The following is a 57,671-nucleotide window of genomic DNA, read 5'->3' as shown; positions in this document are numbered from 1 at the left end:
GCTTTCACGTTCGACGGCATTCCCGAAGCACCGACCCCGTCGCTGCTGCGCGATTTCTCGGCGCCGGTCGTTCTCGAATATCCGTACACGGACGAAGAACTGCTGCACCTGTTCCGCTTCGACAGCGACCCTGTGAACCGCTGGGAGGCGGGCCAGCGCCTGGCGATGGAGCGCCTGTTGAAGCTGACGGCGGCCGTGCAGGCCGGCGAGAAGCTCGAACTCGACTATACCTTCGTGTCCGCCCAGCGCACGCTGCTGCTGGACGACTCGCTGGAAGCGGCGTTCCGCGAACAGGCGCTGATCCTGCCATCCGAATCGGTGATTGCCGACCAGATGGAAGTGGTGCACCCGCAGGCCATCCACCATGCGCGCCAGTTCATGCGCCGCACCATCGCCGAGGTGATGCGCAGCGAATTGCTCAACGCGATCGCCGCCAACCAGACGCCGGGACCGTACAGCCCGGACGCCGTCTCGGCCGGCAAGCGCGGCCTGAAGAACGTGGCGCTGGCCTACCTGCTGGCCGCGCCCGATGCGCACTCCCTCGACCTGGCGCGCCGCCAGTTCGCCGAGGCGACGAACATGACCGACCGCGCCGCGGCCCTGACGGCGCTGATCCACAGCGGTGCCGACGTCGAAGAGCAGCTGCAGGCCTTCTACGACCAGTTCAAGGGCGAGGCGCTGGTGGTCGACAAGTGGTTCGCCATGCAGGCCAGCGCACCGACCGCGAACGTGGCGCGCGTGCGCGAACTGATGGGCCACCCCGCCTTCACGCTGCGCACGCCGAACCGCGCGCGCAGCCTGCTGTTCGCCTTCGCCAACAACAACCCCTCGCAATTCCATGCGAAGGATGGCAGCGGCTACGAGTTCTGGGCCGAGCATGTGATCAAGCTCGATGCGCTGAACCCGCAAGTAGCAAGCCGCTTCGCGCGCAGCATGGACCGCTGGCGCCGCTATGCGCCGGAGCTGCAGGCGCACATGCGCCGCGCGCTGGAGCGCGTGGCCGGCGCGCCGAAACTGTCCAACGACGTCATGGAAGTGGTGTCGAAGGCACTCGCGAACTGACAGAATTCATTATCAACCAAGGGAATCCATGAAACGTATCAGCCTCACCCAATACCTCGTCGAGGAACAGCGCGAGCACAACACCATCCCGGCCGAGCTGCGCCTCCTGATCGAGGTGGTCTCGCGCGCCTGCAAGACGATCGCCCACTCGGTGGGCAAGGGCGCCCTTGGCGACGTGCTGGGCGCGCTCGAGAGCGAGAACGTGCAGGGCGAAGTGCAGAAGAAGCTCGACGTGATCTCCAACGAAATCCTGCTGGAAGCGAACGAGTGGGGCGGCCACCTGGCCGCGATGGCGTCCGAGGAGATGGAGTCGATCCACCCGATCCCGAACCGTTATCCGAAGGGCGAATACATGCTGGTGTTCGACCCGCTGGACGGCTCTTCGAACATCGACGTCAACGTGTCGATCGGCACGATCTTCTCGGTGCTGAAGGCGCCGGAAGGCATGTTCGAACCGACCGAGCAGGACTTCCTGCAGCCGGGCACGAAGCAGGTCGCCGCCGGCTACGCCGTGTACGGCCCGCAGACGATGCTGGTGCTGACGACCGGCCACGGCGTGAACTGCTTCACGCTGGACCGCGAGATGGGTTCTTGGGTGCTCACGCAGCGCAATATGCAGATCCCGGCGAAAACCAAGGAGTTCGCCATCAACATGTCGAACCAGCGCCACTGGCATCCGCCGGTGCAGCGCTACATCAGCGAACTGCTGGCCGGTTCCACCGGCGCGCGCGGCACGGACTTCAACATGCGCTGGATCGCCTCGATGGTGGCGGACGTGCACCGCATCCTGAACCGCGGCGGCATCTTCATGTACCCGGCGGACGTGCGCGACCCGAGCAAGCCGGGCAAGCTGCGCCTGATGTACGAAGCGAACCCGATGGCCTTCATCGTCGAGCAAGCCGGCGGCATGGCCACGGACGGCAAGCACCGCATCCTGGACATCGTGCCGACCTCGCTGCACCAGCGCGTGCCCGTGTTCCTGGGCTCGCGCGACGAGGTGGCGACCGTCACGGGCTACCACCACGAAGGCGCCGCTTAAATTTCTGTGGCTGGCCCTAGTCAACCGTAAAATCGGTTGCTATAATGTGGCCTCTTTCGCAGCGCTACATGTGATGCGAAGAACAGGTTAAACAGTTTGTACAGGTTTAGCCGCTGTAGCTCAGTCGGTAGAGCAGCGCATTCGTAATGCGAAGGTCACCAGTTCGATTCCGGTCAGCGGCACCATGACGTAGTAGCAAGCAGTATCAGGTGGTATCAAAACCCGCTCTCCTTCATAGGAGAGCGGGTTTTTTGTTGTCTGCAAAAAGCTCACGGCGTCGCATGGAAGCGCGCACAAATGTCGATACTTTCGTCGGATCTCCGAAGCCAGATTTCCTGATTCGCGGTCGCGCATGACATGGTGGAGCGCGACATCACAGAGTTTTATTGGCCATCACGTGGGAGATCGATGGCTGGCAGGCCGAAGGAGGGACATCTACTCGTCTCCGATTTGAGAGAGAACCTAGCGCATCCGGTCTCGCGTTCTGCCGACTACTTCGGAGGGACCGAAAGGACGGTGATCGTGCGAATGAATTACCCTATAGATAACATCTGCAGGTACTCCGACTGACCTCAGATAATCCTCTGCTTCTTTAATGCCAAGCATCTGACGGTACACCAGGCCTACCTGAATGTGCCCTGCGGTAAGTTCGTCTGTTCTAGCGTTCACTGTGCCACCCTTGTCCACTTGCGCCATGGCAGCTTAGAGCAGATCGGGGCAACTGTACGTGCGGCGGATTACTTACGTGGCCGGAAATTGGCGATGCACAAGGTGGAGCAGCGGGACGAAAAACGCTGACCATGCGGGAATCGGAAAACGGTTCGGAGCAGGCTTTGGCATCCTGTGTCTTCTGCTCGTATGCATGATTGCGATCAGCAGCAAGATGCTCAGGCAGATCAACACGGGAACGGAAGAGATCGTCAATAATTGCATGCCGAAAATCGAGGCGACCAATGCGTTGGTAGGTTTCTGACCGCTCGGCGCACGCCAGCGGGGCCGAAGCTTACCTTGTGCCTCGTGCTTCGCAGCCCGCAGCGGCGGCTCGAGGCAGTGGTATCGTCTGGCAGGTCGTCATGTCGAGCGCGCTGCGTTCAGCCCGGGCAAGCTTCGATGTTACGCTATCTGTTTCGGGTTCATCGAGGGGCTTCGCCTGATGAAAAGACGTCGGCACGCCGGACTGGGCGATTATCTGGCCGTTGGTTTCTGCGGCCTGGCGAGTCTGTTGAGTGTGCTGATCGCATTCGTTATCGGCGATCACGCGGTGCGCCAGGCGAAGCGCGAGGTCGGCCTGGGGCTGGTCGATCTGGCCCGCCAGATCGCCGACAAGCTCGACAGCGGCATGCAGGAACGCTATCGGGAAGTGCAACTGATGTCGCGCCGGCCGGACCTTGTCGGCGCCGGCAGCAATATCCACACTCGCCGTGCGGTACTGGACGAGCGCCAGGCTACCTATCCGCACTATGCATGGATCGGCATGGCGGGACCCGACGGACGAGTGATCGCGGCAACGCGGCGGATGTTCGAGGGCACGGACGTGTCGGCACGTCCTTGGTTCCGGAGCGCGCTCAAGGGCTTGCATGTCGTCGATGTGTCCGAAGCGGGGCCGGCCCCGGAATCGCGCCCGGACGCCAATGCGGCCAGCCGCTTTGTCGATATCGCGTTTCCCTACAGTACACACGACAGTGAGGTGGCCGGGGTGCTCGCGGTCCACCTGTCGTGGAACTGGGCCCGGGAAGTACGCGACTCCGTGGTCCTCCCCAGCAGCGGCCATCGGAATATCCAGGCGCTGATTGTCAGCGAGACTGGCAAGGTTCTGCTCGGCTCCGGCAAGCACACAAGCATACCAGCACGTACCCTGTCTTCCGCCCTTCGGAACGCCGACGGCTATCTGGAGGACACCTGGACGGACGGCGGTTTTCTCGTCGGGCATGCCAGTACCCGTGGATATCGCGATTATCCGGGCCTGGGCTGGCGGGTCGTCGTCAGGCAAGAAGCGGACGAAGCATACCGTACCGCGCGCGCGCTGCAAAAGCGTGTCATGCTCGCTGGCGTCGCCGCCGCGCTGCTTTCATCCCTGCTCGGTTACCTGATGGCCAGGTACCTCGCCCGGCCGCTGCGCGACCTCGCCGCGACGGCCGAGCGGATCAAGAGCGCCCAGGCGCATGCCATCGCACTGCCGCCTCGTGCCTATTCCGAAGTACGGGCGCTGGTGGACGCGCTGAACCGGTTGATCTCGGGGCTATTGCAGCGTGAGCAGGCGCTCGACGAACTCAATCGTACGTTGGAGCAACGGGTAGCGCGGCGTACCGAGGAACTGGAACAGGCACGCGCGCAGGCGCATGCCGACGAGGCACGCATCCAGACGATCATCGAGAACGCGCCCGATGCGTTCATCTCGATTTCGGCCAAGGGCGATATCCGCGACTGGAATCCCGCCGCGCAGAGGCTCTTCGGCTGGCGCCGGGAAGAAGTCGGGGGGCGGTCGTATGTCGAGCTTCTGATACCACCGCGTTTCCGCCAGGGCCACGAAACTGTGCTGCAGGGACTGTGCGGCGGAACGGCTGGCACGCCGCGGCAGCGTTTCGAATGGCTGCTGCTCGACCGGCGCGGCGAGGAGGTGGCGGTCGAGGTAACGGTGGGCCGCGCGGCGACACCCAACGGGGACTATTTCGGGGTCTTCGTGCACGACATTTCCGAGCGCAAGCGGGTCGAGCGCATGAAGAAGGAGTTCATCTCCACGGTTTCGCACGAACTGCGTACACCGATGACGTCGATTAACGCTTCGTTGCTGATGCTCTCGCAAGGAATGGCGGGCGAACTGCCGCGGGACGCGGGAATGCTGATCGACGTGGCGTGCCGGAGTACCGAGCGCATGATCCGGCTCGTCAATGACATGCTCGACATGGAAAAGATCGAGTCGGGAAACCTGCAGTTCGAAATCCGCAGCCAGCCGTTGTCGCCGCTGCTGCGCCAGGCGATCGATACGGTCGCCGGTACTGCGGCGGCGCGCGATGTCCGGCTGGTGGTCGATGGCGATGCCACAGGCCTGGAAGTGCTTGCCGACCATGACCGCATCATCCAGGTCTTGGTCAACCTGCTGTCGAACGCGATCAAGTTCTCGCCAGCCGGCGGCGTCGTCCATGTGCGCGTCGAGCAGGAGGAGAATGCCGTGTCGGTGGCGGTGTGCGACCAGGGCAGGGGCATTCCGGCCGAGTTTCAGGACCGCATCTTCCAAAGGTTCGCGCAGGCCGACAGTTCGGATTCGCGCCGCCGGGAGGGCACCGGGCTCGGCCTGGCGATCTGCAAGGCCATCATCGAAGAGCACGGTGGCGACATTGGTTTCGTGTCGCAACCGGACCACGGCACCCAGTTCTACATCGTGCTGCCCCAGCAAACCCGGTGCCCCGGTCCGGCGGCGCCACACTAGCGGCGCACCGGCAGCGCGTGCAGTGCAAATCCCGCGAACGATGTCCAGGCGGAGAACTGTCTTTCCAGGCCCGGCAGCAAGGCCAGCAGCGCCGGCTCCCTTCCATGGAACGTGGTCTCGCTGCCATCGAGTATCCGTTCATGGCCCAGGCGATAGGCAGGGCCAACGGGGTTCGGTCGAGCGGCATCGAGCAGCAACAATGCGCGCTGTCCCCCGACCTCGACCATCCATAATTCCCCGGACTGCGCCCGCACGTAACGGCGCTGGCGTTCCGCGGCGACCGGCCCCGCTTCCAGCGCGATGCGGACCTGCCTGGCATGCACGACTCCCCAGTCGAGCAATGGTTGCGCGAATGCGGCTATCTGGGCCGGGTCGGTGCGGTAATCCATGATGGTGACCGACGTGGCGCACCGCGCCAGCGCGTCGAGCATGACCGAGCCGGGGCGCCACCAGAACGGAATGACGAAGTCGAGCGCCATGGCGCCCGCGGCATCGCGCAGTGCGCAGGCGAGGGTGCCGTAACGCGAGTCGAGCTGGGCGGCAGCCGCTTCATATCCCGGCAGCAGGTAGTGTTCGACATCGAACTGTACCCCGGCCAGCCTGGCATCGGCGTGCACGGAACCGTTGTAGGCAGCGTAGGCGCGGACACGTCCGATGGTGTTCGCCTGCTCGCCGGGCAGCACCATGCGCGGATCGCCGTCCACCGTCCAGACCGTCATGCCTCGGCGACCCGCTGCGCGAACGAACGATGCCAGTGCGGCGGGCGCCTGCACGGCGCCATGGCGGACCGGCACCGTGACGAACAGCGTGCCGATGCCATGGCTTGCCGCGTGCTCGAGCACCTGACGAGGCGCATGACGCCACATGTCGGCGGACCATATCCAGGTGGCGCGGGCCGGCGGCAGGGAGGCTTGGGTGACGAGTCGCAGCGCGGCCAAGCGTATCGATGCGCCGTTGTCGGGGCAGGCGATCGTGAAGTGTCGCCATTCCTCGCGCGCGAATCCGGCACCTGGCAGATCGGCCTGCCCGGCACCCGATTCGATATGCCCCAGTCCGATGGCGGACTCGCGGGAGGCAAGCGACGCATCTGCCATCGCCAGCGCGAACGTGCCATGGCCGCGGGCCTGCCAATGCAGCCGGGCCCGTGCCAGCGGCAGGGACCAGGGACCCGTCAGGATTGCACCGGCCGGACGCGTCCCCGCGGCACAGTCGAGGACCAGCGCGCTTCCATGGCGGCGTATCGCGACCCGTTCTTCCACACCGAAGGCGCGCCCGGCAAGCAGCGGCATTAAATCTTCATCGAGCGGGAAGGGCTTGCGTGCCTCCGCGTCGTCGCCGGCGGGTATCTCGGCCGATGCGATCCTGAACGGTCCCGTGGCGCCACGGCCGTACAGCAGCAGCGTGTCGCCGGTGCGATCCGGCAGCGGGTGGAGAGACAGCACCTCGTCCGTCGCGACGGGGAGGGCAAGGGCGCCCGAGCAGCCCGGCAGCGGGTAGGGTGCGACCACCAGATGGGCTGCCGATCCGTCGGCGCGGACGAAACTGGCCTGTGGGGCGGCCGAGGGAACGGTGTCGGGGCAAATCTGCAGCGTGGTGGCGCAGGCGGGCATTGCGGTCGTCAACACAAGGAATGGAAGGAGCATCCGCACGGCCTACACCTTGCGCTGCCAGTTGCCCTTGCGCTTCATGGTACCCCAGGTGGACTCCTGCTGCCGCACCCAGCGCCACAGTCCGACGAGCCGCCACCAGCTGTTCAGCTGCCGGTAACCGAAGTTTTCGATGACGACGATCAGGCCGAGTACCAGCAACTGGCGGGGGCGGGGATAGATATGGAACGACATCTCTTCGAGCAGCAAGCCCGATGCGGACAACAGGATGCCGAGGCCGACCGCAAGGAACAGGAACGTGGCGAACGCTTGCCACGAGATCGCCCCGAGCACCCACGCCGCGATCATGAACAGGTAGCCCGCCAGCTCGACGACCGGACCCAGCCATTCGAACAGCATCATGAATGGAAAGGCCAGCCAGCCCGGCACACCGCCGCGCAAACTGAACATCAGCTTCCAGTTCAGCGACAGGCTTTCCGCCAGGCCCCGCTGCCAGCGGATGCGCTGATTGCGCAATGTGGCGATGTCTTCCGGGGCTTCGGTCCAGCAGACCGGGTCCGGCACGAATTCGACCCGGTAGGGCTGCCGCCGCTCGCGCAGCACCCGATGCATGCGCACGACGAGTTCCATATCCTCGCCGATCGTGTTGGGCCGGTAGCCGCCCACGTCGATGACGGTCTGCTTGCGGAACAGGCCGAAGGCGCCGGATATGATCAGCATCCCGTTGACGACCGACCAGCCGAGCCGGCCGAACAGGAAGGCCCGCAGGTATTCGACGACCTGGAACAACGCCCAGGGGTTGTTCGGCAAGCCGACGCGCGTCAGGAAGCCGCCCGAGACCGTGCAACCGTTTGCCACGCGTACCGTGCCGCCGGTGGCGACCGTCGTCGCGTCGGCAAGGTAGGGGCGAACCAGTTTCTGCAGGCTGTCGCGCTGCAGGATCGAGTCGGCGTCGACGCCGCAGAACAACGGGTAGCGCGACGCGTTGATGCCGGCGTTGAGCGAATCGGCCTTGCCGCCGTTGACCTTGTCGATGACACGCAGGTTCGGGTAGCGCAGGGAACGATAGATCGCCAGCACCGGTTTCGTGGCGACCTGTATGCGGTAGGCCTCGGGGAAAGGCCGCAGGGAAAATTCGTCGATCAGTACTTCCAGCGTACGATCCTTCGAGCCGTCGTTGACGACGATGATTTCCAGTTCGGCATACGACAATTGCAGCATCGAGCGCACCGAGGCGGCGATAGTTGCTTCCTCGTTATAGGCAGGCACGAGCAGGCTGATCGGCGGTTCGAGGCCGGAATAGACCTGCGGCAGGCTGTCCAGCACGGCATCGCGGCTGCGTCGTCTCAGCGCAATGATGGACAGCAGGTTCAGCGTCAGATAGGCGCCGTTGAGAAGGATGAAATAGCCGATGATGACGGGCGTCAGGGCATGCACGAGCAGCAGGTACAACGTCATGTCGCCCCCTGTTCCGCAAGGACGTGTCGCATGATGTCGCTGGCAAAGCGGTCACCGGACGCCAGCTCCGTCAGCTCGTCGCGGCGCAGGAAGGGCAGGCTCGCCAGGGCCTGGGCCGCGCGGTAGCGTACCCACCACTCTCGATCGGCGAGCATTGCGCGCAGCGGTGCGATGTCCTCCCGCCCGCCGAGCGGGCCAAGCGCGCGGGCAGCCTGGGCGCGTACGCGCCAGTCCGCGTGGCTCAGGTGAGCGCGCACCAGGAAAGTGGATTCGGGAGTCACTGCAAGCCGAAGCGCGGCGATGACCACTTCGGTGTCGGAGTGGCCAAGCATCCGTTCCAGGACCGGCGGCGGGAGGATCATCCGCACTGCGGCGACGAGGCGCAATGCGCCCGCCAGCCTGGATTGGTCGACGGACTCCATCGCATCGGCCAGTGCCGGTTCCCACGCGGTCCGGTCCGACTGCAGGATATTGGCAAGTTGCCCCAGCGGCCAATCTGCCCGTTGCAGCAGCGGCAGCGCGAGTGCTGCCGCGGTGGCGCCAGGGTCGATCTGTGCGAGTGCCCACAAGGCGAGTATGGACGCCGCGCTGTCCGGTTGCGCCGCGGCGCGCTCGAGGTCGGGCCATGCCGGCGTTTCGCGCAAGTGCCCCAGGACCAGCGTGGCAACGACACGCTCGGCGCGGTTTCCCTGCACGAGCAGGCGCCGGGCCAATGCATCGCACCCCACGCGCCGCGCCAGGGTATTGAGCTCGCGACCGGCCTCGCCGCGCACCGATTGCTGCATCTGGAGCCAGTACACCATGAACCGCATCATGTCGCGCGCGGCCAGCGGAGGCAATTGCGCCGCCGTTTCGCCCATGACCGCCGCGTTCAGCAGGGGCCGCCAGGCTTGTACCATCGCATGCTGCCGGGCGGAGCGCCGCCGCGCGGCGATGCGCATTGCGATGATCTGCAAGGCAATCAGCATGGTCAGCGCCATCGCGCCCATGGCAGCCCACCATGCGACTTCGAGCCAGGGGTCAGAGAACGACCTGTAGACCAAGGCTGGCACCGTTCCGACTGTAGTAATCGCCTTCGCGGGTATGCGCGGCACTGTAGGTAAGGGCCAGCCGGGGGTGCATCCAGTAGCGCCCCGTCAGTGCGACCGAACGCTGGCTGGTCAGCGTGACGATGCTGCCGATGCTGGTCGCTTCGCGGCCGGCCGCCACGATCAGGCCGATCGAGTTGCGCTCCCCATGGTAGTACGTGCCACGCAATTCGCCGCTGCCGGCATTGGTGCCGAACGCATGCGCCCGGCGCCCGCCGATGGACCAGCTGAACGGCCCGGTGTAGTGCTCCAGCGCCAGCGAGGCTTGGTTGATCCGTGCGTTGTCGTAGCGGGTCGTCCGGACACCGCCGTGCACCAGCCATGCCTTCGCGAATTCGTACTGCAGTGCCGTGCCGAGCGCCGATTCCGGCAGGACGCGATGCGTGGTGCTGCCGCTTGCCTCGATGGTGGCGAAGACCTTGGGCGCCAGCGGCGTGGCCAGCGATACGCCGGCCTGGCTGTCGCGCAGGCCGAACCGTTCGGTGCGCGTCAGGGCGAGCGTTGCGGCCGCTCCTGGCGTGTCGTCCCGCAGGCCGTGGCGAACGAGCACCGTGCTTTCGCGCCAGTCCCGCGCGCCATTGGACAAATGTTCGATGCCGTGGCTGGCCGAGATGCTGGTCTGCGCCGACGCGATGCCAAAGCCGCCGCCGAGCGCGGCGGCCAGCAGCGCTGCCCCGCGGATCACGGCTTCTCCTTCAGGTAACGGCGCACGCGCGCGAGCAGCTCGTTCGGCTGGAAAGGCTTGACGATATAGTCGTTGGCGCCCGCGTCGAGTGCGCGAACGATGTCGGGCTCGGTGTTTTTTGCCGTGAGCATCACGACCGGGACATCTTCCCAGCCAGCGCGTGCACGGATCAGACCGACGACTTCGAAGCCGTCGATATAAGGCAGCATCACATCGAGCAATACCAGGCGGGGTCGTTCCGTCAATTCCTCGATGGCCTGGCGCGCAGCCAGCCCGTCCACTGCCAGACGCGTACGGTAGCCCTGGCGTTCGAGCATGAATTGCAACAGCTGGCTGATCAGGTCGTTATCTTCGATGATCAGGATGAGCGCTGAGTCGTCGGTCATGGACATACCGAAATGAATGAGGGATGACGTATCTTAGCGGAACGGCGCCGTCGACGCTTGCTCGGTTCCAGAGTGCAATAATCGTCGGGCAGCGTGGGCACGTACCGTGACCAGCCCGGCATTGTGCATGCGATGCTGTCCGGCCCCGAATCCCACCTCTGGGCAGTCGCGATCGGCCCACGCAGGGCGGACGCCCGGAGGCCGGGGCTGCGGTGCGTGGCGCATGTTGTCACACGGTAGAATGAACTCGTCGTGTTAGGCTGGTTCCCCGACCCTTCGACCCTTCGACCCTTCGACCCTTCGACGCTGCGCCCGTCGCGTTGCGCCCATGACTGTTCGCTTTTCCATGAAAAGTATTACCCCACGCACACCCGTTACCGTTGCAACGATCGTCAGCCTGCTGTTGCTGGCCATTGCCCTGGCCGTGCTGGCGCGGGGCATCCGGAATCACTCCGAATCCTGGCGATGGGTCGCTCATACCCGCGAAGTGCTGGAGCATGTCGAGGCGACCCTGACGCTTGCCAGCGATGCGGAGACAGCCCAGCGCGGGCTCCTTTTAACGGGCAATCCCGTTTTCCTGGCCGACTACCGGCGGGCGCGCGATGGCGTCCTGCCCGAGGTGGCCCGCCTGCGTACGCTGACCAGCGACAACCCGCGGCAGCAGGCAGCCCTGCGGCCCTTCGAGGATGCGCTCCGCGCGCGCCTGGAACTGCTCGAGCAAGTCGTGCGGGAAAAGCTCGCCGGCCGGGCACCCGACATGGCCACGCTCGAATCGGGGCGGCTTCTCAAGCAGCGCATCCTGGCAAAGGCCGAACTGGTGCGCTCCGAAGAGAGACGCCTGCTGGAAGAGCGGCACCTGCGCGTCGAGCAAGGGCGCCGCGAGCTGATCGCCGCGTTCGCCACCACCGCGGGCGTGGCGGGGCTGCTTGTCGTACTGTTGTGGGTCATCTCGTCGCGCGACGCGGCCCGGCTGCTGGCCGAGCGCGCCCGGCTCGACGCTACACTGCGCAGCATCGGCGACGGCGTGATCGCCACCGCCCCGGACGGCACCGTTACCCTCATGAACCGCGTCGCGGAAGTGCTGTCGGGAATCCCTGAAGCCGGGGCCGTGGGCCGCCGGCTCGATCAGGTGCTGCACTTGCGCGAGCAGGACAGCGGCAGGCCGATCAGGGCGGCGGAAGCGATTGGCGATCTTTTCGACAGGGCTGTGTTGATAGCGGGGGAGGACCGCGAGTACGCCATCGAGTTGAACATGGCGCCGATCACTCCCGAGGGAACGGAAGCTGTCGGGAATGTGATGGTCTTCCGGGACGTTACCGAGCGCAATGCGCGCGGGCGGGCCCTTGCCGAGTCGGAAGCCAACTACCGCTACACAGTCGAACTCAATCCGCAAATGCCTTGGAAAGCATCGGCCGACGGCACCATGCTGTTCCTGTCCGACCGCTGGCTCGCGCTGACCGGCCAGGCACGCGACGCCCTCATCGGGAGCGGCTGGATGGAAGTCATCGATGCCGACGACCGCCCGGCGGTCGCCCAGGCATGGAAGCATGCCGTGTCGAGTGGAGCGACCTACGATGTCGAGCACCGCGTGCGTACGGCCGATGGGCAGGTGCGCTGGGTTCGGGCGCGGGCCAATCCTCGCCGGGACGCGAGCGGTGCCATCGTGGCATGGTACGGGCTGACGGAGGATATTCATGCTCGCAAGGAATCGGAACTGGCGCTGAACCGCAGGCTGGCCCAGATCGAGACAATCTATCGGGCGGTCCCGGTTGGTCTGGCCCTGCTGGATGCCGACATGCGCCTGGAAGAACTCAACGACGCGCTGGCCGACGTGAGTGGCAGGCTCAAGGATGCGATCGTCGGCATGCGGCTGGCGGACGTGCTTCCCGATCCGCTGAACGGGCAGGTCGGCGCCCTGGTCGGGCAGGTCGCGCTCGATCGCCGCCAGCTCGCCGGAGTCGAGTTCAGCGTTTCCGGAGACGGCGAGGAACAGCAGCGCGATTGGCTGGCTAGTTTCTATCCCGTGCAGGAGGGCGGCCATTTCCAGGGCATCGTGGTCGCGCTGCTGGAGGTCACGCAGATCAAGATCGCGCAGCGCAAGCTGTCCGAAGCCAACCAGCTGCTCGAGCAGCGCGTCGAACAGCGCACCGCGCAGATAGCGGAAGCGAATGCCGAGCTGCGCGCCTTCGCGCACACGGTCGCGCACGACCTGCGCGCGCCGCTGCGCAACGTCGAAGGGTTCGCCACCGCCCTCATGGAAGACGAAGCCGACCGGATGTCGGAAGACGGCAAAGTGTTCGCCGGCCGCATCGTTGCCGCCGTCGTGCGCATGGACCGCCTCATCACCGACCTGCTCGGATATAGCCGCCTGTCGCGCGCCGAGCTGCGTTTCGAGCGGGTCGAGCTGGGCATGGCCTTCAAGACCGCGCTGCGCGATATCGAGACGCAAATCGCCGAGAGCGGCGCCCGGCTGGACATTGGCTATCCGTTACCGGCCGTGTGGGCGAACGGGACCATCCTTGCCCAGGTGCTGGGCAATTTGCTGTCGAATGCCATCAAGTTCGTTGGCAAGGGCGTCGTCCCCCACATCCAGGTTAGCGCCGAACGCAATGGAATGGCGGTACAGTTGTCGATCGCCGATAATGGCATCGGCATCGCCGCCGAGCATCGCGAGCAGGTGTTCGGGGTATTCGAGCGCCTGCATGGCGAGGAACGCTATCCGGGCACCGGAATCGGCCTGGCCATCGTGAAAAAGGGCCTCGAGCGCCTCGGCGGGTCGGTAAGGATCGCCGGGCGCGAGGCAGGCGGAAGCGTTTTCGAGCTGACCATGCCGGCGGCCGACTGACATCATCATGGAGATATCGCATGCACATCACGCCGCACGACGGCATCGAAGCGGGCCTGCCGGTCCTGCTGCTGGTCGAGGATAATCCTGACGACGTGCTGCTGGCGCGGCGCGCGCTCAAGAAGGCGGGCCTGCCGGTGGCGATGCAGATCGTCGAGGATGGCGACGAAGCCGTAGCCTACCTGGATGGAACGGGCCGGTTCGCCGACCGCGGGCGCCATCCGCTGCCCGGCCTGGTCCTGCTCGACCTCAAGCTGCCCAGGCGGCCCGGCCTCGAGGTATTGCGCTGGGTGCGCGACCAGGCCGCCCTGGATACGACGCCCGTGGTCGTGCTCACTTCGTCGAGCGAAGACGAGGACATCCAGAAGGCCTATGCGCTGGGTGCCAATTCCTACCTGCAAAAACCGGTGGCCTTCAATGGGCTGGTCCAGTTGCTCGGCGTGCTGGACCTGTACTGGTTCAAAAACAATCTGACCGTTCCGCCAGCAATCGTGCGCGACGGCAACGAAAACTGACAAAGCATGGCATCATGGCGCCTTGCATGAAGAAACGCGATGACATTGAACCTACTGCTGCTCGACGATAATCCGGATGACCGTGCGCTGGCGCGGCGTGAACTGGAACGGCACCTGCCCGACTGCTCCATCGGCGAAGTGGGTGACCGCATCGGGTGGGAACGGGAGCTGCAGGCGGGATTGCGGGTAGACCTCATCATTACCGACTTCCAGATGCGCTGGATTACCGGCCTGGACATCCTCAAGCAGGTCAAGGCCATCGACCCGCAGATGCCCGTGATTATGTTCACTGCCACCGGAACCCAGGAAATCGCCGTCGAGGCGATGAAGCTCGGTCTCGACGACTACGTCATCAAGAGTCCGCGCCACTACGCTCGCCTGCCGGTAGCCGTGCGCACCTGCCTGGACCGGAAGGAGATCCGTGCCCGCGCGATAAGGTCCGAAACCCGGCTGGCCGCCCTGCTGGAGAATATCCAGCTCGGCGTATTCCGCATGTCGCTCGATGGCAGGCTGGAAGAAGCCAACCGCGCATTCTGGAACATGCTCGGCGGTGACCCTGGCGCGCCGGATTCGCTGCGCCACCCTTTGCTCGACCAGGTGGCGCGCTGCCTGGCACAGCTCCAGGCCCCCTCCGAAACGGCCGAGTTGCAGGCCGAGGTGAATGCCAGCGACGAGGCCGGCCGCTTCTATGTCGTCAAGCTGGTGCGTGTCAAGGTCAATGGACACGACGCCATCGACGGTATCGTGGAAGACGCGACTTCGCTGCGCCGGGCGGGGGCCGAAATCCACCGCCTCAACGCGGAACTCGAGCAGCGGATCGTCGAGCGCACCCGGCAGCTCCAGGAGGCGAACGAGGCGCTGGAAACCTTCGGGGTGTCGGTCTCCCACGACCTGCGCGAGCCCCTGCGCACGATCCAGGGCTACGCCGCGGCGCTGCGCCAGGACCTGTCGGCGCGCGACTTCAGCAATTTCGAACAGTATGTGGACCGCATCAATGCCATCGCGCGGCGCATCGACCTCATGGTGTCGGACCTTCTCGAGTTTGCGCGACTCTCGCGCGCAGAGCTCAATATCGATACCCTGCCGCTGCGCGACATCGTGCAGGATGCGCGTGCCACGCTGCAGGGCGAACCCGCCTACCAGGCCGCCGATATCCAGGTCGACGTGCCGGAACAGATGATGGTGCGGGCGCACCGGGCGGTGCTCGTGCAGGCCCTGGCCAACCTGCTCGGCAATGCGGTCAAGTTCGTGCGGCCCGACTCGCACGCCGCGGTGCAGATCGTGGCGCGCGCCCGTGGACGTACCGTGCGCATCGAAGTGCAGGATAACGGCATCGGCATGGCCGATGAAGCCAGGGCGCGCGTGTTCAACGTGTTCGAGCGCCTGCATGGCGAGGAGGAATATCCAGGCACCGGGATCGGCCTCGCGATCGTCAAGAAGGGAGTCGAGCGCATGAGCGGCAGCGTGGGTGTCGAGGCTGCGCCGGGCGTCGGCTCGAATTTCTGGATCGAGTTGCCAGGTGCCTGATCACATTGCCGCGCAGGGACCGCTGCGGGTCCTGCTGATCGACGACAACCCCGACGACCGCGCCCTGGTCGAGCGCGAGCTACGGCTGCGCATCGACCAGCTCGAGGTGCGCCATGTCAGCGACGCGGCGGCGCTGGACGTGGTGCTCGATGCCGGCGGCTTCGATGTGGCGGTCACGGATTACCGCCTGCGCTGGACGGTCGGCACCGAGGTGCTGCGCGAGATCAAGCGGCGCTACCCGCATGTACCGGTAATCATGTTCACCGGCAGCGGCAACGAGGAAGTCGCCGTGGAAGCCATGAAGGAAGGGCTGGACGATTACATCACCAAGACGCCCAGGCATTACCCGCGGGTCCCTTATGCCGTGCTTGGTGCCTTCGAGCGCCTGAACACCCGCGCCAGGTTGCTCGAATCGATGGCGCGCGAATCGCTGGCCAGGGAATGCCTCGAGGTCGCCCTGCAATCGGCAGGCATGGCGGCCTGGCAGGTCGACCTTGCCACGGGCCGCATCACCTGCTCGGACGATGCCGGCCCGATGTTCGGCCATCCTCGCGGGTTCGCTCACGCCAGCATAGGCGATGCGCTGGCACAGGTGCATCCCGATGACCGCGGCAGGCTGGAAAACCTTTGGAACCCGGCACCGTGCGCGAACAGCCGCGTCGCCGCCGAGTTCCGGGTGTTGGGAGCGGACGGCCAACTGCGCTGGATCGGCGGCAGCGGCAAGCTGCTGCGCCTCGACAGCGGTCGAGCGCGCCTTGCCATCGGCACCCTGCGCGATGTGACGGCGGAAGTCATGACGAAGGAAACGCAGCGCAAGCAGCAGGAGGAACTGCAGACCATTCTCGACGTCGTGCCCGTCGGTATCGCGATCAGCCACGACCCGGAAGCCCGGGATATCACCACAACGCCATACCTCGACGCCCTGCTGGGGACTGATGCCAGCCAGGGCAACGCCGGCACACGCGCATACCGTTACCTGAGCGGTGGCACGCCCCTTGCGCCACAGGAATTGCCGATGCGCGTGGCGGCACGGCGAGGGCAGCCGGTGCGGGGCGAGGAGCTTGACGTGCAGCTTGCCGACGGCCGCTCGCTGACACTCCTGGTCAATGCGGCGCCGCTGTTCGACGCAGGGCAACGGGTGCGGGGCGCGGTTGCCGCCGTCATGGATGTCACTGCGCTGAAGAATGTCCAGCGCGAACTGGAAACGGCGAACCGGCAGAAGAGCCAATTCCTGTCGGTGCTGGCACACGAGCTGCGCAATCCGATGGCCGCCATCGGCTACTCGGTCGAGATGCTGCGCCACGTGGCATCGCCCGGAATGATCGGCAAGGCACGCGAAGTGATCGAGCGCCAGACCCGCCACATGAGCCGACTGCTCGACGACCTGCTCGACCTGAGCCGCATTGCCCTCAACCGGATCGAGCTCGATACCCGCCTGATCGACCTGCGCCGCCCGATCGAACTGGCCTATGAGAGCACGCGTGCACTGGTCGAATCCCTCGGCCACGATATTCGCTTCGAGTTGCCGGTGACGCCTGTCCTTGTGCAGGGCGACGAGGTCCGGCTGACCCAGGTGATGAGCAACGTCCTGAACAACGCGGCGAAGTTCACGCCTGCGCCCGGGGCCATCACCGTCCGCGTGGTCGCCGGGCAGGGCAGGGCCGTCGTCACGGTGGCCGATAACGGAACCGGGATCGCGCCCGAGCAGCTCGAGTCGGTATTCGAGATGTTCTCGCAGGGGCAGTCGAAAGTCAGTGGCGGCGCCGAAGGCCTGGGAATCGGGCTGGCCGTGGTGCGCAAGCTCGTCGACCTGCATGGCGGGACGGTACAGGCATTGAGCGAAGGCGCCGGACGTGGCACGACGGTGCGAATCGAGCTTCCATGTGCCGCCACCGAACGTTCGGAGGACCCGGTTGTCGCTGCCGGCGCCACGTCGGCAGCCGGCACGCATGCGCGGCTGCTGGTGGCGGACGACAACATCGACGCGGCCGATCTGCTGGCTGAAGTGCTCCGGCTCGAAGGGTACTCGGTGCAGGTCGCCTACGACGGGCGCGAAGCAATACGGCTGGCCGGGGAAATGCGATCCGACGCGCTCGTTCTCGATATCGGCATGCCTCATGCGAATGGTCTCGACGTCGCGCGCTGGGTGCGCGCGCAGGACTGGAGCAGCAATGTCGTGCTGATAGCGGTGACGGGCTGGGGACAGCACCATGACCGTAGCGCCACGCTGGAGGCGGGATTCGATGAGCATCTGGTCAAGCCGGTCAGCCCTCAGGAGATCATCGCTGCGCTCGGCCGGCACTTGTCCGGATGAGGGGTGCCAGCGGGCGTCGGCTTGCCATGAAGGCTAGTTGTTGTCCTGCATGTCTGCCACCATAAAGCACCCACGGCCCTGTGCCTTGGCTGCATACAGAGCCCTGTCGGCGGTTTCGCCCAGCTCCGTCAGCCCGACAGGGAACTTGCTCGTAAAGGCAACGCCAACGCTGGCCGATACCTTGCGACTGCCCGCGGCCAGGTCGAACGGCGCGTTGAATGCGGCAACGATCTTCTGCGCCACAAGGGCCGCCTCGGCCGCGCATGCCAGCCCCTCCACGATCACCGTGAATTCGTCGCCGGCCAGGCGGCAGACCGTATCGGTGACACGTACCGCGCCCTTCACGCGGCGCGCGAACTCCTGCAGCACGATATCGCCCGCGGCATGGCCCAGGGTGTCATTGACTTGCTTGAAGTGGTCGACGTCAAGGAACATCAGCGCCATGCCATCGCCGCTGCGCCGGGCACGCTGCACCGCCGCGTCCAGGTATTCGTGGTAGGAGCGGCGGTTGGGCAGGCCCGTCAGTATGTCGACGCGCGCCAGGCGGCTCAGCTCTTCCTCGTGCCGCCTTGCCGCCGAGATGTCGGTACCCAGCACGTAGACACCGTTGCAGACGCCGTCGTGGACGTCCGGGATGCGCGTCACTTCGACCGTACGCGCACGGTCTCCCTGGCCAATCGTCATTTCGAACGTGACGTTATCGCTGCCGCCTCGCAGCTTGTCGCGGTGCTCACTGTACAACTCGTCGCCCATCACTTCCCGAACCGTCTTGCCGGAAATGCCACCGGCCTGCACGCCGAACCAAGCCTCGTAAGTTGCGTTGGCAAAGGTGTAGCGCTCCATGCGGTCCACATAGCCGATCAGTACGGGCAGGTTGTTGGTGATGGTGCGCAGGCTGCGTTCGCTCGCTTCCAGTCGCCTGGCGGACTCCTTCAGTACCGTCACGTCCTTCAAGGCGATCACCGCGCCGATGCCGGTGCCGTCTTGTGCATGCAAGGCGCGGCCGCTGGCGAACAGAAAGCGGGGCGCTCCGTTAGTGGGCCTGACGACGACTTCCGCGTTTTCCACCTGCTCGCCGTGCAGCGCGCGGAACAGGGGCACCTGACCGGTGACCATCGGCGTCTGGCCGTCGCCCAGGAACAGGCGGTAGTGGTCGGCCCACTGCTCGGGCGGCAGGGGCGCGGGAGGCAGGCCGTGGATCTCGCGTGCGGCGCGGTTGAACATCGTTACTTCACCGCCGCTCGAGCAGACCACTACACCCACGTCAATGGAGTCGAGCACAACGTCCAGCAGTTCACGTTCCCTGGCCAGCGCATCCTCGATTTCCTTGCGCTGTGAGATATCCTGGATAAAAGTGCCGAAGAAGTGCGTATCGCCGGCGTTGATCAGGCCGATCGTCATTTCAACGGGGAATTCTTCGCCATTGCCGCGCAGGGCGGACAGCTGCAGCCGCTTGCCAACCACACCGCTGCTGCCTTTGGCGCCGAAACGGCGCATTCCGTTCTGGTGGGCTTCGCGGAAGCGGGGCGGGATGATGGTTTCCGTCACGGTCTTGCCCAGTACTTCCGCGCGGGGCCGGCCGAAGATTTCCTCGGCGCGAGGATTCCAGTCGGTGATGCGGCCTTCCGCATCGACGCCCACGAAGGCGTCGAGTGCCGTGTCGATGATGGCGCGCACCCGGTGTTCGCTCTTGCGGGTGTCTTCGACGGCCGAATGCAGCGCCGCCGTGCGCTCGGTGACGCGGTTTTCGAGCGTGGCGTTCAGCTCGCGCAGCCCTGCTTCCTTGGCTTGCACCTTGGCGAGCAGTTCATTGAGCGCGTCCTGCAGGATCTGCACTTCTGCCAGCCGGCTCCGCACGGGGGGAATGCGGTCCAGCTGGCCCGTGGTCAATTCGCCGGCATGGCGCGTGATGCGCTCCAGCGGGTTGGCGATGCCGCGCGAAAGCAGCCACACCAGTAGCGACACGAGGGCTGCGGCGCCGGTGCCGCCCCACAGGATCTTGTCGCGCAACGCGTCGACGGGCTCGAATGCCTTGTCGAGCGGCTGGCGCACCAGCACGGTCCATTCGAGTCCTGGATAGGACTGGTGGCCGCGACTCTTGCTGTAACCCACCAGGTAGCGCTTGCCGTCCGGCCAGACTTCGATGACGGCGCCGTTCATTCCCCGCCGTGCGAGCTGAAAGCTCTTGGGTTGAAGCACCTTGTCCGTGTATTCGGGCGGTCCCATCAGCACTGCGCCGCCTTTGCTGAGGATCAGGGTGTCGACCGCCTTGCGTTCGGCCAGCGGACGCAGCACCGAGCGCTGGACATTGGCGGCCCACTGCCAGCTCAGGTGGGTGCCGAGGACGCCCAGCATCTGACCCTTCGCGTCGCGATAGGGGAACGCAACGTCAAAGAATCGCTTTGGTTCGCCGGTGGGGTTAGGCAGCAGCTTGGCCAGCAGCACCGCCTCGTGCACGTCCAGCAGATGCACGCCACGGCGGGCCGCGGTGAACCATGGGCGGCCTGAGACATCTTTTCCTTCCAGCAGCGCGCCGGTGGCAATCTTTACTTGGCCATCATTATCGGTGATACCGATCCACGCGTAGTAGGGATGGGTTTGCTGCATTCGCTCCAGCACGGCGCGCTTGGCAGTCGTGGGTACATCGGCGCTGGTGATCTCGTAGCGCTCCGCCATCAGCTGGACTTCACGGTAACGCTCGTACATACCTCGGTCGAGCTTGTCCGTGGTCTGGAACGACAGTTCGGCCAGGTTCTGGCCGATTTCTTGCTTGACCTGCTTGGCCATGGTCTGGCCCACGACCTGCAGCGTCACAAGGGTGAGTAATAGCATGACTGCCGCCGACACAGCCGCCAGAGACGGCGCCAGAGCAATGCGCTTGAAACAAGGCAGCGAAACCATGGGAACCACGCGGGGAAAATGCAGTCGCAAATGATAACATGCAATTCCATGAGGAAATAAAATTTGGGGCCCTGCGCTACGGTTGAGGCCCTGGGATGTCGCCGGAGCGCGACAGAATATCCACAATAGCGAATCCCCTAGTGGCTGTTCTGTTGAGCGTGCCAGTCAACGCGTTATATCTGCTCCCGCATCCCATGCACCGATAGCGTTGCAAGCCAGAAGATCAGACAGCGTTCGCAGCGGAAGTGCCCATGGCATTGGCGAACACCGCCTATAAAAAAAGCCCGCACGCGGCGGGCTCGTGGCAGGACGGCGTCGCCGTCCGGGGGGCTTAGAAGCTGACGCGCACGCCGGCCGAGAACAGCGATGCTTTCACCGAATCGCCGTATTCGTCGTCGGCCACTTTGCCGAGGCGGGTGTACTCGGCAACAACCGCCACGGTTGGCGTCACCTGGAAGGCGGCGCCGATGCCGAACAGGGCGCTCGTCTTGTTGACCTTGGTGCTGTCCGCGTCGTCCCACTCGCGGTCGATGTAGCCGACCTTCGTGCGGTGGCGCGCGACGCCCACCTTGGCCGACAGCGAGAACGCCGGCGTCACGGGCAGGGTGCCGACCACGGCGCCGTAGAACGATTTCGGCTTGGCGTAGATCGTGTAATCGTCCGCGCTCTGCGAGAACTCGCCCAGGTACAGGTAACCCGCTTCGACGGCGACGTTCGGGTTGAACTTATAGCCGAACGCAGCGGTCACGCCCGTATCATTGTCCTTGATCGACACGTCGTCGACGCTGAGCTTGTGCTCGACGCGCGCAACCTGGCCCGTCACGTACATGTTCTGGGCGAAGGCGGGAACGGCGGCCAGCAGCGCTGCCAGCAAGACTACTTGTTTCATCAGAAATCCTAAATTACAGTTGCAAGAAGGACCATTATCATTCCTGAAGGCAATTTTTGCAAGCTGGCCTGTTGCAAATTGGCACTGAACGCCCCGGCGCGCGGCCCGGGAAACCGGCTAATCAGGCAATCAGCGGACCTGAATATCTCGATTCTTCGATCGGGGTTTGCATCACATCCGTGCGAAGCGCTGCGATGGCGGTTGCAGGAATTTAGGCAAGGCGCCGCAGTCAGTCTGTTGTCTTAACGACATACTTAAAACAACTTCCTTCGTGGCATCACTTTTGCTAAAATGCAAATTTCACCTTGTAAGTGGGTAGTTGCGGCGAGTCGCGGGGGATTTAATTGCGCGTCAAGGCCACGGCTGTGACTTTTGGTGAGAAATTGCGCGAGGGATACGATTACAATGTCCTCCGTTTGCCCCTATCAGCGGGCTCATCAGTTTCAGGAGGAGACGTGTCACCCCCGGTCCACGATGCGGCGTTCGCGATCTCCCGGCTGTCGGCGGAATTCACCGACAGGACGATCGAAGCGCACTTCAGCCATCACTTGCTGCCGCAGACAAAGGCGCAGCTGCGCACCACGCTGCTGTTCTGCGCGGCCGTATATGTGGTGTTTGCCATTACCGACATCCTCGCTCTCGGCTTCACGCCGGCGGCACTGACATTGTTCGTCTGCCGCATGGCGGTGGCCGTGGTGGCGATCGGCAGCTGCGTCACGAATCACCTGCACCCGCATTCCGTCGGCCGCGTCTACCTGTCTGCCAGCATCAGCGAGATCGTCGGCATGCTTGCGTTCGCGCCAGTCGTGCTGATGCGCCCCGACGAGCTGCCCTGGCACTCCATGTCGATGGGGCTGATGGTGCTGGTCGTCTACCTGTATATCCCCAACCGGCTGATGTACTCGCTTGCCATCTCCGTGATCAGCACCATGGTCTTCATCGGCATCGCACTGTGGATGGGCGTGCTCACGCCCAAGGAACAGCTGACGATGGTCATGCTGCTGTCGCTGGCCAACTGCTTCGGCTACATTGCCGCGCGCCGCTACCACCTGATCCGCCGCGAGGAATTCCGTGTGCAGTCGGTGCTCAAGAACCTGTCCGAGCGCGACCCGCTCACGGGTTGCCACAACCGGCGCTACCTGCAGCAGGAATTGCTGAACATGGAACTGTCGCGGGCGCGCCGCTTCCGCCTCAGCCTCGCCGTGATCGCCTGCGACATCGATTACTTCAAGTCCGTCAACGACACATACGGCCACGCGGCCGGCGACCGGGTGCTGGTGTCCTTTGCCGCGCTGCTGCGTGGCATGATCCGCGAAAACGTGGACAGCCTGATACGCTTCGGTGGCGAGGAATTCCTGCTGGTGCTGCCGGAAACGGACCTGGCCGGCGCGATGCACCTGGCCGAGCGCATGCGCGCGGCGCTGTCCCTGGCGGTCACGGAAATCGCGCCCGGCAAGACCGTTGGCGTGACGGCCAGCTTCGGCGTCACGTCCGTCAACTTCGCCAATGTATCCGGCCGCTTCCCGCAGGAGGCGGTGATCGAACTGGCCGACCAGCTGCTGTACGCGGCGAAGCGCGACGGCCGCAATACCGTCAAGGCACTCGAATTCTTCGGGCGGCCCGGCCTGCACGTGGCGGCACGCGCGGCCGGCTGAACGCATTACGGCCGAGCCCGTGTCCACAAGCTGGGCAGTATCAATAGCTGGTCATTATCAATAGCTGGTCAGCGCACTCGGCTGTCCGCCCTTGAACGTGAAGATCGTCACCGGCGAAGCTTTCATGTCGCCCTTCGCATCGAACGCATAGGTGCCGGCCACGCCCTGGTAGGAGCCGGCCGAGATGGCGGGGCCGACCTTGGCCGGTTCGATGGAATCGGTCTTCTGCATCGCCTGGGCGAACAGGTTCACCGCATCGTAGTACGAGGCGGCGTACACGTCGGGCTCGGCGTTGAAGCGCTTCTTGAATTTGGTCTTGAAGGCCGGGCCGTTGGCGGCTTTGTCGAGCAGGGCGCCGCCCTGCGAGCACAGCACGTTGGAGCCCACCGCGTCGCCGCCCAGCTTGCCCATCTCGGCGGTGCAGATCGTGTCGCCGCCCAGGAGCTTCGCCTTGATGCCGAGCTGGCGGATCTGGCGCGCCATCGGGCCGCCCTGCGGCGCGTAGCCGCCGAAGAAGATCGCCTCCACGTTCTTCGGCCGCAGCTTGGTCAGGATCGAGGTGAAGTCGACGGCCTTGTCGGTCGTGTACTCATGGCCGGCCACGGTCATGCCGGCCGCGCGGGCGGCGCGCTTGAATTCCTCGGCCAGGCCCTGGCCGAAGGCGGTGCGGTCGTCGATCACGGCGACCGTCTTCAGCTTCAGTTCCTTGGCCGCGTACACGGCCATGCGCGAACCGAGCTGCGTATCGCTGGCGTTCACGCGGAACAGGTTCTTGTATCCCTGCTGGGTGAGTTTCGGATTGGAGGCCACGCTGGCCACCACCACGCCGGCATTGGCGTAGACGCGCGAGGCGGGAATCGCCACGCCCGAGTTGTACGGGCCGACCACGTAGCGGACGCCGCCATCGGCAAGCTTCTGCGCCGCGTTCACGCCGGCCTTCGGGTCGCCCTGGTCGTCTTCCGACACGAGTTCGAAGCGGATCTTCTTGCCGCCGATGGTGAGCGGCTTCGCATTCAATTCCTCGATCGCCAGGCGCGCGCCGTTTTCATTGTCCTTGCCGGAGAACGCCTGCGCGCCCGACAGCGGGCCGCTGTGGCCGATACGTACGACGGTTTCCTGCGCGGCTGCACCAGCGCTCATCCCTGCCAGCGCCAGCGCGCCCACCAAGTACCTGGTCTTCATTCCCGTCTCCCGTGGTTATAGTCGAGTTGCGTGAATTATCCACGTTCTCGCGGCGGGAGCAAGCACCAGGTTGATCACCCCATCGTCATACCGGCGGCACGGTGCCGGTGCGCGTGACCGGCCGCACCGCCGGGTTGATCTCGTTGCGCGGCGGCGGCGCCGCACCGGTCGGCCCGCTGCCGACGCCGCCGGCCAGGTACTGCGCGGCGATCGCGGCGGCGGTGGAAGGATCGGCCGCGTTCGGCGGCCGCGCCGTGTTGGCCGTGCCCGCGGCGTTGCCGTTCGCGCCCGCCGCGCCCGCGGCAGGAGTGCCCGCGCCCGTGCCGGCAGGCGCCCCCGTCGCTGTCGGCGTGCCGCCGGGCGTGGTGCCCGCCGCCGGGTTGGCGGGGGTGCCCAGCGATGCCTGGGCCGCCACTGCCGTATCCGCCGCAGCTTGCGCGGTGGCGGCAGCATCGGCCGTTGCGCGCGCCGCCGCGTCGGCCGCGATCTGCGCATCGGCCGCGGCGCCGGCCAGCGCCTGCTCGTTGGCCATGCCGGTGGCAGCCGCCGCGCCGGCAGCGGCGCCCCGGCCGGCCGCCGTGGCGGCCTGCTGGGTGCGGCGCGCCAGGCGCTCCTGGTCCAGGATCGCCTGCGCGCGCTCGGCGCCTTGCTCCTGCAGCACCCGCAGGGCGTCGCGCTGGCGGGCATTCTCGGCGTCCGCCAATCGTGCCGCCTGCTGCGTGTCGGCAGCCTGCTGGCTTGCCGCCAGCCGCGCCTGGACGAGCCTTTGCTCGAGCAGCGCATCGTCCTGGGTGGCCAGCGTCTGCCGGCCCGCCGCGCGGCGTGCCTCGAGCAGGCGGTCCTGCGCCAGGGCATCCGCCCCGTCCAGGGCATCGCCGCGCGCCTCGCCGATGCGGTCGGCCAGCCGCTGCGCGGCCGCATCCTCCTCGCGCGTGGTGGTCAGCTGGCGCAGCTCGGCGGCGCGGGCTTCCTGCAGGCGCTGGTCCTGCGTCACCACGTCCTGCTGGTCGGCCAGCGCCTGGCTGGCCGTCTGCCGCGCGATCGCCAGGCGGCCGGCGGCGGCGCGTTCCTGCTGCGTCAGGGCGGCACGGTTCAGGTCGAGCCGCGCAGCTTCGTCGCGCCGCACTTCCTGGCGCCGCGCTTCCGCGGTCTCGGCCACGGCGGCCCGCTCGGCCGCGAAGCGCTCGGCGGCCAGCTGCCGGGCCAGCGCCTCCGCATTGGCGCGGTCGGGCGACGTCGTCGCGGAGGGCGGGGTCGGCACCGGATTCGCCTGCGCCTCGCCCGTTGCCCCGGCAACCCGCACCGGCGGCGGCTGCACCGTGTCCCGCGCAGCCTGCTGGGCAGCGGCGGTTTCGGCGGGCGTGGCCGGTGGGCGGTTCGCCGGCGCCGGACCCGCCGTTGCAGCCGAGAGATTTGCGCTAGCCGCCGGCACGGGATTGCCGAGCGCCGACGGCGCGTAATTGGGCACCTGCGCCGGCACCTGCGGTTGCACTTGCATCGGCACCTGCGTTGGCACCTGCGTCGGCACCTGCGCCGGGTTGTTCGCGGGCAGCGCATCGGCCGTGGAGGGCAGGGCGCCGGTGGCGGCCTGCGCTGCCGGCGCGCTAGCCTGTCCCGGCTGCTGCGGGGGCGTGTTGGCCGGGCCAAGCGCCCCGCTGGCGCTGTTGTTGGCCTGCGCGGCCGTCAGCTCGGCAGCCTGGTTGTCGAGCATGGCCGCTGGCGTGCCGGAACCCGCGATCTGCGGCGCCTCGGGTTGCCGGGCCGGCGGCGCATCGGGCGCATCGTCGAGCGCCCCGGCGGCCTGCCGGTCCGGCGGATTCGGCTGCACCGCGGTATCGCGCAGCGCATTGCGCAGGGCCGCGTCGCTGATCTCGCTCGGCGGCAGGTTGGTGGTGGATGGTGCCTGGAGCGAGTTGCCGTCCGGCCCGATGGCATCGCGCTCCTGTGCCAGCACGCTGGCGGCTTCGTCGAAGCGGCCGGCGGCGCGCGCCAGCGTGTCCAGCGTGCCCTGGCGGTCGGCCTGGAACGCGGCCAGCAGGGCTCGCTCGTCCACGGCCAGCATGTCGCCGTCGTCCCCCAGCAGCGAGGGCGCGAGGTCGATGCCCAGCCGTGCCAGCGCGGGGCGCTCTTCATCGAAGGTCTGCGTGAGGCGCGTGGCAAGCGCGTTGGCCGGCAGCGGTTCGCCGGACGGCGGCGCGAGCGTGCCGGCGGCGCGCCCCACGTTGAATGCTTCGACGAGTTCGCCGGCGGCCGTGCCCAGCTGTTCCAGATCGCCTTCGGTGATGCGCCCGCCGCTCGCGGCGGCCAGCTCGCCCAGGCGTTTCTGCGAGAGCGCGAGCGTGCCCATGAACTGGCCCAGCGAGGAAACGTCCACGTCGGAGCTCGGCGCTATGTCGGGCCGCGCCGGCGTTGCGCCCACGCCGGCCGGGGCGAACAAATTGGCCATGCCGGAAGGATCGGTGACTGACGAGACAGGAATCATGGCGCACCTCCACTGCGTGATCCGCGCAGCATGCCACAAAGCGTGCTGCGGCGGCGTGCGACAGGCGCGGGGCCACGAGCCGGAAGCGACTGTCTTTACAGTTTGTTATGCACCGCACGGTCTACCTTCCGCGATCGGCCTATCGTTGATCCCGCATACACCAACCAAGAGGATACCGATCATGGACAACGAAAAAACGACCATCAATGCGACCGGCTCCGTGACGCCGATCGGCAATGGCAACCGCAACGACGCGGCCAATGCCCACAGCGCCATCGACAAGGCCGCCGACAAGGTGCAGCCTGCCGCCGACAAGGCCGCTACCAGCGTCCACGCCGCGGTCGACAAGGTGCAGCCCGCTGCCGAGAAGGCCGCCACCAGCGCCCACGCCGCCGTCGACAAGATCGCCGAGAAGGTTCCCGCCGCCGCCGACAAGGTGCACAGCACCGTCGAGAAGCTGGCCGACAGCGTGCCCGCCGCCACCGACCGCCTGGTGAGCAAGGCGCACGACACCGTGGACCGCGTGTCCAGCGGCGCCGCCAATCTTTCCGACCGCCTGAGCCAGAAGGCTTCCGACCTGAACGTGGCTTATGCCCGCCTGGCCGAGACGGGCCGCAGCTATGTGCGCAAGAGCCCGGGCACTTCCGTGCTGGTCGCGCTGGCCGCCGGCTATGCGGTGTCGAAGCTGCTGGGCTCCCGCCGCCACTGATCCATCGCCGCTTGGCCCGCCGTCCGCCCACCCCTTGCGGATGGCCGCGCCCGGCCGTGCATCGTGCGATGCGCGGCCGGGCGTCGTTGCGTCCCTGCCTTTGCAACGCTTGCCCCGCTGCCAGCCTGCCATCCGTCACGGCGCCCCTGGCGTGCATGGCAGGCGGTTGCTCTGCCATAAGTGGTGACTCGCCTGGCCCATGCGCCGCGCAAACCGGCCGGGCCGTATGATGTCACCTCGCAGACTGCTCGGCCGTTTGCATGGATCGCATTTGGATACGCGTCAATGGATGTCTACGCCCCCCAGACCTGGAAGCCTCATGAGCGGCCGATGCTGCCGGGATCGCCGTCATCGCCCCTGCATTCCACGCCGCGCCGCATCGCCTACCTGATCGTCGGCTTCATCGTGGCGCTCACGGGTGGCCTGGGCAATGCGCTCGTCACCGTCAATCTCGTGTATGCGCAAGGCTCGCTGGGCGTGTACCAGGCCGAGATCCAGTGGCTGCCCACCGTCTACGTGATGGCCAACGTGTCGATGAACCTGCTGCTGGTGAAGTTCCGCCAGCAATTCGGCCTGCGGCTGTTCACGGAGCTGTTCCTGGTGCTGTACGCGCTGGCCACGCTGGCCCACCTGTTCGTGCACGGGCTCGGCTCGGCCATCGCCGTGCGCGCCGCCAGCGGCATTTCGGGCGCCGCGCTCACCACGCTCGGGCTGTACTACACGCTGCAGGGGTTTCCCGCCCAGCACCGCCTGAAGGGGGTGGTACTGGGGATCGGGTTTTCGCAGCTGGCGCTGCCGATCGCGCGCATCTTTTCCACCGAACTGCTGGAAATCGCCGAATGGCGCGGCCTGTATTTCTTCGAGCTGGGCCTGTGCCTGCTGTCGCTGGGTTGCGTGCTGCTGCTCAAGCTCCCGCCCGGCGACCGCATCCGCGCGTTCGAGAAGCTCGACTTCCTCACGTTCGCGCTGTTCGCGCCCGGCGTGGCGCTGCTGTGCGCGGTGCTGGGCCTGGGCCGCACCCTGTGGTGGTTCGAAACGCCCTGGCTGGGCTGGTGCCTGGCCGGCTCGATCGTGCTGGTCGCGGCGGCGGTGACCATCGAGCACAATCGCGCCAACCCGCTGCTCAATATCCGTTGGCTGACCACGGCGAACATGGTTCGCCTCGCGCTGTCGGTGCTCCTGATCCGCATCGTGCAATCGGAAGCCACCGGCACCGTCGGCTTCCTCCAGGCGCTTGGCCTGCAGAACGACCAGATGCGGGACCTGTGGCTCGTCACGCTGGCGGCCAGCGTCGCCGGCATGGCGGCCAGCGCGCTGACGATCGCGCCCAGCCGTGTGCAGAGCTCGCTGATGTTCGCGCTGGTCCTGATGGCCGCCGGCGCGTGGATGGATTCGCACGCCACCAATCTCACGCGGCCCGCGCAGATGTATATCAGCCAGGGCCTGCTGGCGTTCGCCGGCGTGTTCTTCATCGGTCCCGTGTTCGTGTCCGGCTTCGGGGCGATCATCGCGCAACCGAAGAACCTGATCAGTTTTTCGCTGATGTTCTCGATGACGCAGAACCTGGGCGGCCTCTTGGGTTCCGCGCTGGTGGGCACGGTGCAGGTGATGCGCGAAAAATACCATTCCAGCCAGCTCGTCGAACACCTCACGCTGATCGACCCGCTGGTGGCCAGCCGCGTGCAGGGCAGCGGCGCCACGCTGGCCGGCACGCTGGCCGACCCGGCGCTGCGCAACGCGGAGGGCGTGGCGCTGCTGGGCGCGGCCGCCACCCGCGAAGCCAATATCCTGGCCTACAACGACGTCTTCCTGTTGATCAGCATCGTCGCCGTCGCCACGCTGGCGTGGATGCTGTTCCACCACCTGTGGCAGCTCTGCACCGCATGCCGGCCCGCGCCTCCCAAGGGGCCGGCGCAGGATGCGCAGACAGGCATGGCCAAGGTCTCCCTCGACAACTCCGGATCAAGATGAGCGCAAACGACATGGGCGCAAACGATACGACTCCCGCATCCACACCAACATCCGCCACGCCGCCCGCCGCGGCGCCGGCGCCCGCGGCCGCCCCGCCTGCGCCGGGCCAGCCCGACAGGCCGCAGCAGTGGCTGGCGATCGCCGGCTTTGCGCTGATCGCGCTCATTGGCGTGCTGGTGGTGCTGTATGCCTGGCGGCTGCCGCCGTTCACCAGCCCGATCGTCTCCACCGAGAACGCGCTCGTGCGCGGGCAGGTCACGGTGATCGGCACCCAGCTATCGGGTTACGTGACGCAGGTGCACGTGCAGGACTTCCAGCACGTGAAGCAGGGCGACCTGCTGGTGGAGATCGACCGCCGCGTCTACGAGCAGCGCTACGAGCAGGCCGAGGCCCAGCTGGCGGCGCAGCAGGCGGCGCTGTCCAACTGGGCGCAGTCGCGCCGCAGCGCCGCGGCCACCATCGCGCTGCAGGAAGCGGCGCTGCGCAACGCCCGGGCCCAGGCGGACCGCGCCCGTGCCGACCTGGCGCGCGTGGAACAGCTGGTGCAGGATGGCTCGCTGTCGCAGCGCGAGCGCGACGCGCAGCGCGCCGCCCATGCCCAGGCGCAGGCGGCCGTGGCCCAGGCGCAGGCGAATGTGGAAATCTCGCGGCAGCAATCGCAATCGGTGACGGTCAACCGCGCCGCCCTGGAAGCGGCCGTCGCCAACGCGGCCGCCGCGTTGAAGGCGGCCAGGGTGGACCTGGACAACACGCGCATCGTCGCGCCGTCGGACGGCCAGCTGGGCCAGGTCGGCGTGCGGCGCGGCGCCTTCGTCAACTCCGGCGCCCAGCTGATGGGGCTCGTGCCGCGCCAGATGTGGGTCATCGCCAACCTGAAGGAAACGCAGATGAACGGCGTGCGCGTGGGGCAGAGCGCCACGTTCAAGGTCGACGCGCTCGATGGCGCCACGCTGACCGGGCAGGTCGAGCGCATCTCGCCGGCCACCGGCTCGGAATTTTCCGTGCTACCGGCCGATAACGCCACCGGCAACTACGTGAAGATTGCCCAGCGCATCCCCGTGCGCATCCGCATCGACCCCGGCCAGCGGCTGGCGGAACGGCTGCGGCCCGGCATGTCCGTCATCGTCAGCATCGACACGTCGGCAAACCTGGACGGCGGGGAGGCGCGCCGATGAGGCGGGTGGCATTGGCGGTGGTGCTTACCCTGCTGGGAGGATGCTCGCCCAGGGTGGCCGAGCCGCCGGCCTCGCAACTGCACGTGCCCGCGCAATGGCGCGCCCCTCTTTCCGATGGGGCCGCGGCTCTGCCGGCCGACCGCGCCTGGTGGCAGGCGTTCGACGACCCGGCGCTGACCGCGCTCGTCACCACGGCACTGGCCAACAACGGCGACCTGCGCGTGGCGCGCGAACGGGTCGAGGATTACCGTGCCCGCGTGCGCGCCGCGGCGGCCGCGCAGCAACCCACGCTGTCGTTCGATACGTCGCCCACGCGGGCGCGCACGCTGTCCGCCGCGACCGGCAAGCCCTACGTGGCCAATGTGTTCCAGGCCGAATTCCAGGCCGCCTACGAGATCGACGTGTGGGGGCGGCTCGCCAATGCCACGGAGGCGGCTGCCGCAACGCTGCGCGGCGAGCAGGCGAGCCTGGACGCGGCGGCGCTGTCGATCGCCGCCAGCGTGGCGAGCGGCTACCTGAACCTGCGCGGCCTCGATGCGCAGCTGGAGCTGGCGCAGGCCACGCTGCAGGTGCGCGAACGCTCGCGCGACCTGGCGCGGCGCCAGTTCGAGGTGGGCTACAGCTCGCGCCTCGAGTGGCTCCAGGCCCAGGCGGAGTACGACACGGCGGCCGAACAGATTCCGCAATTGCAGCGGCAGATCTTCGAGCAGGAAAATGCCCTGTCGCTGCTGGCGGGCGGCTCGCCGGGGACCGTCGCGCGCGGAAAGCCGCTTGCCGAACTGGCGCCGCCGCCGGTGCCCGCCGGCCTGCCGTCGGACCTGCTGCGCCGCCGCCCCGACATCGCGCGTGCCGAACAGGCCATCGCCGCCGCCAGCGCGCAACTGGCGGCCACGCGCGACCAGCTGCTGCCCACTTTCCGGCTGACGGCCGGCGGCGGCATCCAGTCCACCGAGCTTTCCGACCTCGTGCACGGGCCCACGCGCCTGTGGCGCCTGTCGGGCGCGCTGGTGGCGCCGATCTTCGACGCGGGCCGCGTGCAGGCGGCCACCGATTCGGCCGCCGCCCTGCGCAACGGGGCGCTGATCGCGTACGAGAACACGGTGCGGCAGGCGTTCGTGGAGACGGAGAATGGCCTGGACGCCATCACGCGGCTGCGCGAGCAGGCGGTGCAGAACGACGCGCGCCGCGCCACCGCCGCCGAAACGCTGCGCATCGCCCACAACCGCTATGCCAATGGCTATGCGGCCTACCTGGAAGAGCTGGATGCGCAGCGCAACCTGTACGCGGCGGACGTGGCGCGCCTGCAGCTGCGCGCCCGCCTGCTGGCCGCTTCGGTGGACCTGTACCGGGCGTTGGGCGGAGGGTGGATGGCGCCGGCCGGCCGATGAGCTGATCGGCCCGGCTCATCGGTTAAGATATTCCGATGGACTATCACATCACCCTCACCACCCCGCGCCTCACGCTGCGCCCGCCCCGCCCGGGGGACGAAGACGACCTGCTCGCCATCCACGGCGACCCCGAAGTGATGCGCTACTTCAGCGAGCCCGCGTGGACCGATCCGGACCGTCCGGCCCAGCAGATCGCCAAGGATGCTGCCGCCTTCGCGGCGCGCGAGTACTTCCGCTTCGCCATGGTGTCGAACGACACGGGGCGCCAGGTCGGCAACTGCACACTGCACGCGCTGCACTGGCAGAACCGGCGCGGCGAGGTGGGTTATGCGCTCAACCGGGCGCACTGGGGCAAGGGTTATATGGGCGAGGCGCTGGGGGCGCTGCTGCGCTTCGCCTTCCTGGAGCTCGACCTGCACCGGCTGGAGGCGGACATCGATCCCCGCAACGCCGCGTCCATCGGGGCGCTGGAGCGGCTGGGCTTCCAGCGCGAGGGCCTGCTGCGCGAACGGTGGATCGTGGGCGGCGAGATCTTCGATTCGGTCCTCTACGGTTTGCTGCGGCGCGAGTGGGAGGAGCGGGCCGACCGCTAGCCGCGATCACGGCCGCGGGCCCGTCGGGTGGAACTGGGCGGCCAGCGGTCCGGCATTCCCGCCCATGCAGCCGCGCTGGTTGGGACCATGGCGGCATTGCGCGGAATCGGTGGCGGCCGTGCGTTTCGCGGCAGGTGGCGGCGCCGCGCTCGCGGGCCGGGCCGGTGGCGCGGCGCGTGGCGCCGGCGCCGGCCGCGTGGGCGCCCGTTCGGGCACGAAGTCCGGTGTCGCGTGCCGGAACGCCGCCGGTGGCGGAGGCGGCAGGAAGATGGGCAGGCCGAACGGGCCGTATGGGTGCGCCGCCGCGCCCACGCTGGAGAACAGGCCGCCCGCCAGCAGCAGCCAGCGGCACGCGGCCGCGGCACGGCCATGGTGGACGGGGTAAGGGTGAGCCGGCCCGGCTCTGCCGCTGGTATCCATATCGGTTTCTCCTTGAAGAAGGGGCGCCGTTCGGACGCCGGCGGGAGCGCGTGGGTGATGTATCCATTGTGCGGCGCCGGCCCGCGCGGCATCACCCCAGAAGCGCCGGGGGGCAGGCCCGCACCAGGTGGCCATGAAAAGGAAGCCCCCACTTGGTAGGGTGCCGGCACCCCCCGAATTGCTCTACGATGGTCATTACTACCCGGACCCGGAACATGATGGAACCCGCCTTTTTCCGCAATGCCCTGCTGGTGGAAGACCAGGCACTGACCCGCCAGGCGCTCAAGACCCTGCTGATCCAGTGCGACCCCTTGCTGTCGGTCGACGAGGCGGGCGACGTGGACACGTGCCTTCGGCTGCTCGGCAGCGGCGCCTACGACCTGATGTTCCTCGACTACCAGCTCGGCAAGGGCCATTCGGGGATGGAAGTGCTGGAATGGGTGTCACAACATGAGCTGCCGCTGCATACCATCATGCTGTCGGGCCAGGACGACCGGGACACGGTCATGGAGTGCATCAAGGCGGGCGCCAGCGGCTTCATCTCGAAGAGCAGCGACGACGGCAACCAGGTGTTCAGGTCGGCGCTGGACACGATCCTGCGCGGCCAGATCTATCTGCCGCACACGGCGATGGGCAAGGGCGGCTTCAGCCCGCCCGCGGCCAGGCCGGCGGCCACGCTGGAAGGCCTGGCCCTGTCGCCGCGCCTGGCCGAAACGCTCGGCTATATCTGCCAGGGATTGTCCAACAAGTCGATCGCCCGCAAGATGGGGCTGACGGAAAACACGATCAAGGAATACAGCGGCGACCTGCTGGAAAAGTTCGGCGTGCGCCGGCGCACCGAGCTGATCGTGGAAATGGCCCGGCGCGGCATCGTCATTCCACGCAACGGTTGAGTTGGCCGCGGCCGGCCGCCTGGGCAATGGCAGCCTTCAGGCGCTCCGGGTGCATCGGCTTGGGAAGCACCGTCGCGGCGCGGCCGGCCAGTGCCGCCTGCGCGCTGTCGACCTCGCCGGTCACGGCGAGCACCGCGGGGCGGCGGCCGCCGTCCTCGCAGGCGGGCAGCAGGATATCGAGCACGTCGCTGGCGGTGGCGCCGTCCGGCAGGCGGAAATCGGTGATGATCAGGTCCGGCACCCGTTCCAGGCCGGCGGCCAGTGCGCGCGTCTCGGCCATGCCGGCAGCGGTATCGACCAGCATGCCCCACTGGCCCAGCAGCGCTTCCATCGCCGTGCGCACGAGGCAGTCGTCCTCCACCACCAGCGCATACATGCCGCGCAGGTCCGCCGCTATCGGCTCGCCGCCCGCGGGTGCGTCGGCGGCCGGCGTTTCGCTGCTCTTCGGCACGTCGAGGGAAAAGCGCGTGCCGCGCCCCACTTCGGACTTGAACTCGAGCCGGTGCTCCGGCAACAGGGCGATCATGGCGTTGACGATCGACAGCCCCAGGCCCAGGCCCTTTTCCCGGTCGCGTTCGGCATTGTCGAGCTGGACGAACGGTTCGAAGACGCGGTGCCATTGCTGCGCCGGAATGCCGATGCCGTTGTCCATCACGTCGATGCGCACACGCGTCTGCAGCCGCACGGCGCCGATCAGCACGAAGGCGCCACGCGGCGCGTCGCGGCGCGCGTACTTGATCCCGTTGCTGACCAGGTTGCGCACGATGCGGCTCACCATCTGCCGGTCGCTGAACACGGTGACCGGTGTGGCCGGCAGGCGCAGGCGCAGCGCCACCTGCCGGCTTTGCGCGAACGCGCCCAGATCCGTGGCGACTTCACGCAGCAGCTCGTCGAGATCGAAGTGCGAGGGCTCGGGCGCCACGAAGCCCGATTCGAGGCGCGACAGGTCGAGCACGGCGTTGAAGGTGGTGGCCATCGTGCGCGCCGAGCGGATCGACAGCGCCGTCAGCCGCGCCGCCTCGCCCGTATCGCCGCCGTCGAGGGCACGCTGCATGGCTTCCAGCGCCAAGCCCAGCCCGAACATGGGTTGCCGCAGGTCGTGTGCCGCGGCGGCCAGGAAGCGGGCCGTTTCCTGGCTGGCCTGCAGGGCCTGGCTGCGCTGCTCGTCCTTCAGGCGGATCAGGGCTTGCGCCTTGATCTGGTTTTCCTCCTTCTCGCTGGCAAGCTGCGCGTTCCTGCCGCTGAGCTCGACGTTCATGTCCGACAGTTCGCGTTCCTGCTGGAACTGGCGCCGGGCATTGCGTTCCAGCATGATCGCCATGCCGAGGCCGATCACCACCATATTGGCCAGGAGCCCCAGCGCATAACCGGCGTCGGGGAGCAGGCCGCCCCGTTCGGTACCGAGCAGCACGGCGTGCGCACCGGCGGTGACGGCCAGCACCACGATACCGGCCAGCATGACTGGACGGGCGCGCAGGTGCAGGAAGCCGAACAGGTAGAACGTGGCCATGCACAGGGCGACGAAGTAACCGTAGAAGCCGATCGATGGCGGCGTCAGCACGATCAGCAGCAACTCGCAAGCCACCACCGCGGCGGCTCCGGAAAGCATGATGACGTGGGCATTGCGGTCGTTGCAGAACGCGGCCGTCAGCGACTTCAGCACGCACTGCAGCAGCACGGCGCAAAGCACCGCACGGCAGAGCCAGACCTGGGTCAGCGGGAAATCCGCGACCTGCAGGAACAGGAAATAATCGAAGGCGAAGAATGCCGTGAGGATCAGCAGCGCCAGCACGGCGCCGGCGCGGCGAAAGGGCGCGAACCGGTGGGCGTGGTCGCGCAGGAAACGGCGTTCCATCTCGGCGGGAAAAGGAGCCGGCGGCGTGAAGGTTTCACGCAGGCTGCGCATCGCGGCCGCGCTGCGCGAACGCAGGCGCGACACCGTGCGCAGGCGGCGCTGGACGGCCGACTGCCACGAGGCTCCGGATGCGACGAACCACGACAGTGGTGACAAGGCGCCTCCCCACGGGATGACATGCTGATTCCGACGCTGATACCACCAGTATAGCGACAAGTGCCGGCTATGGCGGAGTCATGTGGCGGCGGCGCCGCGGTGTTGCGTTCAGGCCGCCAGCGCCGGCCCGCCGCGCCGCGCCGGCCCGCCCGCCGGTTCCAGCTGGAACGTATCGACCACGCCGGCCAGGTGGTCGGCCTGCATGCGCAGGGATTGCGCGGCGGCGGCAGCTTCGTCGACGAGTGTGGCATTGCGCACGGTCATGTCATCGAGCCGGGCGATGGCCGCGCCCACCGATGCGATATCGCCGCTTTGCGCGCGGGTCGTGTTCGAGATGTCCTGCATGATGCCGGACACGCGGGCAATGCCATCGACCACGCTCTTCATCGTGGCGCCCGCCGTGCCGACCTGCGCCGTGCCGAGGGCGACCTTGCCGACCGAATCCTCGATCAGGGCCTTCACTTCCCTTGCCGCCGTGGCCGAGCGGTGCGCCAGGTTGCGCACCTCGCTCGCCACCACGGCGAAGCCGCGGCCCTGTTCGCCGGCGCGGGCAGCTTCCACCGCGGCATTGAGCGCGAGGATATTGGTCTGGAACGCGATGCCGTCGATGACGGCAATGATGTCGACGATCTTCTGCGAGGAAGCGTCGATCATGTTCATCGTGGCGACCACGCTGTCCACCGCGGCGCCGCCCTGGCGCGATACTTCCGTGGCCTGCCGCGACAGGCGGCTGGCTTCCTCGGCATAGCCGGCATTGGCGCCCACCGATTCGACCAGGTGCTTCATCGACGCCGCGACCTGCGCCAGAGCGGCCGCCTGCGCCTCGGTGCGGTCCGACAGGTCCGCATTGCCGGCGGCGATCTCGGCGGAAGTCGCGGTGATCGCCACGGTGCCGCTGCGCACGTCCTTCACGATGTGCGCCAGTCCATCCTGCATCGTCGCCATCGCGTGCAGCAGGCTGTTGCCGTCGGCGCGGGCACTGTCCACCGGGTGCTGGAGTTCGCCGCGTGCGATGGCGCGTGCCACGCCGGCGGCATAGGCCGGCTCGCCGCCCAGTTCGCGCAGCAGGCCGCGCACGATCGCGGTCCCGACCACCACGCACAGCACGGCGCTGCCCAGGGCGAGCGCGCCGATCCACCAGCGCGCCTTCGCGGCCTGCGCGGTGGCAGCGGCGGTGGCCGCGTCGTTCCGCTGCTTCAGCTCGTTCAACAGCGTGTCGATGTCTGCGACGATGCGGCGGCGCAGGGGGCTGCATTCCTCGACCAGGAAGATACCGTAGCGTTCCAGGTCGCCGGCCGTGCGGTAGGTGCGCGGCCGTTCCAGCTCGCGTGCCATCTGCAGCATCCCGTCGCGCACCTTGTCGAATTCCGGCAGGCCGCGCAGCAGCGGCTCGATTCTTTGCAGCTCGGCCAGGTAGGCGGCCTTGTGGCGATCCAGAATGTCGAGCTCGCGCGTGGCGGCCGCGTCGTCGCGGAAGATGAAGGCGTTGCGTGCCGCGATACCGGTCTGCGCCAGCGCTTCGCGGGCGTTCAGCAGCGGATCGAGCTCGGTGCGGCGTAGCGTATTCGCGCTGTCGAGCGCGGCGTCGATCTGGTTCACGCGCGAGATCGCGAACACGGCAAGGATGACGGTGAAGAGCAGGACGAGTGCGAAGGCCGAATACAGCTTGGTGGCAAGGCTGGCGTGGCGGAAGGGGTTCATGGTCGGCAAATTTGATGAATTCGATCGATATAATGCCTTACTAGTTGCCGTAAATCAACATAAATTGCGAAATTTGATTGTCGGGTCGCGAGAATCCATCAAATTTGTTAAATCGACGGAACGGAGCGTATACTGTTGCCCACACAGGATGACCATATGAGCAATGAAGAAGACCCGATCCTGACGACCACGGCCGCCGCGCGCCTGCTCGGCGTAGCCACCAGTACCGTCCAGATGTGGATGGAAAGCGGCGCCATCGCTTCTTGGAAGACGCCCGGCGGCCACCGCCGCACCCGCCTCTCGGCGATCGCCAGGCTGCTCGACCAGGCGCCCGGCAATCCCCCGGCCACCGTCGGCCAGGCGGTGGAGGCCGCACTGTCGCCGGTATCGCCCGAGTTCCAGCCCGATCCGGCGCCCGGCTACCCGGTGGGCAGGGAAGAAGCGGAGCGCCTGGCGGCGCTCGCCGCGTCGCAACTGGTCGACACCGCATCGGAAAACCGCTTCGACCGCATCGTGCGCCTCGCGGCCCAGGTGACGGGCTCGCCGATCGCACTGGTATCGCTGCTGACGTCGACGCGGCAGTGGTTCAAGGCGCGCGTTGGCCTCGAGGCGCAGGAAACCCCGCGCGAGTGGGCGTTCTGCTCGCACGCGGTGCTGGCCGGCGACGTGTTCGTGGTCGAGGACGCGGCGGCCGACCCGCGCTTTCGCGAGAATCCGCTGGTGCAGGGCGACCCGAAGATCCGCTTCTACGCCGGTGTGCCGGTGCGCGACGCCGCCGGCCAGGCGCTGGGCACGCTGTGCGTAATCGACCGCGAGCCGCGCAAGCTGCGCGGCACCGAGCTGCAGGCGCTCAAGGACCTGGCCGATATCGCTTCGGAAGAGGTGAGGAAGAAGTAGCAGATCGGGGCTCGGCTTGAGAGCCGGGGCGCGTGCTCGAACCCCAAGGCGAAAGGCAGGGGTCAGGAAGCAGTCCGGGCTTGCAAGCCCGGACCGCTACGCCGGCGAGGAGCGGCGTTTTCCTTGCAACTCGGGCTGCGCCCCCGGATCTTGCACCTGGGGCCAGCTCGAAGGAACGGCACTTATGAAGCTCAATGCCCGCCCGCCTTGCCCGGCTCGGCCGCGCGCGGCAGGTTTGCCGCGCCGCCGTGCTGGTGCTCGACGTGTTCGCCGTGCGGGTGATCCTTGTGCCGCAGCTTGCGCACCATGCGCGCGATCCAGTGCTCGATATCGTCCACGTAGGTGAACACGGCGGGCACCACCAGCAGGCTCAGCAGCGTGGACGTGATCAGGCCGCCGATCACCGTGATCGCCATCGGCGCGCGGAAGCTGGGGTCGGCGCCCAGGCCCAGCGCCAGCGGCATCATGCCGGCACCCATCGCGATGGTCGTCATCAGGATCGGCCGGCTGCGCTTGTGGCAGGCATCGACGAGGGCGTCGGTGCGGCTCATGCCTGCCTGGCGCGCCAGGATCGCATAGTCGACCAGCAGGATCGAGTTCTTCGTCACGATCCCCATCAGCATGATCAGGCCGATCATCGACGGCATCGACAGCGCATTGCCCGTGATGAGCAGCAGCACGATGGCGCCGCCGATGGACAGGGGCAGGGCGGCCAGGATCGTGACCGGCTGCATGAAGTCCTTGAACAGCAGCACGAGCACGCCGTAGATGCACAGCACGCCGATCGCCATGGCGATGCCGAAGCTGGCGAACAGCGCGGCCATCTCCTGCGCATCGCCCAGCTCGGCGATGCGCACGTTCGGCGGCAGGTTGGCCAGCGCCGGCAGCGCGCGCGCCTCGGCATTGAGCTCGCCCAGCGAGCGGCTGCCCAGTTCCACGTCCAGCGTCACATTGCGGCTGCGGTTCAGGCGGTCGATCTGGGCCGGGCCGGATTCCATCGTGATCGTCGCCACATTGGCCAGCAGCACCGGACCGTTACGGCCCGGCACCGTCAGGCGCCCGATCGCGTCGAGGTCGGCGCGCACGGGGTCGGGCAGCTTGACGCGGATCGGCACCTGGCGCTCCGGCAGGTTCATCTTCGTCAGGTCGAAGTCGTAGTCGCCGGCCGTGGCCACGCGCACGGTCTCGCCGATCGAAGCGGCCGTCACGCCCAGGTCGGCGGCGCGGGCGAAGTCGGGCCGCACGATGATCTCGGGCCGCACCAGCGAGGCCGACGAGGTGACGTTGCCGATGCCCTGCAGTGTGCGCAGCTCGCGCTCGGCGCGCCGCGCGGCGGCGATCAGCGCCTCGGGGTCTTCCGATTGCAGCACCAGCTGCATCTTCACGCCCGTATCCGGCGGGCCCACGGTGAAGCGCGCGCCGGCGATATTGCCCAGCTGGCGCCGCAGCAGCGAATCGATCTCGGCCATCGTTTCATCGCGATCGGTGCGGTGCACGGTGGTGATGGTGAGCACGGCGCGGCGCGCCTCGGCCGCGGCACCCGGTGCGAACGCGTCGCCGGAAGAGCCGCCGCCGATCGAGCTGAATACGCCCGTGATGCCGGGCACGCGCATTGCCGCCTGCCGCGCCTGCTCGGCCACCTCGCGCGTCTGCGCCAGCGTGGAGCCGGGCGGCAGTTCCACGTTCACCTGGGTCTGCGCGCGGTCGGCCGGCGGCACGAAGCCCGTCGGCAGCAGGCCGACCAGCATGATCGAGCACACGAAGAACACGGCCGAGGCGATGGCCGTCACGGCGCGGTGCTTCAGGCACCATTTCATGGTGCGCAGGTAGCGCGTCATGATCGGGCCGTCCCGCTCCTGCTCATCCTCATGCTTGCGCTTGATGGGTTTCAGGAGGTACGCGGCCATCATCGGCGTCAGCAGGCGCGCCACCACCAGCGAGGCGAGCACCGCCAGCACGGCGGTCCAGCCGAACTGCTTGAAGAACTTGCCGGGAATGCCGCCCATGAAGGCGGTGGGCAGGAACACGGCCACCAGCGCGAACGTGGTGGCGATCACGGCCATGCCGATCTCGTCGGCCGCCTCCAGCGCCGCCTGCATCGGCGTCTTGCCCATCTGCAGGTGGCGTTCGATGTTCTCGATCTCCACGATCGCATCGTCCACCAGCACGCCCACCACGAGGGCCAGCGACAGCAGGGTCACCGTGTTGAGCGTGTAGCCGAACCAATAGATGCCCAGGAAGGCGGGCAGCACGGAAAGGGGCAGGGCGGCCGACGCCACCAGCGTGGCGCGCCAGTCGCGCAGGAACCAGAACACCACGATCACGGCCAGGATCGCGCCTTCGTACAGCAGCTCCATCGAGCCTTCGAAGTTTTCCTCGACCGGGAAGGCGTTGTCGATCACCTGCTTCATTTCCAGGTTCGGGTGGTTCTTGCGCAGCTGTTCCACGGCCGCGGCCACGCCCTCGGCCACCGCGGTCTCGCTGGCACCCTTGGTGCGGAACACCTCGAACGCGACGACCGGCTTGCCGTCCTGCGTGGCGACGGCGCGCGGTTCGGCGACGGTGTCCGTCACCTTGGCCACCTGGTCCAGCCGCACGTGGCGGCCATCGCCCAGCGGAATGTCCATCTTCGCCAGTTCCTGGGCCGACTGCACGGTACCGATGGTGCGCACCGATTGCTCGGCGCCCGATACGTCGCCGCGCCCGCCCGGCGCCTCGCGCTGGACGAGGCGCAGCTGGCGCGACACATCGAGTGCCGAGACGCGCAGCGCGGCCATCTGGGCATCGTCCAGCTCCACGCGGATCTCGCGGTCCACGCCGCCCACGCGCTTGACGGAGCCGACGCCCGGCACCGTCAGCAGCCGCTTGGCCACGGTGTTATCGACGAACCAGGACAGGTCCGCATCGTCGATGCGCGTGGTGCCCGGCTTGCTGGCCACGATGAACGTGGTGATCACGCGGCCCGCGGTCGACACCTTGCTGACGACCGGTTCACGCAATTCGGCCGGCATGTCGGCGCGCACCTGGGAGACGGCGTCGCGCACCTCGTTCACGCCGTCGGAGATGTTCTTCTCGAGGATGAACTCGACGGTGACCGTGGCCACGCCGTCGAGCACCTTCGTGTAGATGTTCTTCACGCCTTGCAGCGTGGCCACCGAATCCTCGATCTTGCGCGCGACCTCGGTTTCCAGCTGGGCCGGCGCGGCGCCCGGCAGCGTGGCGCTGACGGTGACGATCGGCAGTTCGATGTCCGGAAAGTCCTGCACCGGGTTGGCCTTGTAGGCCAGCAGCCCCGCCAGCGTGAGCAGGGTGAAGAGCATGATCGCCGGAATCGGATTCCGGATCGACAGGGCGGAAAAGTTCATCGCATGTCCTTCATTTCACGGTGCGCTGCGCCGGCGCGGCGGCGGCGGCCGGTGCCGCCGCCGGTGCCGAATTCGCGACCCGCACCAGGTCGCCGTCGTTCAGGAAGCCGGCGCCGTTCAGCACCACCGGCATGTCGGCCGTGACACCGGAGAGGATCTCGACCCGGTCGCCGGTACGCCGCCCGGTCTGCACCTTCAACTGGCTCACGCGGGAATCGGCGTTGAGCCGGAACACATAGGGAAAGCCGTCGCGCACCACCACGGCCGGCTGCGGCAAGGTCAGCGCGCCCGACGTGCCCAGTTCGAAATGGCCGCTGGCGAACATGCCCGCCTTGAACGGCGCATTGCTGCGTGAATCCGGTGGCAGGTCGACGTAGACGAGCGCCGAGCGGGTTTGCGCGTCCACCGTGGGCGCGATCATGCGCACCTTGCCCGCCAGCTCGCTGCCATTGGCGGCTTTCACCACCGCGGTGGAACCGATGCGGATGCTTTTCAGCTCGGCGGCCGTGACCTCGGCCCGCCATTCGAGGCGGCCCTGGCGGATCATGCGGAACAGTTCCGTGCCGGGACCGATCACGGCGCCGACCGTGGCGCTGCGCGCGGAGATCACACCGGCATCCGGCGCCACCACCTGCGTGTACTTCAGGCGCAGCTGCTGCGAAGCCAGCGTGGCGCGCGCCGATTCGATGCGCGCATTGGCCGTCTGCTCGGCCGTCAGGTATTGCGAGATCTGCTGCTCGGACAGCGCGCCCGATGCCTGCACGGCGCGCGCCCGCTTCGCATTGGCCTGCGCCTCGGCGGCATTGGCCTGGGCTTCGGCCAGCGCGGCCTTCGCCTGCGCCACGTCCGCGTTCACGGTATCGGCCGAGAACACGGCCAGCACCTGGCCCTTCTTCACCACGTCGCCCACGTTCACGCGCACCTCGGTCAGCCGCAAGCCGTTCGACTCGCTGCCGATCGACGCTTCCTGCCACGCCGCCACGTTGCCGTTCGCGGTCAGGCGCAGCGGCAGCGTGGCCGATTGCGGCCGGGTGGTCGACACGGTCAGCGCCGGGGTGGCGGTGGCCGGTTTCTTTTCATCCGCGGCACTGGAGGCGGGGCTGTACAGCGCCACGCCGGCGCCGCCGAGCGCGACGGCGGCCAGCAGGGCCAGCGCGAGCGGTTTGGCGCCCGGCTTGATGTTGAGCTTGGTGTTGAGCTTGATGTTGGGCTTGGTGTTGAGCTCGTGTTGGGTCTCGTTCATTGGTTGCTCGCGGAGGATATTGCAGATGAGTTTGCCGATGCGTTCAAGATGTCGCGGTTCCAGCCGCCGCCGGCGGCGCGGTACAGGGCGATCCACGCGGCGCTGCGTTCGCGCTGCACGGCGATCACCGCGTTCTCGGCGGCCAGGCGCGTGCGCCGCGCGTCTTCCAGCTGCAGCAGGCTGCCCATGCCGTTCCTGTACAGGTCTTCGGCGGCGGTGAAAGAAGCGCGGTAGCCTTCCAGCGATGCCTGCGCCTGCACGGCGCGCAGGTCGGTGCCCTGCAGGTTGACGAGCGCCTGTTCCACTTCGGCGACGGCCTGGCGGACGCTGCCCCGGTAGGTGGTCACGGCCGCCTCGTAGCGTTCGCGAGCCGCCTCGACGGAGGCGCGGCGCCGGCCGGCATCGAATACCGGCAGCGTCATCTGCACCGGGCCGATCGTCCACGTGCCGGCGGTCACGCTCTCGCCGGCGGCGTGGACCTGGCCGCGGCCGATCGAACCCGCGATGGTCAGCCGCGGAAAGCGCTGGGCGCGCGCGCCGGCCACCTCGAAGCTCGCGGCGGCCACTTCGCGCTCGGCGTTGAACACGTCCGGCCGCTGGGCCAGCGTCTCGGCCGGGAGCGACGCTAGCGCGATGCCCTGTGCCGGCGACAGTTCCGCCGTGGCGTCGGCCAGGCGCTTGCGCAGCTCGGGTTCGGCCATCGCGGTCAGGGCGACCAGCGTCTTCACGTCCACCTCGCACTGGGCGCGCTGGGCGATCTCGCGGTTGGCGCCGTCGGCCGCGCTGGCGCGCGCCAGGGCCAGGTCGGCCGGCGCCGCGAAGCCCGCCCGTGCCGTCAGTTCCGTCAGCCGCGCCGTGTCGGCGCGCGAGGCGGCGTCCTGCCGGGTCACGTCCAGCAGCCGTTCGCAGGCGCGGTACTGGTAATAGGTGTTCGCGGTGTCCGCCGCCACCGTCACGCGGGCGTCGTGCCAGCCGGCCTGCGCGCCTTCGTAGCGGGCCTGCGTCGCGTCGCGCACGGCGCGGTTGGCGCCGAAGATGTCGATTTCCCACGCGGCCTGGAAATAGCCCTGCGAGGTGGTGTTCACCGGCAGCGCTGCGCTTTGCTGGCTGGACCGGGTCGAGGTCAGCGCCCCGTCGACGGTGGGCGCCAGTGCCGCGCCGGCGGCCACGCGCGCCTCGCGCGCCTGGGCGAGCCGGCTGCGCGCCGCCGCCACGGTGGGGCTCACGGCCTGCGCCGCTTCCACCAGCTCGGCCAGCAGCGGATCGCCCTGGCTGCGCCACCAGAGCGACAGTTGCGCGACGGTGCCGCCGTGCGGCAGCGGCGCATGCCACGCCTCGGGGCCCTGGGCGTCGACCCTGGCCGGCGGGGCGGACAGCGCGCAACCGCCCAGCACCAGCGCGGCGGCCAGCGCCAGGGGCGTCTTCAATGCGTTCATGGACATTACCGCTGACTTCATGCTGCTCCTTTCTTTCTCTTTTCCTGTTCGGCGACCACGATCGCTTCGGCATAGTCGACCAGCCGGGGAATCCAGTCGTGCAGCGCATTCGGCCCTGTCACCAGTTGCGGCGTGACGGCGGCCACGATATCCAGCGAGATCATCAGGTGCGCGCCCAGCGCCGCGACGGCGTGCACCAGGCGGCGCACCTCGTCGTCCACCGGCACTTCGAGGTGGCGCGCCAGCACGGCGGCCAGGGCTTCGAATTCCGGGCGGATGCCGTTGTCGATCTCGTTCTGCCAGATGCCGGTGGGTTCCAGCACCTCGCGCAGCCACATGCGCAGCCGCAGCTGGGCCGTATCGTCTTCCAGCATCGGCGCCAGCATCTGCGTGTAGTAGCCATTCAGTACCTGGCGCAGCGTGAAGCCGGGCTGGTCGAACTGGGCGATGTTCTTTTCGGGCGGCGGCATGAAATCGGTCAGCGCGGCGCGGTACAGCCCCGCCTTGTCGCCGAAGTAATAGGCGATCGCCGCCACGTTGGCGCCGGCCGCCAGCGCAATCTCGCGCGTGGACGTGGCGTTGAATCCCTGGGCCCCGAACAGGCGCATGGCGGCCTGCAGCAGGCGCTCGCGCGATTGTTCGCCATCGGAGCGGGTCTTGCGTGTTTGTTTTTCAGCCATTCCTGATTAAAACATAAAATTCAAACGTTTGATATAAGTAAAGCGATTGTTTAGTTACCGCAGCGGCAGCCCGAAGAACAGCGCCGAAAAGTTTCCTGAAACCGGGGTCAGACCCCGTTTCCAGGCAATATTTACCAAAACCGGGTCTGACCCCGGTTTGTGGAAACATTTGCTTGGGGGATGACGAGGGGCGGGCGGTGGGCGCGCGGGGGAAGGAGGCCGGGCAAAAAAAATGCCCGCGAGCCGAAGGCTGCGGGCGAGGTCCAATTGTTCGGAGAACGCTTGGAGGAGACGGTTTCACTATAGCCCGGTTTATGTTGCGCTGCAATACCGTAAAACTACCGTGCGTGCCCCATTGCCCACGCGGAAGCGTTTCCAGACGTTATGTGCAGTGCATCAAAATTCGGCGATCGGGCGTGCGGGCGAATAACGGCAAGCTGAAGTGCGGGGTTTGCCAAGCGATCTTCAGCTGAGTAGCGGCGCGACCCACAGGGCGAGCACAAGCATGCTCCCCGCACATTTTTTTGCGGTTGCGTAAAACACACGCGGCTATGAATGCGCTGGTTACTTTGGCGTGGCAAGCGCGGCCTGGTTGGTGCGCTTGAGCTGTAACGTGAACTTGCTGCCCTTGCCGAATTCGCTCGTGAAGAACAGCGAGCCACCCAATACGTTGGCCAGGTTCTGGCACAGGTAGAGGCCCAGCCCCGCGCCTTCGGCGTGGCGGGTCGACGTGGAGTCCAGTTGCGAGAATGCCTGGAACAGCTTGGCCTGGTCTTCCTCGCGGATACCGGCGCCCGTGTCGGACACCGAGAATTCCGTGGCCGACGTGCCATCGTCGAGGGGGCGCCGCCCCAGTTCCACGCGCACGGTTCCCTTCTCCGTGAACTTGATGGCATTGTTGGCAAGATTGATCAGGATCTGCTTCAGGGCGCGCCGGTCCGTATCGAGGGCGATCGGTTGCTCGTCCAGCACCACTTCCAGCGCCAGGCCTTTCTGGGACGCCAGCGGCCGCAGCGTCTCGGCCACTTCGCGCACCACGTCCTGGCATTGCACGCGCTCGATCGACAGCGTGACCTTGCCGGCCTCGATCTTGGCCACGTCGAGGATATCGTTGATCAGCGAAAGCAGGTGGCGGGCCGAGCCGCGGATCGTGTTGAGCTGCTTTTCCTGCTCTTCCGTCAGCGGGCCGGGCAGCTTCATCAGCAGCGCGCCCGTGAACCCGATGATGGCGTTCAGCGGCGTGCGCAACTCGTGCGACATATTGGCGATGAAGGCCGATTTCATCCTGCTCGCCTCGCCCAGTTCCACGTTCTTCAGCGCAATCTCGCGGTTGATCGTTTCCAGCTGCCCCGCGTGGTGCGCCAGGCGCATGTTCAGTTCGATGACCTGGCGCTCGCGCGCCTGCAATTCGCTGTTGACCTGCACCGCCTGTTCGTAGGTGGAAATCAGGAGGTCGAGGATCTGCTGGCGCTCGGCATTGATGAAGTGCTTCTGCTCGCCCAGGTAGAGGGCGATGCCCACCTCCATGTTCTGGTCCTTGCGCAGCTTCTGGTTGACCAGCATGTGGCCGATGCGGTTGAGCAGGTAATCTTCCGCGTACGGCTTGCGGATGAAATTGTCGGCGCCGCACTCGATGCCGCGGATGATGTCCTTCGGATCGTTGAGCGACGTGACGAGGATGACGGGAATGTCGCGCATCGCCGAATCGGCCTTGATTGCGCGGCACAGCTCATAGCCATCCATCTCGGGCATCACGATGTCCGACAGCACGAGGTGCGGCTTGCGCGCCTGGATCGCTTCCAGCGCCAGCCGGCCGTTGCCCGCCACGCGCGCCTTGTAGCGCACGGACTGGATCAGCCGCCGCAGCCGCTCGGCCTGCGTCGGGCTGTCCTCGACGATCAGTATCTCGATTTCATCCGGTTCGATTTCGTAGGTGGAATCCACACGCGTGCCCTGTGCTGTCATCGATGTATGTCCGACTATAAATGAAATGCAGGCGCGACGGCGCCCAACGTGGCGCCTGCCGGCGCCTTGCTATGTACCGCCCTGGAAGCCGCCGGCCCGGTACGTGATCACCAGCGTGTCGCGGTGCCCATGTTCGCCCAGCGGCTGGATCGGCGTCGATTCGTGGATCACGGTCGCATCGTCCAGCAGCAGCATCGTCCACGGTTCGGTCATCGTGAAGCGCTTGCCGTTCGGGCCCTCGGCCTCGAAGATGCGCGTCTCGCCGCCCTTGATGCCATGCCGGCCGACCAGGATGACGGCAACGAAGTCGACGCCGTCGCGGTGCGCGCCTTCCGGCGTGGGGCGGCCGATGCCGTCGGCCGTGTCGATGCGGAACTGATGGGCTTCCACATACCACGCCGGTTCGCCGCGCACGGCGGTGAACAGCCGGCCCAGCGCCGTCAGCAAGCCTTGCCAGCCCGGCGCGGCCACCGTTTCGGGCAGCACGGGTTCGAACATGCGGTGCATGCCCCCGTGCAGCGCGTTGTACTCCACACTCTGCCAGTGGGCGCGGTGGGCCGTCTGCGCCAGTTCGGCGTCACGCTGCACGAAGCAGGAATGGCGGCGGCGGCGGTAGCGGCCGCCATCCTTCAGGTAATTGTCCAGTTCCAGGCTGTCCCAGCTCGGCGCCAGCGCGTCGAGCTGCGCCAGCGGCGTGCCGGACAGCGCCGCCACGTCCGGCGGCGCCAGCAGCGCCCAGCCTTGCGTGCGCAGCGCCTCTTTGACTTGTTCGATGGGAGTGAACTGGGGCGTCATGACGGACCTTCGATGGCTTGTAAATATTGTCGTATTGTACGACTTCGATCCGTGGTGCGTCAGGCTGGACATTCTGCCGATACTGAAAACCGATGTACGACACCAGCGGATCAGAACGTGTAGTTGAGCGACAGCCGCAGCGAGCGCGATTCGATCGGGTGGAAGTGATAATCGTCCACCGGCGCCGCCTCGCCCTTCAGCCGCGAAGCATAGTAATAGGTGATCGCCGCGTCGCGCCGGTCGGTCAGGTTGAATGCTTCGAGTTCCACGTGCAGCCGGCGGTCGACCTGGAAGGCAAGCCGGCCGTTCAGGGTCAGCGTCGCGTCGGAGCGGATCGAATCGTCTTCCACCAGCGGGCGCGGGCCGAACCAGCGCAGCCGCAGCGCGCCGGACCACGGGCCTTCCGGCGTGAAGGTGGCGGCCAGTTGCGCCACGCCTTCCACGGCGCCGGGTATGCGGTCACCGGCCGGATCGGCATCGCGGTAGCGGCCGCGCGCATAAGCCAGGTCGGCGTCCAGCGCCAGCCACTTGAACGGCTTGTAGTAACTGGAAAATTCGACGCCGTGGCGGCGGCTCGGGCGGCCCGCCTCGGTGGTGCCCGCATCGCCGACGAAGACCAGTTCGGAATCCATGTCGAGCCGGTACAGCGACAGCGACGTCTGCAGGCCCCGCAGCCATTCGCTGCGCACGCCCAGGTCCAGGCCGCGCGTGCGCGCGAGCGGCGTCACCCGGTCGACCGCCTCGTTCGTCTTCGGGTCGACGGCGATCACGGTGCCGCGCGCATCGTTGCTGTGGAAGCCCGTGCCCGCGTTGACGTAGAACTCGGTGCGCGCCCACGGCCCGAAGACCAGGCTGACCGATGGCGACAGCATCGTGTCGTTCGCCGTGCCGGTATTGGCCGCGCGGTCGCCGGCCACGTCGAAGCGGTAGTGGTCGGCACGCAGGCCGGCCACGCTGCGCAAGGCTGGCATCCAGCGCGTCTGGTTCTCGATGAACACGGCGCCGCTCGTTTCCACGATATGGTCCTGGCGCGTGGTGCCGATCACCTGGCGCGCCTTGGTGCGCTGCAGGCCGTTGTGGATATTGTCGTTCTGCGCCGTCGCGCCCACGGTGGTGGCGGAGGCGGACACGCCGTTGGCATCGTGCGTGTGCCAGGTGTAGCTGGCGTCGACACCGGTCGTCACGCGCCGGTCCGGCTGCGCGAACTGGTCGCCGTTCACGGGATCGTCCATGAAGTAAGTGAAGTTCGAGAACAGCGCCAGCCGGTTGGCGATCGCGTAGGCGGAAACGCGCGCCGCGCCACTCTCGGTCGTGCGGGCCCAGGCGCCGGACAGGCTGTAGCGGTGCGCGCTGCCGCCATCGGTCGGGTCGATGGCGTCGAAGCGGCCCAGGGCGCCCGTGTCCACCGCGCGCTGCGGGATCTGGTCGGTGGCATGCCATTTGGCCCGGTAAGCCATCGCCGTCACATGGAAGCCGTTGTTCGCATACCCCTGGCTGTAGCGCAGCACGCCATTCACCTTGCGGTAGTTGTCGCCGCGCGTGAACGGGCCGTCGTTGTGCATCGTCTCCAGCGCATACAGCAGGCTGCCCGCGCCCAGTTCCGGTGAAGCGGCGACCAGGGCGCGGCCGTAGCCATGCTGGCCCACGGCGATGTTGGCGATGCCGCGCGTGAGGCGGCTGGCGTAGGCGATGTCGGTGCTGCCCGCCGAAGCGAAGTCGCCGGCCTGCGCCGAGTATGGTCCCTTGCGGTAGTCGAGCCGGGCGGCCAGCTCGGGAATCACGAAGTTCAGGTCCGTCCAGCCCTGGCCGTGCGCATGGCTGCGCTGGTTGACGGGCATGCCGTCGACCGTCGTGCGCAGGTCGGTGCCGTGGTCCAGGTTGAAGCCCCGCAGGTAGAACTGGTTGGCCTTGCCCTCGCCGCTGTGCTGGCTCACGACGAGCCCCGGCACGGCTTCCAGCAGCTCGCCGGGGCGGTACGTGGTGCGCGCTGCCAGCTGGCGGCCCGTCACGGTGCCTTCCGTGGCCGAGTCGGCGATGCCGAGCTGGCTGATGCGGGAGGCGTCGATCGTGACGCGGGGAAGGAAGGGGTCGTCCGCGTGGGCGGCGAGGGAGAGGGTAGCGAGGAGGGGGGCGAGGGTGGTTTTGTTCATTGTGGTGTAACGGGGAGCAGGAGCGATCGTCGGCGAAGGAAAACCTGTGTCGTACACCATTTCGAGCAAGCTCGAAATGGTGTACGACACGGGTGTTCTGCTGTCCAACAGTGGGAGCATGCGCGATCGGCATGCAAGCGGCAAGCGTCAATCGACGTATTGCCGCTTCAAGGCAGCCGCTGCTCCGCTTGCGAGGCGGTAAAGGTCAGCGTGGCCGCCGCCCGCCCGGCGCTGCCGCCGACATTGACGGTATTGATCTGCGCGGCCAGGAAGTCCGTCAGCACGCCATTCTTCAGTACTGCGCCGGCGGGCAGCGCGGTGCCGGGCACTTCCTGGAACACGGTCACGGTGTCCGCACTGGCCTTCACGCCCACCCATTGCAACGGCAGGGCACGGCCGTCCACGGTCAGCACGAAGCGCTTGTCCAGGTAGCGCCGCAGCGCTTCCTGGTCTTCCTCGGCACCCAGGTCGAACTGGCGGCCATACAGGTTCGCGAGCAGCGCTTCCACGTCGTGCGCGGTGTACGTGTGCACGATTTCCGTGTTGCCGGTGGCGGCGTTGTAGCCGATGTCGGCCAGGCCCATGTGGTAATTGTGGGCCGTGGCGGCGCCGCACAGCAGCGCCGCCGACAAGGCCACCCGGTGCAGCCAGCGCAACATCAGCGCTTCGGCTCCGCCGGGGCCGCCGGGGCCGGCAGGGCGGCGGGAGCTTGCGGTGCGGCTGGGGCGAGCTGTTGCGTCTCCGCCTGCTGCTTGGCCGCGGCGCCGTTGGCCGGGGTACCGGCATCAGCCGGCCTGGCATCGGCCTTCGCGCCCGCGTTTGCACCATTGTTGGCCGCCTCGTCACCCTTCAACGGCGCGTTGAAGTCCTTCATCATGTCGTTCGGCTTGCGTTCCATCTTGAACAATTCCAGGCGCGAAGGCGTGGCCTTGCGCGGCCAGGCATTGTTGCTGGTGTCGATGTCGGCCGTTTCCCAGAACGGGTCGTGCGTCAGGGCCGTCATCGGCTCGTCCGTCACGAGCAGCTTGGTGACCTTCTTCGGCGAGTAGCGCCACACCTCGGCCGGCACGCGCTCGATATATTTCTTGCCCGACTTGAGCGTGATTTCCAGGATCAGCGGCATCACCAGGCCACCCTTGTTGGTAAAGTCGACCAGGTAGATGTACTTGCCCTGCTTGAGCAGGTCCTTCTGCCACGGCTCCAGCTCGGCCAGCGCTTCGCGGTACTTGTTGCGGTCCGCGTTGGTGACGGTGAAGTCGTCGTGCTCGTTATAGAAGTCCTTCAGTTCCGGGTGCCGGTCGACACGGCGTGCCATGCCTTCGTTGCGCTGGTCCGTGACGGACACGGGTTCCTCCGCCTTGCGGGCGCGCTGCCAGGCCTTTTCGATCTCCGGGTCCTTCGTGTCGATATTGAACTCGGTGATGTTGTCCAGGCTGATGTCCACCGCGTCGGTGGTGTAGAACCAGCCGCGCCAGAACCAGTCGAGGTCCGTGCCGGAAGCGTCTTCCATCGTGCGGAAGAAGTCGGCCGGGGTGGGGCGCTTGAACTTCCAGCGGCGCGCGTATTCGCGGAACGCGTGGTCGAACAGTTCGCGGCCCAGGATCGTCTCGCGCAGGATGTTCAGCGCCGTGGCCGGCTTCGCATACGCGTTGTTGCCGAACTGAAGCAGCGACTCGGAGTTTGTCATGATCGGCACCTGGTTGGCCGAGCGCATGTAGGCGGTGATGTCGCGCGGGTCGCCGCGGCCGATCGGGAAGTCCTTTTCCCAGGCTTGCACGGCAAGGTATTCGACGAAGCTGTTCAAGCCTTCATCCATCCAGGTCCACTGGCGCTCGTCGGAATTGACGATCATCGGGAAGTAGTTGTGGCCAACCTCGTGGATGATCACGGCGATCAGGCCATACTTGGTGCGCTTCGAGTAGGTCAGCTCGCCGGTCTTCTTGTCCTTCGTCGGGCGCGGCCCGTTGAAGGAGATCATCGGGTATTCCATGCCGCCCACCGGGCCGTTCACGGAAATGGCGGTCGGGTAGGGGTAGTCGAAGCTGTACTTGTTGTACTGCTCGATCGTGTGGATGATCGACGCCGTCGAGTAGCGTTCCCACAGCGGATTGCCTTCCTTCGGGTAGTAGGACATGGCCATCACGTTCGTGCCATCCTTCCGGTAGCCCTGGGCATCCCAGATGAACTTGCGGGACGAGGCCCACGCGAAGTCGCGCACGTTCTTCGCCTTGAAATGCCACGTCTTGGTGGCCTTGCTGGCGTTTTTCTCGGCGCTTTCAGCCTCGGCCTGCGTGACGATCACGACCGGCTTATCCGAAGTGCGGGCCCTGGCCAGGCGGTCGCGCTGCGCCGCCGTCAGCACGTCGCCCGGGTTTTGCAGCTCACCGGTCGAGGCCACGATGTGGTCGGCCGGCACCGTGAGCTTCACATCGTAGTCGCCGAATTCCAGCGTGAATTCGCCCGAGCCGAGGAATTGCTTGTGCTGCCAGCCGGCCACGTCGTAGTAGGCAGCCATGCGCGGGAACCACTGCGCGATCTCGAACAGGGCGTTCTTGTCTTCCTCGAAGTACTCATAGCCGGCGCGGCCGCCCAGCACTTTCTGCTCATTGATCTTGTACGACCAGTCGATGCCGAACGTGACCTTGTCGCCCGGCTTCAATGGCGAGGGCAGGTCGATGCGCATCATCGTGCCGTTGACCACGTGGCGCAGCGGCGCGCCGCCGGCGGTGCGGATATTGGAGAGCTTGAAGCCGCCGTCGAATTCGCGGCCCGTCAGCACGCTGCGCAAGCCTTCGAACTTGGCGCCGCCTTCCTCGCCCTGCGGCTTCATCCATGCTTCGCGCGACGGCGCGGTCTGCACGCGGCGCGCGTCCGAACCGGGCTGGTAGATGTTCTGGTCCAGCTGGAGCCACAGGTAGGTGAGGGTATCGGGGGAGTTGTTGTGGTACGTGATCTGTTCCGTGCCGCTGATGCTGCGGTTGGCTTCGTCCAGTGTGGCGCGGATCGTGTAGTCCGCACGCTGTTGCCAGTACTGGTGCCCCGGCGCGCCCGAGGCAGTACGGTATTGGGTAGCGGTGGGCAGCAGCTCGTCGAGCTGGCGGAACTTGTCGTCGAACCTGGCGGCCGGCGGATCGGCGGCAATGGCGGAGGCAGCCAGGCCGAGTGCGGTCAGGCTGGCGGCGATGGTGATAGGCAGGCGCTTCATTGGGACCCCAGGGCAGTGAGGGTGCCGCGCCGTGCCGGGTCTGGCCGGGCGGAACTCCTTCGTGTTTTTGTGGAAACAGCCGGGGTATTCTAAGCGGGCTCGGCAGTGATTGCCGGCCTTCCAATTGTAACAATGCTGAAACATTGCCGAGGCCGGACGTCCGTGCCGGACGGGCGGACGCGGCGGGCCGCGCCATGAGCGCATCGGCAAGGAAGAAGGCCGGACGTCCGCTGTCCGGCCCTGCCGCCACGCCGTGGCTGCCGCGCTACGTCAGCTGGCGTCCGTCAGGCTGCCGCGCAGCGTGTCGAGGCGGCGTTTCAAGTCCTGCACTTCCTCCAGGCTGCAGTGGCTCGCGGCCAGCACGCAGCCGGGGATTTCCTTGGCCTGCTCGCGCAGCGCGTCGCCCTTGGGCGTGAGCGCGATGATGACCTGCCGCTCGTCGTTGGCGCAGCGCGTGCGCGTGATCAGCTCGGCCTGCTCCATGCGCTTCAGCAGAGGCGTCAGCGTGGCCGAGTCGAGGAACAGCTTTTCGCCCAGCTCGCTCACGGTCTGCTCGTTACGCTCCCACAGCACCATCATCACGAGGTACTGCGAATAAGTAAGGTCGAGCTTGCGCAACAGCTTGCGGTAGAGCTTGTTCATGGCCAGCGAGCTGGAGTAAAGCGCAAAGCACAGCTGCTGCTCGAGCTGCGGCACATGCGGGGCAATGGTGGAGGAATTCTTGGTGTCCATGCCTCGCAGTATAGATAGCGTGCGATCTAATTGCAACCTACTTTTGATGCCGCGAATATGCTTGCAAGCGATCCCTGATTTGGCTATCGTGGTCAGGCCCGCCTTTCCGATGGTGGGCCAGGAGGCTTCCAATGAATCGTGCAAGCAACCGAGCTGAATATCGAGCAAGCCCACATTCCACAGAACCTCGCCAACCGGCTGAGCAACGGTTCGAGCAAGCGCATCTCTACCTTGTCCAACTCGATCCACAGACGGTGGTCGACGGGGTGCGCTACGACGACACCTATCTAGCGGATGATATCCGTACCTGCGGCACCATGCGCGAAACCTGCCCCGTGTGTGCCGAAGGCCATCTGCAACTGGTGTTGCGACAGAAGAGCGTGCGCGTGCCGCACCTGTTCTGCCTGGAATGCACGCGCTGCTTTGGCGCCTTTCTCGAAGACGGCACCCCGGCCCTGATCGAGTAAATTCACCCGGCGCTTTCCCGCAAGGCGCCGTTTCACCGGCCGTGCCCCCAACTGCCGCCGGCTGTCCGGCAGCGTGGCCGTGCTCGCGGGTCGATTGCGCCCGGCCCCATGCTATAGTGGCTTGCGGAAAACAAGCATAAGCAGGGGACATGATGCGCGCACACGGTTACCTGGCCTTTGCCGTCGGGATCTGCCTGACCGCCTGGGCCTGCCTGTTCGCGATGGAGACGCAGGACCGGCAAGTCGCCGACCGCTTCCGCCACGACACGGACAAGGTGGCGCGCGATACCGAGGCGCGCCTGAAAACCTATTTCGACACGCTGCTGGCCATTCGCGGCACCTTCGCCGTGCATGGCACGATCAGCCGCGCCGACTTCCACCGCTACGTGGCCGAGCTGCACCTGGCCGAGCGCTATCCCGGCTTCCAGGCGATCCAGTGGGTGGTGCGCGTGCCGGAGGACGAGCTGGGCCGGCACATGGCCGACGTGCGCGGCGATACGAGCGTGGTACCGGCCGGGTACCCCGACTACCGGGTCCACCCGACGATCGTGCGGGGCGAGCACTTCCCGATCGTCTATACCGAGCCGATGGCCGGCAACGAGAACGCCTTCGGGCTCGACCTGGCAGCCCTGCCGGCCCACCTGCGCGCGCTGGAACTGGGGCGCGACAGCGGCGAACTGGTCGCCACCGAACGCATCACCCTCGTGCAGGATGCCAGTGGCCAGCCGGGCTTCATCGCCCGCCTGCCCGTCTACCGCAAGAATGCGCCGTTGGGGACGGTGGAGGAGCGCCGTGCCGCGCTGGTAGGCTTCGTGGCGATCGTGTTCCGCGTGACGGACCTGATGCGCGAAGTGATCGACCCGCAGATGCTGAGCCATCTGCACGTAGTGATCCACGATACCGGCTATGTGCAGGACGGCGCGCCGCCCGAACCCGTGATCGACGGCCTGCTGTTCGACAGCGCCGGCAAGGTGGGAGGTGCCCGCCCGGCGCGTACCGTCGTGCCCGGCCTGGTGTCGAAGGCGGTACTGACCGTGGGCCAGCGCCGCTGGCTGCTGCACGTGGAAGGCTATGAAGGCGCGCGCTATGGCCGGGACGGCGAAGTGGCCTGGCTGATCGGCGGCTGCGGCTTCCTGATCAGCGCGCTGATCGGCGTCCTGCTCGTGACCCTGCAGCGGCGGCGCGCGCTGGCGCACACGCTGCGGCACGCGCTGGAAGAGCAGCACGCGCTGCAGGACAGTGCCGTGGTCGGCATCGGCCTGTTCTCGGACGGGCGCATCGTGCGCTGCAACCGCGGCCTGGAAGAAATGCTGGGTTATCCCCACGGCGCGCTGGCGAACCGCTCGACGGCCACGCTGGTGCCGGAAGGACTGGACCCTTTCATCTGCGGCCCTTCCGGCCAGCGCATGCACCGCGAACTGGAATTGACGCGGCGCGACGGCGGCAGCATGTGGTGCATCGTCAACGGCCGGATGCTGGACCGGCAGGCGCCCGACAAGGGTTGCGTCTGGGTGCTGTGCGATATCAGCGACCGGCGGCGCACCGAAGCGGCGCTGGAGGACAGCCTGCGCGAGCTGGCGCAGCAGAAGGAAGAGGCGGAGGCGGCCCACCGCGAACTGTCCGAGGTGCTGGACCGGCTGCGGCAGGCGCAGGATACGCTCGTCACGTCGGAAAAGATGGCATCGCTGGGCGCCCTGGTGGCCGGCATCGCGCACGAATTGAATACCCCGATCGGCAACAGCCTGCTCACCGTCACGGCGCTGGCGGACATGGTGCGGGACTTCGAGCGCCAGGTGGAGGGCCCGGGCATCCGCCGCTCGGCGCTGGAGGCCCACCTGGCCGATGCGAAGACGGCCTGCAACATCATCGCCGGCTCGCTGGGCAAGGCGGCCGATTTGATCACCTCGTTCAAGCAGGTGGCGGTGGACCAGACCTCGGACCAGCGGCGGCGCTTCGGCCTGGCCGCGGTGGTGCACGACACGCTCGCCACGTTCGCCGCCCAGTTGCGGCGCGCCCGCTGCGAAGTCCGGGTGGACGTGCCGGATAACCTCGACTGCGACTCCTACCCGGGCAGCGTGAGCCAGGTGCTCAGCAACCTGATCAACAACGCGCTGCTGCACGCGTTCGACGGCCGGCCGCAGGGCACGATCACGATCGCCGCGCGCGCGGTGGGCGAGGACATGGCCGAACTGCGCTTCACCGACGATGGCGTGGGCATGAGCGGGCGCACGCTGCACCAGATCTACGATCCGTTCTTCACCACCAAGATGGGGCAGGGCGGCTCGGGACTGGGCATGAACATCGTCTACAACATGGTGACCGGCGTACTGAAGGGCACCATCCGTGTCGAATCCGCACCGGGCAGCGGCACGACCGTGGTGATCACGCTGCCACGCAATGTGGCCGATGCCGCGGCTGCCTGAGCGCGCGCACCACGATGGCCCGCCGGCCGGCGGGCGCCGAAACAACTCTATTCGATGGCTGCCCGGCGATCGTGCACGGCGACCCCGGCTGGTGCAGCGGCGCACCATCGCATGGCGCGGCGTGCCACGGCCGTGCATCCGTATGCATGAGCTGCCACTGTCGCGGTGGCAGGCCCGCTTCTTGCTCTTCCTCAAATAAAGAGCGCACAGCTCTTCGTTCAAAACATACAAGGGGAAAACACATGGCGTACCTGGTGCCTTCGGAATTCGTGACCAAGATGGTGGACGCGGGCGAATCGAAAATCTACATGGCCACGCGCGACGCGCTGATCCGTGCCTACATGGCCGGCGCGATCCTGGCGCTGGCGGCGGTGTTCGCCGTCAGCTGCA

The 57,671-nt window shown here is 67.0% G+C and carries 40 protein-coding genes and 1 tRNA gene (2 of these 41 cut by a window edge); 19 read left to right on the top strand and 22 right to left on the bottom strand.

The annotated features are described in order from the left end of the window. The 4 genes from pepN to V6Z91_RS02980 form a co-directional block, all read left to right on the top strand. On the top strand, nt 1-1,062 hold the final stretch of the coding sequence (gene pepN / locus V6Z91_RS02995) for an aminopeptidase N (protein WP_338766502.1). 1,572 nt of this gene lie to the left of the window's left edge; the window shows 1,062 of its 2,634 coding nt (coding positions 1,573-2,634); its start codon lies off the left edge, out of view; its stop codon occupies nt 1,060-1,062. Nucleotides 1,063-1,090: 28 nt separating this feature from the next. After that, entirely contained in the window at nt 1,091-2,101 is a 1,011-nt protein-coding gene (locus tag V6Z91_RS02990; protein ID WP_338766500.1) for a class 1 fructose-bisphosphatase, read from the top strand. Between the two features lie 109 nt (nt 2,102-2,210). Next, nucleotides 2,211-2,286: transfer RNA gene (locus V6Z91_RS02985), tRNA-Thr, on the top strand. Between the two features lie 968 nt (nt 2,287-3,254). Then, a complete protein-coding gene (locus tag V6Z91_RS02980; protein ID WP_338766498.1) occupies nt 3,255-5,528 on the top strand; it encodes an ATP-binding protein in 2,274 nt (757 codons plus the stop codon). Here the strand turns inward: V6Z91_RS02980 and V6Z91_RS02975 are convergent. The 5 genes from V6Z91_RS02975 to V6Z91_RS02955 form a co-directional block, all read right to left on the bottom strand. Continuing rightward, nucleotides 5,525-7,036: a hypothetical protein gene (locus V6Z91_RS02975; RefSeq protein ID WP_338766496.1), complete on the bottom strand. Its 1,512-nt coding sequence runs from the start codon at nt 7,034-7,036 to the stop codon at nt 5,525-5,527. The genes V6Z91_RS02980 and V6Z91_RS02975 overlap by 4 nt on opposite strands. A gap of 144 nt (nt 7,037-7,180) precedes the next feature. Then, on the bottom strand, nt 7,181-8,593 hold the full coding sequence (locus V6Z91_RS02970; protein WP_338766494.1) for a glycosyltransferase: 1,413 nt from the start codon (nt 8,591-8,593) through the stop codon (nt 7,181-7,183). Then, nucleotides 8,590-9,582 carry a HEAT repeat domain-containing protein gene (locus V6Z91_RS02965; protein ID WP_338766492.1) on the bottom strand — a complete coding sequence of 331 codons (993 nt, stop codon included), beginning with the start codon at nt 9,580-9,582 and terminating at the stop codon, nt 8,590-8,592. The genes V6Z91_RS02970 and V6Z91_RS02965 overlap by 4 nt, the downstream gene beginning before the upstream one ends. 31 nt (nt 9,583-9,613) lie before the next feature. After that, complete coding sequence (locus tag V6Z91_RS02960; protein ID WP_338766490.1) at nt 9,614-10,366, bottom strand: YaiO family outer membrane beta-barrel protein; 753 nt, start codon at nt 10,364-10,366, stop codon at nt 9,614-9,616. Next, the gene (locus tag V6Z91_RS02955) at nt 10,363-10,752 is read right to left on the bottom strand and encodes a response regulator transcription factor (protein WP_338766488.1); all 390 of its coding nucleotides are present in this window, start codon (nt 10,750-10,752) and stop codon (nt 10,363-10,365) included. Before V6Z91_RS02955 ends, V6Z91_RS02960 begins: the two co-directional genes overlap by 4 nt. Before the next feature lie 346 nt (nt 10,753-11,098). Between V6Z91_RS02955 and V6Z91_RS02950 the strand changes: the two genes are divergently transcribed. Genes V6Z91_RS02950 through V6Z91_RS02935 form a run of 4 tightly spaced genes read left to right on the top strand, consistent with a single transcriptional unit; the run spans nt 11,099 to nt 17,953 of the window. After that, complete coding sequence (locus V6Z91_RS02950) at nt 11,099-13,597, top strand: PAS domain-containing protein (RefSeq protein WP_338766486.1); 2,499 nt, start codon at nt 11,099-11,101, stop codon at nt 13,595-13,597. Nucleotides 13,598-13,617: 20 nt separating this feature from the next. Then, the gene (locus tag V6Z91_RS02945; RefSeq protein ID WP_338766484.1) at nt 13,618-14,112 is read left to right on the top strand and encodes a response regulator; all 495 of its coding nucleotides are present in this window, start codon (nt 13,618-13,620) and stop codon (nt 14,110-14,112) included. Nucleotides 14,113-14,151: 39 nt separating this feature from the next. Beyond that, nucleotides 14,152-15,639, top strand: a complete 1,488-nt coding sequence (locus tag V6Z91_RS02940) for an ATP-binding protein (protein WP_338766482.1) — start codon at nt 14,152-14,154, stop codon at nt 15,637-15,639. Next, nucleotides 15,632-17,953: a response regulator gene (locus tag V6Z91_RS02935; RefSeq protein ID WP_338766480.1), complete on the top strand. Its 2,322-nt coding sequence runs from the start codon at nt 15,632-15,634 to the stop codon at nt 17,951-17,953. Before V6Z91_RS02940 ends, V6Z91_RS02935 begins: the two co-directional genes overlap by 8 nt. A 33-nt stretch (nt 17,954-17,986) precedes the next feature. Here the strand turns inward: V6Z91_RS02935 and V6Z91_RS02930 are convergent, their stop codons facing one another. Both V6Z91_RS02930 and V6Z91_RS02925 read right to left on the bottom strand, forming a co-directional pair. Next, nucleotides 17,987-20,854, bottom strand: coding sequence for a diguanylate cyclase (locus V6Z91_RS02930; RefSeq protein ID WP_338766478.1), 2,868 nt, complete (start codon nt 20,852-20,854; stop codon nt 17,987-17,989). 331 nt (nt 20,855-21,185) lie between these two features. Further along, the gene (locus tag V6Z91_RS02925; protein ID WP_338766476.1) at nt 21,186-21,743 is read right to left on the bottom strand and encodes an outer membrane beta-barrel protein; all 558 of its coding nucleotides are present in this window, start codon (nt 21,741-21,743) and stop codon (nt 21,186-21,188) included. Between the two features lie 455 nt (nt 21,744-22,198). Here V6Z91_RS02925 and V6Z91_RS02920 point away from each other — a divergent pair, with 455 nt between their 5' ends. Further along, nucleotides 22,199-23,398: a GGDEF domain-containing protein gene (locus V6Z91_RS02920; RefSeq protein ID WP_338766474.1), complete on the top strand. Its 1,200-nt coding sequence runs from the start codon at nt 22,199-22,201 to the stop codon at nt 23,396-23,398. Between the two features lie 57 nt (nt 23,399-23,455). On the opposite strand, the gene V6Z91_RS02915 is transcribed toward V6Z91_RS02920, so the two are convergent. Continuing rightward, entirely contained in the window at nt 23,456-24,580 is a 1,125-nt protein-coding gene (locus tag V6Z91_RS02915; RefSeq protein ID WP_338766472.1) for a branched-chain amino acid ABC transporter substrate-binding protein, read from the bottom strand. An 85-nt stretch (nt 24,581-24,665) separates the two neighbouring features. Next, a complete protein-coding gene (locus tag V6Z91_RS02910) occupies nt 24,666-27,062 on the bottom strand; it encodes a hypothetical protein (protein WP_338766470.1) in 2,397 nt (798 codons plus the stop codon). 181 nt (nt 27,063-27,243) lie between these two features. Between V6Z91_RS02910 and V6Z91_RS02905 the strand changes: the two genes are divergently transcribed. The 5 genes from V6Z91_RS02905 (at nt 27,244) to V6Z91_RS02885 (ending at nt 32,898) form a co-directional block, all read left to right on the top strand. After that, nucleotides 27,244-27,771 (top strand): hypothetical protein, encoded by a 528-nt coding sequence (locus tag V6Z91_RS02905; RefSeq protein WP_338766468.1) that lies wholly within the window; start codon nt 27,244-27,246, stop codon nt 27,769-27,771. A 285-nt stretch (nt 27,772-28,056) separates the two neighbouring features. Next, nucleotides 28,057-29,742 (top strand): MFS transporter, encoded by a 1,686-nt coding sequence (locus tag V6Z91_RS02900; protein WP_338766465.1) that lies wholly within the window; start codon nt 28,057-28,059, stop codon nt 29,740-29,742. Then, on the top strand, nt 29,739-30,917 hold the full coding sequence (locus V6Z91_RS02895) for an HlyD family secretion protein (protein ID WP_338766463.1): 1,179 nt from the start codon (nt 29,739-29,741) through the stop codon (nt 30,915-30,917). Before V6Z91_RS02900 ends, V6Z91_RS02895 begins: the two co-directional genes overlap by 4 nt. Beyond that, complete coding sequence (locus V6Z91_RS02890) at nt 30,914-32,305, top strand: efflux transporter outer membrane subunit (protein WP_338766461.1); 1,392 nt, start codon at nt 30,914-30,916, stop codon at nt 32,303-32,305. The genes V6Z91_RS02895 and V6Z91_RS02890 overlap by 4 nt, the downstream gene beginning before the upstream one ends. Before the next feature lie 35 nt (nt 32,306-32,340). Next, nucleotides 32,341-32,898 carry a GNAT family N-acetyltransferase gene (locus V6Z91_RS02885; RefSeq protein WP_338766459.1) on the top strand — a complete coding sequence of 186 codons (558 nt, stop codon included), beginning with the start codon at nt 32,341-32,343 and terminating at the stop codon, nt 32,896-32,898. Nucleotides 32,899-32,904: 6 nt separating this feature from the next. On the opposite strand, the gene V6Z91_RS02880 is transcribed toward V6Z91_RS02885, so the two are convergent. Then, nucleotides 32,905-33,318, bottom strand: coding sequence for a hypothetical protein (locus tag V6Z91_RS02880; protein ID WP_338766457.1), 414 nt, complete (start codon nt 33,316-33,318; stop codon nt 32,905-32,907). 215 nt (nt 33,319-33,533) lie between these two features. Between V6Z91_RS02880 and V6Z91_RS02875 the strand changes: the two genes are divergently transcribed. Then, nucleotides 33,534-34,211 (top strand): response regulator transcription factor, encoded by a 678-nt coding sequence (locus tag V6Z91_RS02875; protein ID WP_338766456.1) that lies wholly within the window; start codon nt 33,534-33,536, stop codon nt 34,209-34,211. Here the strand turns inward: V6Z91_RS02875 and V6Z91_RS02870 are convergent. Both V6Z91_RS02870 and V6Z91_RS02865 read right to left on the bottom strand, forming a co-directional pair. Further along, complete coding sequence (locus V6Z91_RS02870) at nt 34,192-36,222, bottom strand: ATP-binding protein (protein WP_338766454.1); 2,031 nt, start codon at nt 36,220-36,222, stop codon at nt 34,192-34,194. The two genes, V6Z91_RS02875 and V6Z91_RS02870, sit on opposite strands and share 20 nt — an antisense overlap. Nucleotides 36,223-36,330: 108 nt before the next feature. Further along, a complete protein-coding gene (locus V6Z91_RS02865; RefSeq protein ID WP_338766452.1) occupies nt 36,331-37,923 on the bottom strand; it encodes a methyl-accepting chemotaxis protein in 1,593 nt (530 codons plus the stop codon). 156 nt (nt 37,924-38,079) lie between these two features. On the opposite strand from V6Z91_RS02865, the gene V6Z91_RS02860 reads away from it, so the two are divergent. Continuing rightward, nucleotides 38,080-38,820 carry a GAF domain-containing protein gene (locus V6Z91_RS02860; RefSeq protein ID WP_338766450.1) on the top strand — a complete coding sequence of 247 codons (741 nt, stop codon included), beginning with the start codon at nt 38,080-38,082 and terminating at the stop codon, nt 38,818-38,820. A 191-nt stretch (nt 38,821-39,011) separates the two neighbouring features. Here V6Z91_RS02860 and V6Z91_RS02855 read toward each other — a convergent pair whose 3' ends face one another. The 10 genes from V6Z91_RS02855 to V6Z91_RS02810 form a co-directional block, all read right to left on the bottom strand. After that, nucleotides 39,012-42,185, bottom strand: a complete 3,174-nt coding sequence (locus V6Z91_RS02855; protein WP_338766448.1) for an efflux RND transporter permease subunit — start codon at nt 42,183-42,185, stop codon at nt 39,012-39,014. 10 nt (nt 42,186-42,195) lie between these two features. Beyond that, the gene (locus V6Z91_RS02850) at nt 42,196-43,428 is read right to left on the bottom strand and encodes an efflux RND transporter periplasmic adaptor subunit (RefSeq protein ID WP_338766445.1); all 1,233 of its coding nucleotides are present in this window, start codon (nt 43,426-43,428) and stop codon (nt 42,196-42,198) included. Continuing rightward, the gene (locus tag V6Z91_RS02845; protein WP_338766443.1) at nt 43,425-44,864 is read right to left on the bottom strand and encodes an efflux transporter outer membrane subunit; all 1,440 of its coding nucleotides are present in this window, start codon (nt 44,862-44,864) and stop codon (nt 43,425-43,427) included. The genes V6Z91_RS02850 and V6Z91_RS02845 overlap by 4 nt, the downstream gene beginning before the upstream one ends. 17 nt (nt 44,865-44,881) lie before the next feature. Then, nucleotides 44,882-45,544 carry a CerR family C-terminal domain-containing protein gene (locus V6Z91_RS02840; protein WP_338766441.1) on the bottom strand — a complete coding sequence of 221 codons (663 nt, stop codon included), beginning with the start codon at nt 45,542-45,544 and terminating at the stop codon, nt 44,882-44,884. A gap of 564 nt (nt 45,545-46,108) precedes the next feature. Continuing rightward, nucleotides 46,109-47,488 (bottom strand): response regulator, encoded by a 1,380-nt coding sequence (locus tag V6Z91_RS02835; protein WP_338766438.1) that lies wholly within the window; start codon nt 47,486-47,488, stop codon nt 46,109-46,111. A 90-nt stretch (nt 47,489-47,578) separates the two neighbouring features. After that, a complete protein-coding gene (locus V6Z91_RS02830) occupies nt 47,579-48,304 on the bottom strand; it encodes a 2OG-Fe dioxygenase family protein (RefSeq protein WP_338766436.1) in 726 nt (241 codons plus the stop codon). A gap of 110 nt (nt 48,305-48,414) precedes the next feature. Continuing rightward, the gene (locus V6Z91_RS02825; RefSeq protein WP_338766434.1) at nt 48,415-50,454 is read right to left on the bottom strand and encodes a TonB-dependent receptor; all 2,040 of its coding nucleotides are present in this window, start codon (nt 50,452-50,454) and stop codon (nt 48,415-48,417) included. A 167-nt stretch (nt 50,455-50,621) separates the two neighbouring features. Beyond that, nucleotides 50,622-51,113 (bottom strand): DUF6702 family protein, encoded by a 492-nt coding sequence (locus V6Z91_RS02820; RefSeq protein WP_338766431.1) that lies wholly within the window; start codon nt 51,111-51,113, stop codon nt 50,622-50,624. Beyond that, the gene (locus V6Z91_RS02815) at nt 51,113-53,659 is read right to left on the bottom strand and encodes a M1 family metallopeptidase (protein ID WP_338766428.1); all 2,547 of its coding nucleotides are present in this window, start codon (nt 53,657-53,659) and stop codon (nt 51,113-51,115) included. Before V6Z91_RS02815 ends, V6Z91_RS02820 begins: the two co-directional genes overlap by 1 nt. A gap of 270 nt (nt 53,660-53,929) precedes the next feature. Beyond that, the gene (locus V6Z91_RS02810; RefSeq protein ID WP_338766426.1) at nt 53,930-54,391 is read right to left on the bottom strand and encodes a MarR family transcriptional regulator; all 462 of its coding nucleotides are present in this window, start codon (nt 54,389-54,391) and stop codon (nt 53,930-53,932) included. A 131-nt stretch (nt 54,392-54,522) separates the two neighbouring features. Here V6Z91_RS02810 and V6Z91_RS02805 point away from each other — a divergent pair, with 131 nt between their 5' ends. From V6Z91_RS02805 to V6Z91_RS02795, 3 genes are all read left to right on the top strand, one after another. Continuing rightward, nucleotides 54,523-54,858, top strand: coding sequence for a hypothetical protein (locus V6Z91_RS02805; protein ID WP_338766424.1), 336 nt, complete (start codon nt 54,523-54,525; stop codon nt 54,856-54,858). A 149-nt stretch (nt 54,859-55,007) separates the two neighbouring features. Continuing rightward, entirely contained in the window at nt 55,008-57,281 is a 2,274-nt protein-coding gene (locus V6Z91_RS02800) for a CHASE domain-containing protein (RefSeq protein WP_338766421.1), read from the top strand. Nucleotides 57,282-57,523: 242 nt separating this feature from the next. After that, nucleotides 57,524-57,671: the beginning of a formate/nitrite transporter family protein gene (locus V6Z91_RS02795; RefSeq protein ID WP_338766420.1), read on the top strand. It continues 665 nt past the right edge of the window; 148 of the gene's 813 nt are visible here — the first part of the coding sequence; it begins with the start codon at nt 57,524-57,526; its stop codon lies off the right edge, out of view.

This window comes from Massilia sp. METH4, assembly GCF_037094685.1.
GTDB lineage: Bacteria > Pseudomonadota > Gammaproteobacteria > Burkholderiales > Burkholderiaceae_D > Rugamonas.
The sequence above is the reverse complement of the archived record's forward strand: the minus strand, read 5'-3'. Positions and strand labels throughout refer to the sequence as shown.

Coding starts and splice junctions, on each gene's coding strand:
- V6Z91_RS02855 (WP_338766448.1), bottom strand. CDS start 42,185: ATGAACTTTTCCGCCCTGTCGATCCGGAATCCGATTCCGGCGATCATG.
- V6Z91_RS02820 (WP_338766431.1), bottom strand. CDS start 51,113: ATGTTGCGCTGGCTGCACCGGGTGGCCTTGTCGGCGGCGCTGCTGTGC.
- V6Z91_RS02865 (WP_338766452.1), bottom strand. CDS start 37,923: ATGAACCCCTTCCGCCACGCCAGCCTTGCCACCAAGCTGTATTCGGCC.
- V6Z91_RS02905 (WP_338766468.1), top strand. CDS start 27,244: ATGGACAACGAAAAAACGACCATCAATGCGACCGGCTCCGTGACGCCG.
- V6Z91_RS02940 (WP_338766482.1), top strand. CDS start 14,152: ATGACATTGAACCTACTGCTGCTCGACGATAATCCGGATGACCGTGCG.
- V6Z91_RS02800 (WP_338766421.1), top strand. CDS start 55,008: ATGATGCGCGCACACGGTTACCTGGCCTTTGCCGTCGGGATCTGCCTG.
- V6Z91_RS02860 (WP_338766450.1), top strand. CDS start 38,080: ATGAGCAATGAAGAAGACCCGATCCTGACGACCACGGCCGCCGCGCGC.
- V6Z91_RS02965 (WP_338766492.1), bottom strand. CDS start 9,582: ATGGGCGCGATGGCGCTGACCATGCTGATTGCCTTGCAGATCATCGCA.
- V6Z91_RS02980 (WP_338766498.1), top strand. CDS start 3,255: ATGAAAAGACGTCGGCACGCCGGACTGGGCGATTATCTGGCCGTTGGT.
- V6Z91_RS02810 (WP_338766426.1), bottom strand. CDS start 54,391: ATGGACACCAAGAATTCCTCCACCATTGCCCCGCATGTGCCGCAGCTC.
- V6Z91_RS02875 (WP_338766456.1), top strand. CDS start 33,534: ATGATGGAACCCGCCTTTTTCCGCAATGCCCTGCTGGTGGAAGACCAG.
- V6Z91_RS02885 (WP_338766459.1), top strand. CDS start 32,341: ATGGACTATCACATCACCCTCACCACCCCGCGCCTCACGCTGCGCCCG.
- V6Z91_RS02830 (WP_338766436.1), bottom strand. CDS start 48,304: ATGACGCCCCAGTTCACTCCCATCGAACAAGTCAAAGAGGCGCTGCGC.
- V6Z91_RS02990 (WP_338766500.1), top strand. CDS start 1,091: ATGAAACGTATCAGCCTCACCCAATACCTCGTCGAGGAACAGCGCGAG.
- V6Z91_RS02930 (WP_338766478.1), bottom strand. CDS start 20,854: ATGGTTTCGCTGCCTTGTTTCAAGCGCATTGCTCTGGCGCCGTCTCTG.
- V6Z91_RS02840 (WP_338766441.1), bottom strand. CDS start 45,544: ATGGCTGAAAAACAAACACGCAAGACCCGCTCCGATGGCGAACAATCG.
- V6Z91_RS02825 (WP_338766434.1), bottom strand. CDS start 50,454: ATGAACAAAACCACCCTCGCCCCCCTCCTCGCTACCCTCTCCCTCGCC.
- V6Z91_RS02880 (WP_338766457.1), bottom strand. CDS start 33,318: ATGGATACCAGCGGCAGAGCCGGGCCGGCTCACCCTTACCCCGTCCAC.
- V6Z91_RS02945 (WP_338766484.1), top strand. CDS start 13,618: ATGCACATCACGCCGCACGACGGCATCGAAGCGGGCCTGCCGGTCCTG.
- V6Z91_RS02805 (WP_338766424.1), top strand. CDS start 54,523: ATGAATCGTGCAAGCAACCGAGCTGAATATCGAGCAAGCCCACATTCC.
- V6Z91_RS02970 (WP_338766494.1), bottom strand. CDS start 8,593: ATGACGTTGTACCTGCTGCTCGTGCATGCCCTGACGCCCGTCATCATC.
- V6Z91_RS02955 (WP_338766488.1), bottom strand. CDS start 10,752: ATGACCGACGACTCAGCGCTCATCCTGATCATCGAAGATAACGACCTG.
- V6Z91_RS02845 (WP_338766443.1), bottom strand. CDS start 44,864: ATGAACGCATTGAAGACGCCCCTGGCGCTGGCCGCCGCGCTGGTGCTG.
- V6Z91_RS02910 (WP_338766470.1), bottom strand. CDS start 27,062: ATGATTCCTGTCTCGTCAGTCACCGATCCTTCCGGCATGGCCAATTTG.
- V6Z91_RS02915 (WP_338766472.1), bottom strand. CDS start 24,580: ATGAAGACCAGGTACTTGGTGGGCGCGCTGGCGCTGGCAGGGATGAGC.
- V6Z91_RS02850 (WP_338766445.1), bottom strand. CDS start 43,428: ATGAACGAGACCCAACACGAGCTCAACACCAAGCCCAACATCAAGCTC.
- V6Z91_RS02925 (WP_338766476.1), bottom strand. CDS start 21,743: ATGAAACAAGTAGTCTTGCTGGCAGCGCTGCTGGCCGCCGTTCCCGCC.
- V6Z91_RS02815 (WP_338766428.1), bottom strand. CDS start 53,659: ATGAAGCGCCTGCCTATCACCATCGCCGCCAGCCTGACCGCACTCGGC.
- V6Z91_RS02950 (WP_338766486.1), top strand. CDS start 11,099: ATGAAAAGTATTACCCCACGCACACCCGTTACCGTTGCAACGATCGTC.
- V6Z91_RS02890 (WP_338766461.1), top strand. CDS start 30,914: ATGAGGCGGGTGGCATTGGCGGTGGTGCTTACCCTGCTGGGAGGATGC.
- V6Z91_RS02900 (WP_338766465.1), top strand. CDS start 28,057: ATGGATGTCTACGCCCCCCAGACCTGGAAGCCTCATGAGCGGCCGATG.
- V6Z91_RS02895 (WP_338766463.1), top strand. CDS start 29,739: ATGAGCGCAAACGACATGGGCGCAAACGATACGACTCCCGCATCCACA.